The 57,671-nt window shown below is 52.0% G+C and carries 50 protein-coding genes (1 of these 50 running past the window's edge); 15 read left to right on the top strand and 35 right to left on the bottom strand.

Going from position 1 to position 57,671, the window contains the following annotated elements:
- The 20 genes from tilS to rpsB all read right to left on the bottom strand — a co-directional run.
- Nucleotides 1–822: the 5' portion of a tRNA lysidine(34) synthetase TilS gene (tilS, locus tag HEN21_RS16430; protein ID WP_176251830.1), read on the bottom strand. It extends 474 nt beyond the left edge of the window; 822 of the gene's 1,296 nt are visible here — the first part of the coding sequence; its start codon is at nt 820–822; its stop codon lies off the left edge, out of view.
- A 64-nt stretch (nt 823–886) separates the two neighbouring features.
- The gene (locus HEN21_RS16425; RefSeq protein WP_176251829.1) at nt 887–1,276 is read right to left on the bottom strand and encodes a VOC family protein; all 390 of its coding nucleotides are present in this window, start codon (nt 1,274–1,276) and stop codon (nt 887–889) included.
- 164 nt (nt 1,277–1,440) lie between these two features.
- The gene (locus HEN21_RS16420) at nt 1,441–1,695 is read right to left on the bottom strand and encodes a DUF4282 domain-containing protein (protein WP_000644313.1); all 255 of its coding nucleotides are present in this window, start codon (nt 1,693–1,695) and stop codon (nt 1,441–1,443) included.
- Between the two features lie 221 nt (nt 1,696–1,916).
- A complete protein-coding gene (gene accA / locus HEN21_RS16415; protein ID WP_000055746.1) occupies nt 1,917–2,876 on the bottom strand; it encodes an acetyl-CoA carboxylase carboxyl transferase subunit alpha in 960 nt (319 codons plus the stop codon).
- Between the two features lie 12 nt (nt 2,877–2,888).
- Nucleotides 2,889–6,371 (bottom strand): DNA polymerase III subunit alpha, encoded by a 3,483-nt coding sequence (dnaE, locus tag HEN21_RS16410; RefSeq protein ID WP_021550226.1) that lies wholly within the window; start codon nt 6,369–6,371, stop codon nt 2,889–2,891.
- A 36-nt stretch (nt 6,372–6,407) separates the two neighbouring features.
- Nucleotides 6,408–7,004 (bottom strand): ribonuclease HII, encoded by a 597-nt coding sequence (gene rnhB, locus HEN21_RS16405; protein ID WP_000569437.1) that lies wholly within the window; start codon nt 7,002–7,004, stop codon nt 6,408–6,410.
- Complete coding sequence (gene lpxB / locus HEN21_RS16400; RefSeq protein ID WP_105285874.1) at nt 7,001–8,149, bottom strand: lipid-A-disaccharide synthase; 1,149 nt, start codon at nt 8,147–8,149, stop codon at nt 7,001–7,003. The genes rnhB and lpxB overlap by 4 nt, the downstream gene beginning before the upstream one ends.
- The gene (gene lpxA, locus HEN21_RS16395; RefSeq protein ID WP_000565966.1) at nt 8,149–8,937 is read right to left on the bottom strand and encodes an acyl-ACP--UDP-N-acetylglucosamine O-acyltransferase; all 789 of its coding nucleotides are present in this window, start codon (nt 8,935–8,937) and stop codon (nt 8,149–8,151) included. Before lpxA ends, lpxB begins: the two co-directional genes overlap by 1 nt.
- A gap of 3 nt (nt 8,938–8,940) precedes the next feature.
- Entirely contained in the window at nt 8,941–9,396 is a 456-nt protein-coding gene (gene fabZ / locus HEN21_RS16390; RefSeq protein WP_000210739.1) for a 3-hydroxyacyl-ACP dehydratase FabZ, read from the bottom strand.
- Between the two features lie 104 nt (nt 9,397–9,500).
- A complete protein-coding gene (lpxD, locus tag HEN21_RS16385; RefSeq protein ID WP_001139274.1) occupies nt 9,501–10,526 on the bottom strand; it encodes a UDP-3-O-(3-hydroxymyristoyl)glucosamine N-acyltransferase in 1,026 nt (341 codons plus the stop codon).
- 3 nt (nt 10,527–10,529) lie between these two features.
- Entirely contained in the window at nt 10,530–11,015 is a 486-nt protein-coding gene (gene skp, locus HEN21_RS16380; RefSeq protein ID WP_000758956.1) for a molecular chaperone Skp, read from the bottom strand.
- A gap of 121 nt (nt 11,016–11,136) precedes the next feature.
- Nucleotides 11,137–13,569 (bottom strand): outer membrane protein assembly factor BamA, encoded by a 2,433-nt coding sequence (gene bamA / locus HEN21_RS16375; RefSeq protein WP_001240898.1) that lies wholly within the window; start codon nt 13,567–13,569, stop codon nt 11,137–11,139.
- A gap of 29 nt (nt 13,570–13,598) precedes the next feature.
- Nucleotides 13,599–14,951, bottom strand: a complete 1,353-nt coding sequence (gene rseP / locus HEN21_RS16370) for a sigma E protease regulator RseP (protein WP_000948225.1) — start codon at nt 14,949–14,951, stop codon at nt 13,599–13,601.
- A gap of 11 nt (nt 14,952–14,962) precedes the next feature.
- On the bottom strand, nt 14,963–15,820 hold the full coding sequence (gene cdsA, locus HEN21_RS16365; RefSeq protein ID WP_000922433.1) for a phosphatidate cytidylyltransferase: 858 nt from the start codon (nt 15,818–15,820) through the stop codon (nt 14,963–14,965).
- A gap of 12 nt (nt 15,821–15,832) precedes the next feature.
- The gene (ispU, locus tag HEN21_RS16360; RefSeq protein WP_001517776.1) at nt 15,833–16,591 is read right to left on the bottom strand and encodes a (2E,6E)-farnesyl-diphosphate-specific ditrans,polycis-undecaprenyl-diphosphate synthase; all 759 of its coding nucleotides are present in this window, start codon (nt 16,589–16,591) and stop codon (nt 15,833–15,835) included.
- A gap of 188 nt (nt 16,592–16,779) precedes the next feature.
- Complete coding sequence (gene ispC / locus HEN21_RS16355; RefSeq protein WP_000811944.1) at nt 16,780–17,976, bottom strand: 1-deoxy-D-xylulose-5-phosphate reductoisomerase; 1,197 nt, start codon at nt 17,974–17,976, stop codon at nt 16,780–16,782.
- 92 nt (nt 17,977–18,068) lie between these two features.
- Nucleotides 18,069–18,626: a ribosome recycling factor gene (gene frr, locus HEN21_RS16350; RefSeq protein WP_000622418.1), complete on the bottom strand. Its 558-nt coding sequence runs from the start codon at nt 18,624–18,626 to the stop codon at nt 18,069–18,071.
- A gap of 291 nt (nt 18,627–18,917) precedes the next feature.
- Nucleotides 18,918–19,643 carry a UMP kinase gene (gene pyrH / locus HEN21_RS16345; protein WP_000224573.1) on the bottom strand — a complete coding sequence of 242 codons (726 nt, stop codon included), beginning with the start codon at nt 19,641–19,643 and terminating at the stop codon, nt 18,918–18,920.
- A gap of 146 nt (nt 19,644–19,789) precedes the next feature.
- The gene (gene tsf, locus HEN21_RS16340; protein WP_000818112.1) at nt 19,790–20,641 is read right to left on the bottom strand and encodes a translation elongation factor Ts; all 852 of its coding nucleotides are present in this window, start codon (nt 20,639–20,641) and stop codon (nt 19,790–19,792) included.
- 134 nt (nt 20,642–20,775) lie between these two features.
- Nucleotides 20,776–21,501: a 30S ribosomal protein S2 gene (gene rpsB / locus HEN21_RS16335; RefSeq protein WP_000246882.1), complete on the bottom strand. Its 726-nt coding sequence runs from the start codon at nt 21,499–21,501 to the stop codon at nt 20,776–20,778.
- Nucleotides 21,502–21,868: 367 nt separating this feature from the next.
- Here rpsB and map point away from each other — a divergent pair, with 367 nt between their 5' ends.
- From map to HEN21_RS16310, 5 genes are all read left to right on the top strand, one after another.
- Nucleotides 21,869–22,663, top strand: a complete 795-nt coding sequence (gene map, locus HEN21_RS16330) for a type I methionyl aminopeptidase (protein ID WP_001018187.1) — start codon at nt 21,869–21,871, stop codon at nt 22,661–22,663.
- A gap of 257 nt (nt 22,664–22,920) precedes the next feature.
- Nucleotides 22,921–25,593, top strand: a complete 2,673-nt coding sequence (glnD, locus tag HEN21_RS16325; RefSeq protein ID WP_176251828.1) for a bifunctional uridylyltransferase/uridylyl-removing protein GlnD — start codon at nt 22,921–22,923, stop codon at nt 25,591–25,593.
- Nucleotides 25,594–25,623: 30 nt separating this feature from the next.
- Complete coding sequence (gene dapD / locus HEN21_RS16320; protein WP_001186663.1) at nt 25,624–26,448, top strand: 2,3,4,5-tetrahydropyridine-2,6-dicarboxylate N-succinyltransferase; 825 nt, start codon at nt 25,624–25,626, stop codon at nt 26,446–26,448.
- 53 nt (nt 26,449–26,501) lie between these two features.
- Complete coding sequence (gene yaeI, locus HEN21_RS16315; RefSeq protein WP_000633015.1) at nt 26,502–27,314, top strand: phosphodiesterase YaeI; 813 nt, start codon at nt 26,502–26,504, stop codon at nt 27,312–27,314.
- A 160-nt stretch (nt 27,315–27,474) separates the two neighbouring features.
- Nucleotides 27,475–27,861, top strand: coding sequence for a DUF3461 family protein (locus HEN21_RS16310; RefSeq protein ID WP_000272188.1), 387 nt, complete (start codon nt 27,475–27,477; stop codon nt 27,859–27,861).
- A gap of 63 nt (nt 27,862–27,924) precedes the next feature.
- Here the strand turns inward: HEN21_RS16310 and cdaR are convergent, their stop codons facing one another.
- The 3 genes from cdaR to dgt all read right to left on the bottom strand — a co-directional run bounded on the left by cdaR (nt 27,925) and on the right by dgt (nt 32,307).
- Entirely contained in the window at nt 27,925–29,082 is a 1,158-nt protein-coding gene (gene cdaR, locus HEN21_RS16305; RefSeq protein WP_000929428.1) for a DNA-binding transcriptional regulator CdaR, read from the bottom strand.
- Between the two features lie 153 nt (nt 29,083–29,235).
- Entirely contained in the window at nt 29,236–30,660 is a 1,425-nt protein-coding gene (degP, locus tag HEN21_RS16300) for a serine endoprotease DegP (RefSeq protein WP_000753946.1), read from the bottom strand.
- Nucleotides 30,661–30,789: 129 nt separating this feature from the next.
- Nucleotides 30,790–32,307 carry a dGTPase gene (dgt, locus tag HEN21_RS16295; RefSeq protein ID WP_105285876.1) on the bottom strand — a complete coding sequence of 506 codons (1,518 nt, stop codon included), beginning with the start codon at nt 32,305–32,307 and terminating at the stop codon, nt 30,790–30,792.
- 83 nt (nt 32,308–32,390) lie between these two features.
- Here dgt and mtnN point away from each other — a divergent pair, with 83 nt between their 5' ends.
- The 3 genes from mtnN to HEN21_RS16280 are packed head-to-tail and all read left to right on the top strand — an operon-like array spanning nt 32,391 to nt 34,542.
- Nucleotides 32,391–33,089: a 5'-methylthioadenosine/S-adenosylhomocysteine nucleosidase gene (gene mtnN, locus HEN21_RS16290; protein WP_000689855.1), complete on the top strand. Its 699-nt coding sequence runs from the start codon at nt 32,391–32,393 to the stop codon at nt 33,087–33,089.
- Nucleotides 33,082–33,882 (top strand): vitamin B12 ABC transporter substrate-binding protein BtuF, encoded by an 801-nt coding sequence (gene btuF / locus HEN21_RS16285; protein WP_105286980.1) that lies wholly within the window; start codon nt 33,082–33,084, stop codon nt 33,880–33,882. Before mtnN ends, btuF begins: the two co-directional genes overlap by 8 nt.
- A 36-nt stretch (nt 33,883–33,918) precedes the next feature.
- The gene (locus tag HEN21_RS16280) at nt 33,919–34,542 is read left to right on the top strand and encodes a TRIC cation channel family protein (protein WP_000964220.1); all 624 of its coding nucleotides are present in this window, start codon (nt 33,919–33,921) and stop codon (nt 34,540–34,542) included.
- A 46-nt stretch (nt 34,543–34,588) separates the two neighbouring features.
- Here the strand turns inward: HEN21_RS16280 and erpA are convergent, their stop codons facing one another.
- The 4 genes from erpA to HEN21_RS23105 are packed head-to-tail and all read right to left on the bottom strand — an operon-like array spanning nt 34,589 to nt 36,495.
- Entirely contained in the window at nt 34,589–34,933 is a 345-nt protein-coding gene (gene erpA / locus HEN21_RS16275) for an iron-sulfur cluster insertion protein ErpA (RefSeq protein ID WP_001295564.1), read from the bottom strand.
- Nucleotides 34,926–34,991, bottom strand: a complete 66-nt coding sequence (gene yadW / locus HEN21_RS16270; protein ID WP_122998795.1) for a small protein YadW — start codon at nt 34,989–34,991, stop codon at nt 34,926–34,928. Before yadW ends, erpA begins: the two co-directional genes overlap by 8 nt.
- A gap of 23 nt (nt 34,992–35,014) precedes the next feature.
- Nucleotides 35,015–36,436, bottom strand: coding sequence for a H(+)/Cl(-) exchange transporter ClcA (gene clcA / locus HEN21_RS16265; RefSeq protein WP_000846360.1), 1,422 nt, complete (start codon nt 36,434–36,436; stop codon nt 35,015–35,017).
- Nucleotides 36,433–36,495 carry a hypothetical protein gene (locus tag HEN21_RS23105; protein WP_212741837.1) on the bottom strand — a complete coding sequence of 21 codons (63 nt, stop codon included), beginning with the start codon at nt 36,493–36,495 and terminating at the stop codon, nt 36,433–36,435. Before HEN21_RS23105 ends, clcA begins: the two co-directional genes overlap by 4 nt.
- Before the next feature lie 165 nt (nt 36,496–36,660).
- Between HEN21_RS23105 and hemL the strand changes: the two genes are divergently transcribed.
- Complete coding sequence (gene hemL / locus HEN21_RS16260) at nt 36,661–37,941, top strand: glutamate-1-semialdehyde 2,1-aminomutase (protein WP_176251827.1); 1,281 nt, start codon at nt 36,661–36,663, stop codon at nt 37,939–37,941.
- A gap of 34 nt (nt 37,942–37,975) precedes the next feature.
- On the opposite strand, the gene fhuB is transcribed toward hemL, so the two are convergent.
- From fhuB to hrpB, 8 genes are all read right to left on the bottom strand, one after another.
- Nucleotides 37,976–39,958 carry a Fe(3+)-hydroxamate ABC transporter permease FhuB gene (gene fhuB, locus HEN21_RS16255; RefSeq protein WP_105285879.1) on the bottom strand — a complete coding sequence of 661 codons (1,983 nt, stop codon included), beginning with the start codon at nt 39,956–39,958 and terminating at the stop codon, nt 37,976–37,978.
- On the bottom strand, nt 39,955–40,845 hold the full coding sequence (fhuD, locus tag HEN21_RS16250; protein ID WP_176251826.1) for a Fe(3+)-hydroxamate ABC transporter substrate-binding protein FhuD: 891 nt from the start codon (nt 40,843–40,845) through the stop codon (nt 39,955–39,957). Before fhuD ends, fhuB begins: the two co-directional genes overlap by 4 nt.
- Nucleotides 40,845–41,642 (bottom strand): Fe3+-hydroxamate ABC transporter ATP-binding protein FhuC, encoded by a 798-nt coding sequence (fhuC, locus tag HEN21_RS16245; protein ID WP_001158929.1) that lies wholly within the window; start codon nt 41,640–41,642, stop codon nt 40,845–40,847. The genes fhuD and fhuC overlap by 1 nt, the downstream gene beginning before the upstream one ends.
- Nucleotides 41,643–41,692: 50 nt before the next feature.
- Entirely contained in the window at nt 41,693–43,936 is a 2,244-nt protein-coding gene (gene fhuA, locus HEN21_RS16240) for a ferrichrome porin FhuA (protein WP_000135209.1), read from the bottom strand.
- Nucleotides 43,937–44,190: 254 nt separating this feature from the next.
- Nucleotides 44,191–45,156: a hypothetical protein gene (locus HEN21_RS16235; protein ID WP_000323818.1), complete on the bottom strand. Its 966-nt coding sequence runs from the start codon at nt 45,154–45,156 to the stop codon at nt 44,191–44,193.
- Nucleotides 45,156–47,216 (bottom strand): DNA methyltransferase, encoded by a 2,061-nt coding sequence (locus tag HEN21_RS16230; protein WP_404864664.1) that lies wholly within the window; start codon nt 47,214–47,216, stop codon nt 45,156–45,158. The genes HEN21_RS16235 and HEN21_RS16230 overlap by 1 nt, the downstream gene beginning before the upstream one ends.
- A 422-nt stretch (nt 47,217–47,638) precedes the next feature.
- Entirely contained in the window at nt 47,639–50,143 is a 2,505-nt protein-coding gene (gene mrcB, locus HEN21_RS16225; protein ID WP_000918199.1) for a bifunctional glycosyl transferase/transpeptidase, read from the bottom strand.
- A 132-nt stretch (nt 50,144–50,275) separates the two neighbouring features.
- The gene (gene hrpB / locus HEN21_RS16220) at nt 50,276–52,705 is read right to left on the bottom strand and encodes an ATP-dependent helicase HrpB (RefSeq protein ID WP_176251824.1); all 2,430 of its coding nucleotides are present in this window, start codon (nt 52,703–52,705) and stop codon (nt 50,276–50,278) included.
- A 73-nt stretch (nt 52,706–52,778) separates the two neighbouring features.
- Between hrpB and thpR the strand changes: the two genes are divergently transcribed.
- The 6 genes from thpR (at nt 52,779) to folK (ending at nt 57,557) form a co-directional block, all read left to right on the top strand.
- Nucleotides 52,779–53,309, top strand: coding sequence for an RNA 2',3'-cyclic phosphodiesterase (thpR, locus tag HEN21_RS16215; RefSeq protein WP_176251823.1), 531 nt, complete (start codon nt 52,779–52,781; stop codon nt 53,307–53,309).
- Nucleotides 53,310–53,323: 14 nt separating this feature from the next.
- Complete coding sequence (sfsA, locus tag HEN21_RS16210) at nt 53,324–54,028, top strand: DNA/RNA nuclease SfsA (RefSeq protein ID WP_000672746.1); 705 nt, start codon at nt 53,324–53,326, stop codon at nt 54,026–54,028.
- 177 nt (nt 54,029–54,205) lie between these two features.
- Nucleotides 54,206–54,661 (top strand): RNA polymerase-binding protein DksA, encoded by a 456-nt coding sequence (gene dksA, locus HEN21_RS16205; RefSeq protein WP_001155227.1) that lies wholly within the window; start codon nt 54,206–54,208, stop codon nt 54,659–54,661.
- Nucleotides 54,662–54,727: 66 nt separating this feature from the next.
- Nucleotides 54,728–55,624 (top strand): tRNA glutamyl-Q(34) synthetase GluQRS, encoded by an 897-nt coding sequence (gluQRS, locus tag HEN21_RS16200; protein WP_176251822.1) that lies wholly within the window; start codon nt 54,728–54,730, stop codon nt 55,622–55,624.
- 59 nt (nt 55,625–55,683) lie between these two features.
- Nucleotides 55,684–57,081 (top strand): polynucleotide adenylyltransferase PcnB, encoded by a 1,398-nt coding sequence (pcnB, locus tag HEN21_RS16195; RefSeq protein WP_206748363.1) that lies wholly within the window; start codon nt 55,684–55,686, stop codon nt 57,079–57,081.
- On the top strand, nt 57,078–57,557 hold the full coding sequence (gene folK / locus HEN21_RS16190; protein WP_176251821.1) for a 2-amino-4-hydroxy-6-hydroxymethyldihydropteridine diphosphokinase: 480 nt from the start codon (nt 57,078–57,080) through the stop codon (nt 57,555–57,557). The genes pcnB and folK overlap by 4 nt, the downstream gene beginning before the upstream one ends.
- The last annotated feature ends 114 nt before the right edge of the window (nt 57,558–57,671 follow it).

Here is a 57,671-nt window from a genome sequence, read left to right as displayed (position 1 = left end):
CGCGTCGCGGGAAGGCATCGGAGCATTCTGCCCTGCCAGCCAGCGGCGGATAATCGCCGCGCGACGGGCGTCGCTCATCGTCATCATTGGCGCAATCTGCAACGTCCCCTGCGGCGTTTGACAGTGCGCTAAATCATCCGCCAGCAGTTCATCTAACAGGCTCTCTTGTTCAGCGCAAAGTGCGGCGCTGCGGGCCGTTGCTTCGGTAAAATGCGGCCAACGCTGCTGCAATAACGGCACCACGCGCAGGCGCAGGAAATTACGATCGTAGGAATCATCCTGATTACTTTCGTCTTCAATCCAGCGTAAATCATGCTCACGCGCCCACAGCTCCAGTTCTCCCCGCGTGCGGGCGAGCAACGGGCGGATAAGCCGCGTTCCGGCAAAATCGGAGACTTCCCCCATAGCCGAAAGCCCGGCAGGGCCGCTACCGCGTTTTAGCGCCAGCAGAAAGGTTTCACATTGATCGTCAAGATGCTGCGCGGTAACCAGCACTTCGCCAGGCAGAAGTGTACGTGCAAATGCCTGATAACGCGCCTGCCGTGCCTGCCCCTCAATGCCTAGCCCTTCTTGCGCAAGTTGTACACGCTCAACCACCAGCGGCACCTGCCAATGCTGGCAGATGTCCTCGCAATGCGTAACCCAGGCGTCGGCATTGGCACTTAAACCGTGATGCACATGAATAGCGCGCAGAGTGACGCCCGGTTTTTCCGTCCGCCACTGCACAAGCTGATGCAGCAGAACGGTGGAGTCAAGCCCGCCGCTAAAGGCCACCAGAATCTGGCGTGAGGTGAGAAGTTGTCTATTCAGCGTGAGTGTCATTATGGTGCGATTTTACAGTAGCAATGCCCGGCACGTTACCGGGCAAATGCGGCGATGACAAGCCTTACTGCTCATACAGTTCCAGCGGCAGCCCGTCAGGATCGTTAAAGAACGTGAAGCGTCTTTGCGTGTGTGGATCGACACGGATGGCTTCACACTTCACGTTATGGCTTTGCAAGTGCACCACTGCCGCATCGATATCATCAACGCTAAACGCCAGATGCCGCAGGCCGCAGGCTTCCGGTCGGCTGGGGCGCTCCGGCGGGAACGGAAATGAGAAAAGTTCAATCACATATTGCCCGTTAAGCGCCAAATCCCCTTTCCACGAATCGCGCTCTTCACGATAGACTTCACTTTGCAGCGTGAAGCCGAGAATATCGCAGTAGAAAGCTTTGCTCACCGCATAATCCGTCGCAATAATCGCAATATGGTGAACCTGTTTTAAACCCAACATAGAATCTCCTGCATTGATATGATACGCACGTGCATCGCGATATATTGATAATACGCATAAATTGCAGGAAAGATGAATCAGACATTTACACTGACTTTAAAACAACATCTCAAACGCCTGTAATAGCGGTTGAGATGCGGTGTGGTGAAGCGTTTTACGGGAGATTACTCTGCGCTATTCTTGCTAACACTCTCAGCAATGCGGCGCAAATATTCGTTATTCTTAAACGCTATCATAATTAATTCGAAAGTCATACGACAGCTTATAAGACCAATGACGGTATAAGCTAACCCTAAGAGAAAGTTTCCGCTAAATATGGAGAAGACACCGCCTATCAGTGTCAGCACCATAGCCAGCCAGTAAAAAAACACCAGTACACGCGGCATAAGAAGACGATCAAATCCTAAAATTGCTTTCATATTTTATCCTTAAAAATTCTATGAGCCTGATAAATTTATATTATTTTTAACTACTGTGTATATTGGTATATGCCTCCGAAATCGGAGTTATCAACATGAGTTCAAGAGTTTTTGGGATGAGGGAAATGAAAGTAAGATTATCTAAATGTATTTATAATATGACTAAATAAACCACATACAAAAAAGGTCACCGAAGTGACCCTTTTCAGAACATTTGCTGATTACGCGTAGCCGTAGCTCATCAGGCGCTGATAACGACGATTTTTTAAATCTTCAGTGCTTAACACGTCGAGATCGGCCAGATCCGCCAGCAGTTGCGCTTTCAAAGACGCCGCCATCGCTTCCGGGTTACGGTGAGCGCCGCCCAGCGGTTCCGGGATGATGGAGTCGATCAATTTCAGTTCTTTCAGACGCGGAGCGATGATGCCCATCGCTTCAGCCGCCAGCGGCGCTTTATCGGCGCTCTTCCACAGAATGGAAGCACACCCTTCCGGCGAGATAACAGAATAGGTGCTGTATTGCAGCATATTCACTTTATCGCCCACGCCAATCGCCAGCGCGCCACCAGAACCACCTTCACCAATAACGGTACAAATAGTCGGTACGCTCAGGCGAGACATTTCACGCAGGTTACGCGCGATGGCTTCAGACTGACCACGCTCTTCTGCGCCCACGCCTGGATATGCCCCCGGTGTGTCGATAAAGGTGATGATTGGCATCTTAAAGCGTTCAGCCATTTGCATCAGACGCAGTGCTTTGCGGTAACCTTCTGGCGCTGGCATACCAAAGTTACGGCGAATTTTTTCTTTGGTTTCACGACCTTTCTGGTGACCAATAATCATCACCGGACGACCATCGAGACGGGCGATACCACCAACGATAGCTTTGTCATCTGCATACGCGCGATCACCTGCCAGTTCGTCAAATTCATCAAATGCCAGGCGAACGTAATCCAGGGTATAAGGACGCTGTGGATGGCGAGCCAGTTGCGCAATTTGCCATGCACCGAGATCGGCGAAGATTTTACGCGTCAGTTCTACGCTTTTTTCACGCAGACGATGCACTTCTTCATCGATGTTAATATCCAGTTTCTCATCCTGGCGGCTAACCGCAGTCAGAGAATCGATTTTCGCTTCCAGCTCTGCAATCGGCTGTTCAAAATCAAGGAAATTCAGACTCATAGTATTCCTGTATTAGTCAAACTCCAGTTCCACCTGCTCCGAACCAATGAGGCCACGGAGATCGTTTAATAAACGATCGCTCGGAGAGACACGCCACGTCGCGCCAAAACGCAACCGCGCACGTGCATCCGCCCTCTGATAGTAGAGATGTACTGGAATTGTCCCAGAGCGGTGGGGTTCCAGAGACTGACGGAGTCGGTTTAAAAGCTGGTCATCAATTTGCCTGTCCGTCAGCGAGATAGCAAGCCCGCGAGCATATTTTTCCCGGGCTTCGTCAATATCCATCACTTCGCGAGCGGTCATTTTAAGCCCACCGCTGAAGTCATCAAAGCTGACCTGTCCGCTGACGATAAGTATGCGGTCTTTTTCCAGCAATTGCTGGTATTTATCCAGGGCGTCAGTAAACAACATGACTTCCAGCCGCCCGGAACGGTCATCCAGCGTGCAGATACCGATACGATTGCCGCGCTTGGTGACCATAACCCGCGCGGCAATAACGAGCCCCGCAGCCGTGGTGACTTTACCACGTTCTGTCGGGTGCATGTCTTTCAGCCTTACGCCTCCGACATAACGCTCAATCTCTTTTAAATACTGGTTGATAGGGTGGCCCGTCAGGTACAGACCTAACGTTTCACGTTCCCCATCTAACACCACCTGTTCCGGCCACGGCTGGCAGCTAGCGTAAGATTGTTCAATTTGCTCCGGCTCTTCCGCCAGTACGCCAAACATATCGGCCTGGCCGATGGCTTCTGCTTTCGCGTGTTGATCTGCCGCTTTTAACGCATCGCCCAGCGAGTTCATCAGCGCCGCGCGGTGTGGCCCCAGACGGTCAAACGCCCCGGACATGATCAGTTTTTCCAGCACACGACGGTTCAACTTTTTGGTGTCGGTGCGGGCGCAGAGATCAAACAGTTCGCGAAAGTAGCCGCCTTTATTACGGGCTTCGATGATGGCCTCAATTGGCCCCTCACCTACCCCTTTGATGGCGCCAATACCATACACGATTTCGCCGTCATCGTTGACGTGGAAATGGTAAAGACCGGAGTTTATATCTGGTGGCAGGATTTTCAGCCCCATCCGCCAGCACTCATCCACCAGGCCAACCACCTTCTCGGTATTATCCATATCGGCGGTCATCACCGCCGCCATAAACTCTGCCGGATAGTGCGCTTTCAGCCATAACGTTTGATATGACACCAAAGCATAGGCCGCAGAGTGCGATTTGTTAAATCCGTAACCGGCGAATTTCTCCACCAGGTCGAAGATTTTCATCGCCAGTTCGGCGTTGATCCCGTTCTTTTCTGCACCTTCAGCAAAAACAGAACGCTGCTTAGCCATCTCTTCCGGCTTTTTCTTACCCATCGCACGACGCAACATATCTGCACCGCCGAGGGTATAACCAGAAAGTACCTGGGCAATCTGCATTACCTGTTCCTGATACAGGATAATGCCGTAAGTCGGTTCCAGTACTGGTTTCAGACTTTCATGCTGCCACTGCACGTCCGGATAGGAGATCTCTTCGCGACCATGTTTACGGTCGATAAAGTTATCCACCATCCCTGATTGCAACGGACCGGGGCGGAATAGTGCCACCAGTGCGATCATATCTTCGAAGCAGTCAGGTTGCAGACGCTTGATCAGGTCTTTCATGCCGCGCGATTCAAGCTGGAATACCGCCGTGGTTTCCGAGCGTTGCAGCATGTCAAAACTTTTCTTGTCATCCAGCGGGATCGCAGCGATATCCAGCGGCGGCTCGCCATTCTTCGCCCGCCGCTTGTTGATCATCTCCAGCGCCCAGTTGATGATGGTGAGCGTACGCAAACCGAGGAAGTCGAACTTCACCAGCCCGGCGTATTCAACGTCGCTTTTATCAAACTGCGTGACCGGATGTTTGCCCTCTTCATCGCAATAAAGCGGCGCAAAATCGGTAATTTTGGTCGGCGCGATAACCACCCCACCGGCGTGTTTACCGGCGTTACGGGTGACCCCTTCCAGTTTGCGCGCCATGTCGATCAGCGCCTTAACTTCTTCGTCCGCTTCGTAGATTTCCGGCAGTTGCGGCTCTGCTTCAAACGCTTTCGCCAGCGTCATCCCCGGATCGGGCGGGATCAGTTTCGAGATACGATCGACAAAGCCATACGGATGCCCCAGCACGCGGCCTACGTCGCGGATCACCGCTTTTGCCGCCATCGTACCGAAGGTGATGATCTGCGATACCGCATCGCGACCGTACATGTCCGCCACGTGTTCGATAACCTGGTCGCGTTTCTCCATACAGAAGTCAACGTCGAAGTCAGGCATGGAGACACGCTCCGGGTTAAGGAAACGTTCGAACAGCAGGTCAAATTCCAGCGGATCGAGGTCGGTGATTTTCAGCGCATAAGCCACCAGAGAACCCGCACCGGAGCCACGACCTGGCCCTACCGGTACGCCGTTATCTTTCGACCACTGGATAAATTCCATAACGATGAGAAAGTAGCCGGGGAAGCCCATCTGGTTGATAACCTGAAGTTCAGTATCCAGACGTTCGTCATATTCCGGGCGACGCTTAAGACGTTCTTCCTCGTCAGGGAATAAAAATGCCAGACGCTCTTCCAGCCCTTCTTTTGCGCGCTTGACCAGATAATCTTCGGTGCTCATGTCCCCGGTCGGGAACTGTGGCAGGAAGTATTCGCCAAGACGCACAGTCACGTTACAACGTTTGGCGATCTCAACGGTGTTGGCAAGGGCTTCGGGGATGTCGGCAAACAGCTCGCACATCTCCTCTTCGCTACGCATATATTGCTGCGGCGAATAATTACGTGGGCGTTTAGGATCATCGAGGGTAAAGCCGTCGTGGATCGCGACGCGGATTTCGTGCGCGTCAAAGTCGCTGCTGTCGATAAAGCGCACGTCGTTGGTCGCCACGACGGGCAAACCGCGCGCTTCCGCCAGTTCTACCGCCGCGTGCAGATAGCTTTCTTCGTCCGGCCTGCCGGTGCGAATCAATTCGAGAAAATAGCGATCCGGGAAGTGTTCTTCATAAAACGCGACACACTCATCTACCAGCGCGCTGTTACCACGCAAAAGGCTGCGCCCGACGTCGCCCATGCGCCCGCCGGAAAGGAGGATCAGCCCTTCGTTTAATTCGATAAGCCAGTCGCGATCGATGATTGGCCCGGCTGCACCGTACCCGCGCTGATACGCTTTTGAGATCAGCAACGTCAGATTCTGATAGCCGGTATTGTTCGCCGCCAGTACCGTCAGGTGAGTTAACTCATCCCCCAACAGATCGCACTGGACGTTAAAATCCGCCCCGACGATGGGCTTAATCCCTGCGCCATGTCCCGCTCCGTAGAACTTCACCAGACCGCAAAGGTTGGTAAAATCGGTGATCGCCAGTGCTGGCATACCCAACGCCGCCGCCTTTTTTACCAGCGGCGCGGTTTTTGCCAGGCCATCGATCATCGAGTAGTCGCTGTGCACCCGTAGGTGAACGAAACGTGGTTCAGACATCTTCAGATTCCGGTTTACTTAATCTCGACACAAGAATCAGGACGCAAGTCCCAGTGCGCGTTTGACAGGGCCAAAGCTGCGCCGATGGTGTTCGGTCGCGCCGTGTTCAGCCAGTTTTTCAAGATGAAAAGCTGTTGGATACCCTTTGTGTTGGGCAAAACCATATTGTGGATAAACGATGTCCAGCGCCGCCATTTCAGCGTCGCGCGTGACTTTCGCCAGAATAGACGCGGCACTGATTTCCGGCACGCGGCTGTCGCCTTTAACTACAGCCATCGACGGCATCGGTAATTTCGGACAGCGGTTACCATCAATCAACACATATTCCGGCGCAATATGCAGCCCCGCAACCGCACGCTGCATCGCCAGCATGGTCGCGTGTAGAATATTCAGTTCGTCGATTTCATGGGGTTCCGCGCGACCCAGACTCCAGCTTAACGCTTTCTCTTTAATCTCTTCATACAGCGCCAGACGGCGTTTTTCGCTCAGCTTTTTGGAATCATTCAGCCCGACAATCGGACGCGCCGGGTCGAGGATCACGGCAGCGGTGACAACCGCGCCAACCAACGGCCCGCGCCCGACTTCATCCACACCCGCAACAAGCTGCGTGTGCGGATAAACAAATTCGATCATTGTGCTAACTCCAGAACGGCTTGTGCCGCCTGCTCATCGGCATTGCAGCGGATCTGCTGATGCAGTTCGCGGAAGGTGTCGTGCATTGCGTGGCTGGTTTTACCATCCGCCAACAACGGTAACAGCGCCGCAGCCAGTTTTTGCGGCTCACACTCTTCCTGCAATAACTCTTTGACTAACTCTCTGCCCGCCAGCAAATTGGGTAGAGAGACATAATCAGTTTTCACCAGTCGCTTCGCCAGCCAGAAGGTGAAAGGCTTCATGCGATACCCCACCACCATCGGGCATTTCGCCAGCATACACTCGAGTGCCGCCGTGCCCGACGCCAGTAACGCCGCATCGCTTGCCACCATCGCCTCACGCCCCAATCCATCTAAGAGATGAACAGCAAGGTCTGGCGCAACTTCAGCTTTGATGCATTCAAACTGCTCGCGGCGTTTGGCATTCACCAGCGGCACCACAATCTCAAGATCGGGATATGTCTGGCGCAAAAGCTGGGCCGTTTTCAGGAAATCGGCACTAAGCATCTCAACTTCCGCGCCACGACTGCCAGGCAGCAACGCCAGGCAGTGGGCATCGTGAGGGATACCCAACACATCACGGGCGGCGTTTTTATCTGGATCTAACGGCATGGCATCAGCCATGGTGTGACCGATAAAACGGCACGGCACGTTGTATTTGTCATAAAACGCTTTTTCGAAAGGCAGAAATGCGAGCACCAGATCGGTGGCTCTGCCTATTTTGAAAACGCGTTTCTGTCGCCACGCCCACACGGACGGACTGACGTAGTGAATGGTTTTGATACCCTGCTTTTTGAGGTTACCTTCGAGGGTAATATTGAAGTCAGGCGCATCAATGCCGACAAAAACATCTGGCTTTAGCTCACCAAAACGTTTCGTCAGATCGGCTCGAATATGCAATAAGCGACGCAAACGACCGAGCACTTCAACAATGCCCATCACCGCCAGCTCTTCCATTTCGTACCAGGCTTCGCAGCCTTCAGCCTGCATCCGTGGCCCGGCAACACCAACAAAACGGGCGTTGGGCACACGTTCTTTCAGAGCGCGGATTAAACCGGCTCCCAGGATATCGCCGGAGGTTTCTCCGGCGACCAGGGCAATCGTTAATGGACGCTGTTCAGCCATTAACGAATCAGACCGCGCGTTGAGCGTGCAAAGAAATCGGTAAACGCTTTCACTTCCGGATAAGTTTCCGCCAGTTCAGCAATTTCCGGTTTCACTTCATCGAGCGTTTTTCCGCTGCGATAAATCAGCTTATACGCATTGCGGATAGCGGTAATCGCCTCACGACTAAAACCGCGACGCTTCAGCCCTTCGATATTGACACCGAACGGCGTTGCGTGGTTACCCTGCGCAATGACATAAGGAGGGACGTCCTGCGCCACACCGGAGCAACCGCCAACCATCACGTGCGCACCAATGATGCAGAACTGATGGACTGCGGTCATGCCGCCGATGATCGCGAAGTCATCTACCGATACGTGCCCCGCCAGCGTTGCGTTGTTGGCGAGAATACAGCGGTTACCTACCGTACAATCGTGCGCAATGTGAGCATTGATCATCAGTAAGTTGTCGCTGCCCACCTTCGTCAATCCACCGCCCTGGACTGTGCCACGATGAATGGTGACGCTTTCGCGAATGCGGTTACGATCGCCGATTTCCACACGGGTCGGTTCGCCAGCATATTTCAGATCCTGGTTAACTTCGCCGATGGAGGCGAACTGATAAATCTCATTGTCGCGACCAATTTTAGTATGGCCATTCACGACAACGTGAGATTTCAGTACGGTACCCTCACCAATTTCGACATGGGGTCCAACGATACAAAAAGGACCAATGTGAGCATTGGCGCCAATCGACGCGCCCTCTTCCACAATGGCGGTTGGATGCACAAAGGCGGATTTATCAATCACGTATCAGGCCTCCCGGCTACGAGCACACATCATCGTTGCTTCGCAAACTACTTTACCGTCGACCAGAGCAACCCCTTTAAAACGGGTCAGGCCACGGCGCGTTTTTTCGAAAGTGACTTCCATGATCATTTGATCGCCTGGCACGACCGGGCGCTTAAAGCGCGCTTCGTCAATACCGGCGAAGTAGTACAGCTCACCCGGTTCCAGTTTTCCTACGCTTTTAAACGCCAGAATACCTGTTGCCTGTGCCATTGCTTCCAGAATCAGCACACCCGGGAAAATCGGTTTTCCAGGGAAATGGCCCTGGAAGAATGGCTCATTGACAGAGACATTTTTTACTGCGCGCAGAAAACGACCTTCTTCAAAATCCAGCACGCGATCCACCAGTAAGAACGGGAAACGGTGTGGCAGAAGTTCTAAAATCTCTTCAATCTGCAGAGTATGAGTGTTAGTAGTCAAGATACTCTTCCTGTCAAAATATAAGAAACGACAATAATAACACGGCCTGCCGCAATCGTAAGAATGAGACAGGCCGTAAAGTTTGGCGAACAAAAGATGGAACGTTAGTCTTGTTGATTAACCTTGCGCTCAAGCGATTTCAGACGCTTGCTCATATCATCAATGTTCATCACCAGTGCAGCGGTTTTGCGCCAGACTTTGTTGGGTTGCAGCGGAATGCCTGAGGAATAGACGCCAGGTTCAGTGATAGGACGCATCACCATACCCATGCCCGTAACCGTCACTTTATCGCATATTTCCATATGCCCGTTGATTACGCTGGCACCGCCGATCATGCAGTAACGACCAATTTTCAGGCTGCCCGCCATAATGACGCCACCGGCAACCGCCGTATTGTCGCCAATCACAACGTTATGTGCAATCTGGCACTGGTTATCAATGATCACGCCATTACCGATAATGGTGTCATCCAGAGCACCACGATCGATGGTAGTACAGGCGCCGATCTCCACGCGATCGCCAATAATCACGCGACCAATCTGAGGGATCTTCACCCAGTTACCCCGATCGTTGGCATAGCCAAAACCGTCCGCACCTACCACCGTTCCGGATTGGATCAGGCAATTCTGACCGATCTGGATCTCATGGTAAATGGTTACGTTCGCCCAAAGGCGCGAACCTGCGCCGATTTTGCTGTTTTTACCAACGAAGCAACCGGCACCAATAATCACGTTATCGCCCAGCTCAACACCGGACTCAATCACCGCGTTCGCGCCAATCGAAACGTTGTTACCCAGCTTCGCCGTCGCGTCGATCACTGCACTGGGTGCAATGTCCTGCGCGGGCTGCGGCGTGGTATCTAAAATTTGCGCCATGCGCGCGTAAGTCAGGTAGGGATTCTTCACTACCAGCGCGGCACTTTTCGCGAAAGGAAGATCGTCCTGGGTCATGACAACCGCAGACGCCTGGCACAAGCCTAAATGCTCACGGTATTTTGGGTTAACCATGAACGTGATGTGACCTGTTTGTGCAGATTGCATGGACGCAACGCCGGTGATGACGATATCGCCATCACCGTGTAGTTCTGCATCCAACTGCTGCGCTAAATCAGCCAGTCGAATTGAAGGCATTACTTATTTAACCTGTTTCAGTACGTCGGCAGTGATGTCTTTTACATCGCTGCTGTTGTAAGCAACGGCGTTTGCATCAACAACCAGATCGATATCCTGGCTGTTGGCAACGGATTTCACAGCAGTCTGGATACGAGTAACCAGTTTGCCGCGTTCTTCGTTGGAACGACGTGCGCGATCCTGCTCAAAAGCCTGCGCTTTCTGAGCAAAAGTCTGGCGCTGAGCCATCACGTCTTTTTCCAGCTTAGTACGATCGCTACCGGCTTTCATAGACTGCAGCTTTTTCATTTTAGCTTGCAGATCGGTTTCCATACGCTGCAGTTCGCTGGCACGGCCTTTGAACTCATTTTCCAGCGTGTTAGAAACACCAGTTTTCTGTGCTACCTGCTGGAACAGGCTGCCCATATTGACGATTGCAATTTTGTCAGCCGCCTGAGCAGAAGTTGCCAGTGCTAAACCGAGACCTGCAGCTAATAACCACTTTTTCACAATAAACTCCTTACCATCCCATTTGCACCGGAGGGTGCAGTTCTTTGCGTGGCCCGGCGATCTTATATTGATCGCCTAAAGTCATCGCTACACTACCACTACATTCCTTTGTGGAGAACACTTACCAGGTTTTACCGATGTTAAACTGGAACTGTTCTGCCTTGTCTCCATCGTACTTTTTGAACGGCTGGGCGTAGGAGAACACCAACGGCCCCAATGGGGACATCCATTGTAATGCGATACCCGCAGACATACGGATATTGCTTGGATCGCTATAGTCCGGATATCCAGAATATTGGCTGGAATCCCAGTTTGTATCCCAAACGGTGCCCATATCCCAGAAGAAGGAAGTACGAACCGAGTTAGCATACTTGTCGCTAATGAACGGCGTCGGGGTGATGAGTTCGAGGCTGGCAACCGCCATGGCGTTACCACCTACAGCATCATCCGATTTACACAGGTCTTTCGCTCCGTCCTGAGTCGCACATTCGTAATCGTAGTCCGGGTCATAATTACTGGCCTGATGCGGGAAGTAAACTGCTTTCGGACCAATGGTGTTGGACTGGAAGCCACGCACGGTGCTGGAACCACCGGCATAGAAGTTCTCGTAGAACGGCATCTCTTTGCCGCCTAAACCATCACCGTAACCCCAACGAGTACGACCCAGAACAACCCATTTGTGATCGTCATCGATCGGTACATAAGTCGCTGTGTCTAACGTCACTTTGTAGTATTCGTTATCCGATCCCGGAATGGTCACTTTACCGGTCAGGTTGACACGTGAACCATCTGTCGGGAAGTAACCACGGTCAAGCTTGTTATAGGTCCAACCATAGTTGAACGTGAAGTCGTCCGTTTTGAAGCTATTATCCTGATCAGAGGTACTCGGATGTTCACCCATAGAGTACAGATAACGCCACATCGCAACCTGCGGCTGCATGTTGGACAGGGAGTTATGCACATAACCCAGACCTGCACGCAACGAGTTATATTCGTTGATCGGGAAGCCCAACGTCACGTCTGTACCATAACTCTTGTTGGTATAGTCGGACAGGTCGGCGTCATCTGCCTGGAAGTCATTATAGAAGAGACGGCCACCGAGGCTTACGCCATCTACGGTGAAGTACGGGTTGGTTACCGACAGTTCAGCATAGGTCTGGTAATCGTTTTTGGTTCCGTTGATACCAACAGCATAACCCGTACCTAACCAGTTATCCTGTTGCACGCCAGCCTGGAAGCTCACGCCACTTTCAGTACCGTAACCAATACCAAAGTTGAAGCTACCGGTGTTACGTTCTTTGACCTTGTAGACCACATCAACCTGATCCGGGCTACCCGGAACACGCTGAGTGTCAGTGTCGACTGTTTCAAAGAAGCCCAGACGATTCAGACGCTCTTTACCCTGATCGACCAGATCGCTACCCAGCCATGCCCCTTCCATCTGGCGCATTTCACGGCGCAGAACAGCATCTTTCGACGTGTCGTTACCTTCAAAACGGATCTTACGCACATAGAAACGGTTACCCGCATCAACGTTCACACGTAATTTAACGGTCTTGTCGGCATCGTTAATTTCAGGCATCGACTGTACGCGCGGATAGGCATAACCATAGCGACCGAGAAGCTTTTTAATGTCATCTTCCATTTTGGTCACTTTGGTGCCGTTATACAGCTCGCCCGGCTCGATCTTAGTCAACTGCTCAATTTCAGCGGAGTGCCCGGCAAGGTTACCGCTCACTTCAACGCCAGAAAGCTTGTACTGATCGCCTTCGGTGATGTTCACCGTGACGTAGATACCTTTTTTATCCGGCGTCAGACTGACCTGGGTCGAGTCGATGTTGAAACGGGCATAACCGCGATCCAGATAGTAACTGCGCAGGGTTTCAAGGTCGCCCGCCAGTTTCTGTTTCTGGTATTTACGATCGCCTACCACGTTCCACCACGGCACTTCGTCACGCAGCTGGAAATGAGAGATCAGTTCGTCGGTGGTGAAAGCATGGTTACCAACAATATTGATTTGTTGGATTTCTGCTGACACACCTTCCTGGAACACCAGTTTAAGGTCAACACGGTTACGCGGCAGTGGAGTCACGACAGCTTTTACGCTGGCGCTATATTTACCGACGCTGTAGTAGAAGTCTTCCAGACCTTTTTCGATATCAGCAATGGTGGTGCGATCAAGAGATTCGCCCACACGCACGCCAGAAGCCTCGAGGTTTTGCTTCAGCATGTCATCTTTCACCGATTTGTTCCCGGAGAAAGTGATGCTGGCAATGGTCGGACGTTCTTTTACCTGAACCAGAAGGGTATCACCATCACGAAGGACACGAACATCCTCAAAGTTGCCGGTAGCAAACAGAGCGCGAATGGTATTACTGATATCTTCATCATTAACCGTGTCGCCTGTGCGCACCGGCATACTGAGGAGGGCCGCACCAACGGCGACACGCTGAAGGCCTTCGAAATGAATATCTTTCACTACGAACCCTTCAGCACCGTATACGGTGGCGCTGCTAAACAGCAGCGACGCTATGAGCAACTTTTTCATCGCCATCGTTATTATGCGTTCTTCCTAACTAACTCTCATAACCGAGAGAAATCATTGAAAAGTGCAAGCCCCATTAACAGCACCAGCAGAATCGAGCCAATGCGATAACAAAAGTCTTGAACCCGCTCGGATACCGGTCCGCCCTTGATCTTTTCGATCGCAAGGAACAGCAGATGCCCCCCGTCAAGTACGGGCAACGGAAACAGGTTAATTATCCCTAAGTTCACGCTAATAAGCGCAAGAAACGGTAGATAATAAACAACCCCGAGTTCCGCTGTCATCCCAGCCCCCTTGGCGATAGAGATCGGCCCACTGAGGTTGTTCAGTTTCACATCACCGGTGATCAATTTTCCCAGCATACTGACCGTCAGCTTCATCAACTGCCACGTTTTGTCCGTGGCTTCGACGATGGCGTTGAACGGCCCATACTGGCGTACAACTTTATACTCATCTGGCAAAGGAATGACTTTCGGCTCAATGCCGACAAAACCAATCGCCTTACCATTGCCCGGTTTGCTCTCCGGGACTAATGTTAAAGACAAGGGACTCCCCTGCCTTTCGATTTCCAACGCTAAGGATTTACCCGGATTATCCCGGACAAGCATCACAAAGGTCACCCATTGCGTTAATGGCTGACCATCGACTTTAACGATCCTGTCGCCTGCTTGCAAACCCGCCTTGTTTGCCGCCGAATTTGGCTGCACATTTTCCACTACAGGTTCAATTTGCGGCCCACGGGGACGAATCCCCAAAGAAGATACTGGATCTTCTTTATCAGGCTCAAACGCCCACTGACGTAAATCGAGCTTTACATCTCGCCGCTGGTCGCTACCAAATGGTGCTACGGTAATGATGGTGCTTTCATCACCAATTTTATCGACCAACTGCAAACGCACGGCATCCCAATCAGGCGTTTCGATACCATCTACGGCTTTTAGTTCCGTTCCTGGTGCAATTTGTGCTTGTGCAGCTATCGAATTGGCTGATATTTCACCAACCACCGGGCGTACGCCAGGCACACCAATGATAAAAACCAGCCAGTAAGCAAAGATAGCAAAAATGAAGTTTGCAACCGGACCTGCGGCAATGATCGCCGCACGTTGGCCAACAGATTTATTATTGAAGGCATGGTGGCGAAGCTCCGGAACAACCGGTTCAGCACGCTCATCCAGCATTTTGACATAACCGCCCAAAGGGATCAGGGCGATGACATATTCGGTGCCTAGCTTATCAGTTCGGCGCCAGAGCGCCTTACCAAAACCTATAGAGAAACGCTCAACGCGAACACCGCAACGCCGGGCAACCCAGAAATGACCAAATTCATGCACGGTGATAAGTACACCCAATGCAACGATGAACGAAGCCAAATCCCAGAGAAAACTCAGCATAATACCTTCCGTTAAAGCGTCCTGAATACCAGCAACAGCAGGCAAGCAAAGACCGGTACAGCAGCCGTCAGGCTATCAATACGATCCAAAATACCGCCATGTCCTGGAATTAAATGACCGCTGTCCTTAATTCCTGCTTCACGCTTAAACATGCTCTCGGTCAGATCGCCAAGCACTGAGGCTAACGCTGCGACAATAGAGCAAATGAGTAAGGTGACGGGTGCAACGTCCAGATTCGCCCACATGCCATAACCCCATGAGATTACCGCTGCGGTCGCGAGTCCGCCAATAAAGCCTTGCCAGGTTTTACCCGGAGAAACCTTCGGTGCCAGCTTATGTTTGCCAAACAATTTGCCAAACATATATGCGCCAGAGTCAGCGCCCCAGACCAGGATCATGACATAGAGCAGCCATATCGCGCCACTGTAATGATTCTCGTCATAGTGCCAGGCTCGTAACGCCAACATGCCCCAAAAGAAGGGAACAATAGTTAGCACGCCAAAGATAATGCGCAATGTTTTGGACTTACGCCATATTGTCGCGGAACCGGGATAGAATAACACCAGCAATAACGCGACAACCCACCAGCCAAGCGAAGCCCAAAGTGAGACCTCAACCAGTGGTTGATGGATATTTCGGTGATATTCCGGCAACAGAAAAAGCATCAGCGCCAACAATAACCCGCACAGCACCGCCAGCCATACCCGCTGCGAGCGAGAGGTAAAACCGCTAAGCTGTCCCCATTCCCACGCTGCCAGCATACAGACTACCAGCGTAACAATAGCGAACCCCACCGGCGGCAATAAAAATAGCGCCGCGATGACGACAGGTATTAAAACAAAAGCAGATATCAGGCGATACTTCAGCAAAAGCGACCCCCATCAGGCTGTTTCATCACCGGGCTCGGTGCCGCCGAAACGACGCTCTCGATTAGCAAAGGCATTTAGTGCCCCTTCAAAGTCTTGTTCATCGAAATCGGGCCAGAGAACATCTGTAAAGTAAAGTTCGGCATAGGCAATTTGCCAAAGCAAAAAGTTACTAATGCGATGCTCCCCCCCAGTCCTAATTACTAAATCTACAGGGGCCAGTTCATGCATACAGACATGCTGGTTTAGCATCTCTTCATCTATCTGATCCGGTTGCAGGTTTCCTTGCTGCACCTTTTCAGCCAGTTGCCTGACGCCCTGGACTATATCCCAACGTCCACCGTAGTTCGCCGCAATATTCAACGTCAGACCGGTATTCCCGGCAGTTAACGCTTCAGATTTACGAATACGTTCTTGCAAACGCGAGTTAAAACGACTGGTATCGCCAATAATACGCAGACGCACGTTATGTCGGTGCAGGCTTTTTACTTCGCTATCGAGCGCCCACACAAACAGTTCCATTAACGCACTGACTTCCTGCGCTGGTCGGTTCCAGTTTTCACTACTAAAGGCATACAGCGTTAACGCCTCAATACCGTTGTTGGCCGCAAAAGAGACCGCCCGGCGGACCGATTTAGCCCCGGCTTTATGCCCAAAGGCACGAATCTTCCCTTGCTTTTTTGCCCAGCGCCCGTTGCCATCCATAATGATCGCGACATGGCGACAGCCATGAACTGGCAATTTTTCGCTAAGTGGTTGAGTAGCAGACAACATCACGCGTTTCTTATTCCCTGACAGGGTTTACGGTACTCAGGAATACTGAAGCCTATACAAAAAAAAGCCGTGTAAAACCACGGCATACCTGACCTTAGAAAGCCAACTACTTACGATCAGATGGCGCAGACTATATCACTGAAGCCCTACGCTAACAAATAGCACGACTCTCTGTAGCCGGATTATCCTCAGCTTGCGAGACGCATCACCTCTTTTCTGGCGACCTCACGCGCACAGGCATCGACAGACAACACATCGTCCACGCATTGAGGTTCACGCATATCCATATTTTCCAGAACGGATAAATTCAATGCGGCGATATCCGTAAAGCGGATTTGTTGCGCAAGAAATGCAGCAACGGTGATTTCGTTTGCGGCATTCAATGCGGTCGTCGCAGCCTGGCCTTGTTCGAAAGCATCCATCGCCAGTTTCAGGCATGGATAGCGATCATAATCCGGTGCGGCAAATGTCAACGCACTCAGTTTGCAAAAGTCGAGCGGCTTCACGCCAGAGTTCACGCGATTCGGCCATGCCATGGTGTGGGCAATTGGCGTACGCATATCGGGTTCTCCCAGTTGCGCCAGAACGCTGCCGTCCTGATAACGCACCATTGAGTGAATCACTGACTGCGGGTGAATCAGCACTTCCATCTGGCTGGCACTGGCGTTAAACAACCAGCGAGCTTCAATGTATTCCAGACCTTTGTTCATCATGGTAGCCGAATCGACAGAAATTTTACGTCCCATCGACCAGTTCGGATGACGGCAGGCTTGATCGGGCGTCATTGTTGCCAAATCGTGCAATGGCGTCTCACGGAAAGGGCCACCAGACCCGGTAAGCAAAATGGACACCACGCCATTTTGCTCAAGGTCAGCGTATCCCAGATTGTGCTGGATAGGTTGCGGTAAACTCTGAAAAATGGCGTTATGTTCGCTATCGACCGGTAATAACTGCGCTTTACTCTGCTTTACGGCGTCCATAAACAGACGTCCACAGGTGACCAGTGATTCTTTGTTGGCCAGCAGTATGGTTTTACCCGCGCGGATAGCGGCAAGCGTAGGTAACAGGCCTGCAGCACCGACAATCGCCGCCATCACCTGATCAACATCTTCAAGCGCCGCCATATCACAGGCAGCCTGCTGACCGCTTAAGACTTCGGTGCAACTACCATGTTGTTGTAGCGTCGTTTTAAGAAGTTTCGCACTCGCTTCATCGTCCATTACGGCATAACGGGGAGAGAATTCCAGGCACTGTTCTACCATGCGAGTGACATTTTTGCCTGCCACCAGCGCAACTACGCGGAAGTGTTCGGGATTATGGCGCACCACGTCCAGCGTGCTGCAACCAATCGAGCCGGTCGAGCCCAGAATGGTGAGTTGCTTCATGAAACATCCAGAGTTGAGACAGAATAAAAAGCAAAACGCCGCCAGCCGATCCGCAAGGATCTACTGAGCGGCGTTTTTTGTCGTTCAAGAAATCAGAACTGCATCAGTTCTGCTTCTTTGTCTGCCAGCGCCGCTTCAATTTTCTTGATTGCAGCATCAGTCAGTTTCTGTACATCGTCCTGAGAACGGCGATCGTCGTCTTCGCTGATCTCTTTATCTTTCAACAGTGCTTTCACTTTATCGTTCGCATCACGACGCACGTTACGTACTGCAACACGCGCCTGTTCAGCTTCACCACGAACGATTTTAGTCAGATCTTTACGACGTTCTTCCGTCAGCGGCGGCAGCGGAACACGGATGTCGCTACCTGCAGAGTTCGGGTTCAGGCCGAGATCGGACGCCATAATCGCTTTTTCAACGGCCGGAGACATTGAACGATCAAACACGTTGATTTTCAGAGTGCGGGAATCTTCTACCGTTACGCTTGCCAGCTGACGCAGCGGCGTCGGCGTGCCGTAATATTCCACGACAATGCCATCCAGCAGGCTGGGAGAAGCACGACCCGTGCGTATTTTGCTGATTTGGGTTTTGAACGCTTCGACGCATTTGTCCATGCGTACTTCAGCATCTTTTCTGATATCGCTAATCACGTTACGAATCCTTGAAAACTTGTCTCAGTCAGACCAGACAGTCACACACAGTGGAAGTGTGCTAAGTATAGCCCTGATTAAACATATTACGGGTAATCGTCTGGATTATTAGGCTATTTTATTTGCCATTTTGCCCCCGGGCAGTGCTCGCCATCCTCACGTACTTATGTACGCTCCGGTTGCTGCGCGCTGACCGTGACCAAACTGCCTGCAACAATAACGCCTTATAACCAGACTTACGCCCCCGCGATACTTATGCGGAATCTTACCCTTATTTATCCATCACGGGAATTATTCCGTGATTAAAGTCCCTTCTTTTTCACCCATTACCACACGGCGCAGCGCACCCGGTTTATTCATGTTGAAAACACGAATCGGTAATTTGTGGTCACGAGCCAGCGTGAAGGCCGCCAGGTCCATTACTTTCAGCTCTTTTTCCAGAACTTCACTGTAGGTCAGCTGCTCGTACATAGTTGCAGTTGGATCTTTCGCCGGGTCAGCGGTAAACACACCGTCAACTTTGGTTGCTTTCAGCACCACATCGGCTTCAATTTCGATACCACGCAGGCAAGCTGCGGAGTCAGTGGTAAAGAATGGATTACCAGTACCGGCGGAGAGGATCACCACACGGTTGTTGCGCAACAGACTGATAGCTTCTGCCCAGCTGTAGCTGTCGCATACGCCATTCAATGGAATAGCGGACATCAGACGAGCGTTCACATAGGCGCGGTGCAGTGCATCACGCATTGCCAGACCGTTCATTACGGTAGCCAGCATCCCCATGTGGTCGCCCACAACGCGGTTCATACCCGCTTTCGCCAGACCAGCGCCACGGAACAGGTTACCCCCACCAATCACCACACCAACCTGAATACCCAGTTCAACCAGTTCTTTGATTTCCTGAGCCATGCGATCCAGTATGCTTGCATCAATACCGAAGCCTTCAGTGCCCTGCAGAGCTTCGCCACTCAACTTAAGCAGAATGCGTTTATAGACGGGTTTTGCATTGGTAGCCATGTTTCTTTCCTGAGACTGTCAACGATTGAAATGAATTAATACTAGCGACATTGTACGTCGCTTTTCAGCGCAGCCCCATAAGGGTTAGCTGAATTTACAAGATGGGCGCAAAAAGAAGCCGCCCTCAGGCGGCTCCTTTTCGATAATTAAGACTGCTTGGACATCGCAGCAACTTCTGCTGCAAAGTCAGTCTCAACTTTCTCGATGCCTTCACCCACTTCGAAGCGGATGAAGCCAGTCACTTCAGCGTTATGCTCTTTCAGCAGCTGACCAACAGTTTTTGCCGGTTCCATTACGAACGGCTGACCGGTCAGAGAAACTTCGCCGGTGAATTTCTTCATGCGGCCTTCAACCATTTTCTCTGCGATTTCTTTCGGCTTACCAGACTGCATCGCGATATCCAGCTGTACCTGGTATTCTTTCTCTACCACTTCAGCAGATACGTCTTCCGGCTTGATGAATTCCGGCTTGCTTGCAGCAACGTGCATAGCGATGTGTTTAACCAGCTCTTCGTCAGCGCCTTTAGCAGCAACCAGAACGCCGATACGCGCACCGTGCTGATAAGAACCCAGAACGTCGCCTTCCAGCGCAGCAACGCGGCGAATGTTGATGTTTTCACCGATTTTCGCTACCAGCGCAACGCGTTCTTCTTCGAACTGTGCTTTCAGAACTTCAACGTCAGTGATTTTGCCAGCTACAGCTGCGTCCAGAACTTTGTCTGCGAACGCCTGGAAACCAGCGTCTTTTGCTACGAAGTCAGTCTGGCAGTTAACTTCCAGAATGATGCCGTAGTTGCCGTCGATTTTGGTTTTGATCACGCCGTCAGCAGCAACGTTGCCTGCTTTTTTCGCTGCTTTGATAGCACCGGACTTACGCATGTTTTCGATTGCCAGCTCGATGTCGCCGTTAGCTTCAGTCAGTGCTTTTTTGCAATCCATCATGCCTGCGCCAGTACGCTCACGCAGCTCTTTTACCAGGGATGCGGTAATTTCAGCCATTCTAAAATCCTCGGAGATGTGATCTGCCCGGCATTAAACCGCACAGATATAAAAGTGAAAAAGGGAGCCATATGCAGGCCCCCTAACCAAACGTGTACTACCTGGTCTATAAGGGCTCGTACGAGCGTGCCTTATTACTCAGCTTCTACGAAGCTTTCTTCCGCCTGAGAAGCCAGATCCTGAGAACGGCCTTCACGTACGGTTGCAGCAACAGCGCCCAGGTACAGGGTCACAGCACGGATTGCGTCGTCGTTACCCGGGATAACGAAGTCAACACCGTCCGGATCAGAGTTGGTATCAACGATAGCAAATACCGGAATACCCAGGTTGTTTGCTTCTTTGATAGCAATGTGTTCGTGGTCAGCATCGATTACAAACAGAGCGTCCGGCAGACCGCCCATGTCTTTGATACCGCCCAGGCTGTTTTCCAGTTTCTCCAGCTCACGAGTGCGCATCAGCGCTTCTTTCTTGGTCAGCTTGTCGAAAGTACCGTCCTGAGACTGAGTTTCCAGGTCTTTCAGACGTTTGATGGACTGACGAACGGTTTTCCAGTTAGTCAGCATACCGCCCAGCCAGCGATGGTTCACGAAGAACTGGTCGCAGCTCAGAGCAGCGTCTTTCACCGCTTCGCTTGCAGCGCGTTTAGTACCAACGAAAAGGATTTTACCTTTGCGAGAAGCAATCTTGTTCAGTTCAGCCAGAGCCTCGTTGAACATCGGTACAGTTTTCTCAAGGTTGATGATGTGAACTTTGTTACGCGCACCGAAGATGAACGGCTTCATTTTCGGGTTCCAGTAACGGGTCTGGTGACCAAAGTGAACACCAGCCTTGAGCATGTCGCGCATGGAAACAGTTGCCATGATTAAAACCTCTATATAAAAGTTGGGGTTATGCCTCCACGTATCCCATATTACCGACCCCAAAGGGCACCCCGGAATATGTGCCGATACGTGTGTGTTGTTACACAAAGTGAGATTGTCGCTTCCGTCCAGTCTGTGTATACGAAATGGATCGGAAGTCCGGCGCGCTTTATACCACAAATACGCCGTGGACTCCAATAATTGTTGGCGCTGTGTACAGCATCAGACGCTGAATTTTCTATTATAGAAAACCCTCGGTGGCACGTTTCGCGAAGTTCAGAATGATTCTCAATTTGACAGGGTGTGATACCATTGACAGCACTTACATATATATTGTCGGTATCACCGACGCTGATGGACAGAATTAATGGCTATCTCAATCAAGACCCCTGAAGATATCGAAAAAATGCGCGTCGCTGGCCGCCTGGCTGCCGAAGTGCTGGAAATGATCGAACCCTATGTTAAACCGGGCATCAGCACCGGCGAGCTGGATCGCATCTGTAATGATTACATTGTGAATGAACAACACGCGGTTTCTGCCTGCCTCGGCTATCACGGTTATCCGAAATCCGTTTGCATCTCTATTAATGAAGTGGTGTGCCACGGTATCCCGGACGACGCCAAGCTGCTGAAAGACGGCGATATCGTTAACATTGACGTCACCGTAATTAAAGACGGTTTCCACGGCGACACCTCGAAAATGTTTATCGTCGGTAAGCCAACCATCATGGGCGAACGCCTGTGCCGCATCACGCAAGAGAGCCTGTACCTGGCGCTGCGTATGGTAAAACCAGGCATCAATCTGCGCGAAATCGGCGCGGCGATTCAGAAATTTGTCGAAGCAGAAGGCTTCTCCGTCGTTCGAGAATATTGCGGTCACGGTATTGGTCGCGGCTTCCATGAAGAACCGCAGGTGCTGCACTATGACTCTCCTGAAACCAATGTCGTGCTGAAACCAGGGATGACGTTCACCATCGAGCCAATGGTCAACGCGGGTAAAAAAGAGATCCGCACCATGAAAGATGGCTGGACGGTAAAAACCAAAGATCGCAGCTTGTCTGCACAATACGAGCATACTATTGTGGTGACTGATAACGGCTGCGAAATTCTGACGCTACGCAAGGATGACACCATCCCGGCGATAATCTCGCACGACGAATAAAATAAAGCTGGCTTCAGACTGATGACAAGGCCTAAAAAAGAGCCCGGACAGTCCCCTCGCCCCTTCAGGGGAGAGGGTTAGGGTGAGGGGAACAGACCAGTTCTGGTGCGAATAATCACCCTCACCCCGACCCTCTCCCTAAAAGGGCGAGGGGGAAAACGTGCCCATTTTGGCTATTAAGCCAGTTTGTCAGTCATCTGAAGCCGGCGAATGCCGGCTTTTTTAATGCGATAATTTAATCCTATGGGTGGCGCACAATGAATACCCTTCCAGAACAGTACGCAAATACCGCTCTCCCCACCCTGCCCGGTCAACCGCAAAATCCATGCGTCTGGCCCCGTGACGAATTAACCGTCTCTGGGATAAAAGCCCATATTGATACCTTCCAGCGTTGGCTGGGCGATGCCTTTGATAGCGGGATCTCCGCAGAACAATTGATTGAAGCCCGTACCGAGTTTATCGACCAACTCCTGCAACGGTTATGGATTGAAGCCGGTTTCAGCCAGATTGCCGACCTGGCGCTGGTCGCTGTCGGTGGCTATGGTCGTGGCGAGCTGCATCCGCTTTCAGACGTCGATTTACTGATCTTAAGCCGTAAGAAACTCCCGGACGACCAGGCACAAAAAGTAGGCGAGCTGTTAACGCTGCTCTGGGATGTGAAACTGGAAGTTGGTCATAGCGTACGTACGCTTGAAGAATGCATCCTGGAAGGGTTATCGGATTTAACCGTCGCCACCAATTTAATTGAATCACGCCTGTTGATTGGCGATGTGGCGCTATTTCTCGAACTGCAAAAACACATTTTCAGCGAAGGATTCTGGCCTTCCGACAAGTTCTACGCGGCGAAAGTTGAAGAACAGAACCAGCGCCATCAGCGTTACCACGGCACCAGCTACAACCTTGAACCAGACATCAAAAGTAGCCCCGGCGGCTTGCGCGATATCCACACTCTGCAATGGGTGGCCCGCCGTCATTTTGGCGCAACATCGCTGGATGAAATGGTTGGATTTGGCTTCTTAACATCTGCGGAGCGGGCGGAATTAAACGAATGTCTGCATATATTGTGGCGCATTCGCTTTGCCCTGCATCTGGTCGTCAGCCGTTACGATAATCGCCTGTTATTCGATCGCCAGCTTACCGTCGCCCAGCGTCTGAATTACAGTGGTGAAGGTAACGAACCGGTCGAGCGGATGATGAAGGATTATTTCCGCGTCACGCGCCGCGTCAGCGAACTCAACCAGATGCTGCTACAACTGTTTGATGAAGCCATCCTCGCCCTGCCCGCCGATGAAAAGCCGCGTCCGATTGACGATGAATTTCAGCTACGCGGTACGCTTATCGACCTGCGCGATGAAACGCTGTTTATGCGCCAGCCAGAAGCCATCTTGCGTATGTTCTACACCATGGTGCGTAATAGCGCGATCACCGGCATTTACTCCACCACGCTGCGCCAGTTACGTCACGCCCGCCGTCATCTGCAACAACCACTGTGCAACATTCCTGAAGCGCGAAAGCTATTTTTGAGCATTCTGCGTCACCCCGGCGCAATGCGTCGCGGGTTACTGCCGATGCATCGCCATAGCGTGCTGGGCGCCTATATGCCCCAATGGTCGCATATCGTCGGGCAGATGCAGTTTGACCTGTTCCACGCTTACACAGTGGATGAACATACCATTCGCGTTATGTTGAAACTGGAGAGTTTTGCCAGTGAAGAAACGCGCCAGCGCCATCCGTTGTGTGTGGACGTCTGGCCGCGCCTGCCGTCACCGGAGCTGATTTTCATCGCCGCACTGTTTCACGATATCGCCAAAGGGCGCGGCGGCGACCACTCCATTCTCGGTGCTCAGGATGTAGTGCATTTTGCCGAACTCCACGGGCTGAACTCACGCGAAACACAGCTGGTCGCCTGGCTGGTTCGCCAGCACTTGCTGATGTCGGTCACCGCCCAGCGCCGCGATATTCAGGACCCTGAAGTCATCAAGCAGTTTGCCGAAGAAGTTCAAACGGAAAATCGTCTGCGCTATCTGGTATGCCTGACAGTGGCTGACATTTGCGCCACCAACGAAACGCTGTGGAATAGCTGGAAGCAAAGTCTGTTGCGCGAACTCTATTTTGCCACCGAAAAACAGCTACGACGCGGAATGCAAAACACGCCAGATATGCGCGAACGGGTTCGCCATCACCAGCTTCAGGCACTGGCGCTGCTGCGTATGGACAATATCGACGAAGAGGCGCTACACCAGATCTGGTCTCGCTGTCGCGCTAACTATTTTGTCCGCCATAGCCCAAATCAACTGGCCTGGCACGCTCGCCATTTATTACAGCATGATTTAAGCAAGCCGCTGGTATTACTTAGCCCACAGGCTACGCGCGGCGGCACCGAGATTTTTATCTGGAGCCCGGACCGCCCCTATCTGTTTGCCGCCGTCTGTGCCGAATTAGACCGCCGCAATTTAAGTGTCCACGACGCACAAATTTTCACCACTCGCGACGGTATGGCGATGGATACCTTCATCGTGCTGGAACCCGATGGTAGCCCGCTATCCGCAGATCGTCATGAGGTTATTCGGTTTGGTCTGGAGCAAGTACTGACACAAAGTAGCTGGCAACCGCCACAGCCGCGTCGCCAACCGGCTAAATTACGTCACTTTACTGTTGAAACCGAAGTGACGTTTTTGCCGACCCATACCGACCGAAAATCATTCCTCGAATTGATCGCGCTGGATCAACCAGGCTTGCTGGCGAGGGTGGGGAAAATTTTTGCCGATCTGGGAATTTCGCTTCATGGCGCCCGAATTACAACCATTGGTGAGCGAGTAGAAGATTTATTCATAATCGCCACCGCCGACCGACGTGCACTTAATAATGAGTTGCAGCAGGAAGTGCATCAGCGGTTGACAGAGGCCCTCAATCCAAACGATAAAGGGTGATGTGTTTACTGATATGAAAAGAGTTTAACAATGCAGCAGTTACAGAACATTATTGAAACCGCTTTTGAACGCCGTGCCGAAATCACGCCAGCCAATGCAGACACCGTTACCCGCGAAGCGGTAAATCAGGTGATCTCGCTGCTGGACTCCGGCGCTCTGCGTGTTGCGGAAAAAATCGACGGTCAGTGGGTGACGCATCAGTGGTTGAAAAAAGCGGTGCTGCTCTCTTTCCGTATTAATGATAATCAGGTGATCGAAGGGGCAGAAAGCCGCTACTTCGATAAAGTGCCGATGAAATTCGCCAACTACGACGAAGCGCGTTTCCAGAAAGAAGGTTTCCGCGTAGTACCGCCAGCGGCAGTGCGTCAGGGTGCGTTTATTGCCCGTAACACCGTGCTGATGCCGTCTTACGTCAACATCGGCGCATACGTTGATGAAGGCACCATGGTTGATACCTGGGCGACCGTCGGTTCCTGTGCGCAGATTGGTAAAAACGTCCACCTTTCCGGTGGCGTGGGTATCGGCGGCGTGCTGGAGCCGCTGCAGGCTAACCCGACCATTATTGAAGATAACTGCTTCATCGGCGCACGCTCTGAAGTGGTTGAAGGGGTGATTGTCGAAGAAGGCTCCGTCATTTCCATGGGTGTATATATCGGTCAGAGCACCCGTATTTACGACCGTGAAACCGGCGAAATCCACTACGGTCGCGTTCCGGCGGGGTCTGTGGTTGTTTCAGGTAATCTGCCGTCGAAAGATGGCAAATACAGCCTCTACTGTGCGGTTATCGTTAAGAAAGTTGACGCGAAAACTCGCGGCAAAGTCGGCATTAACGAACTGCTGCGTACCATCGATTAAGAGTACGTACACGGGCAGCATGATGCTGCCCAGTTTTTTTGCAGGGATGGATGATGATTACACGCAGGCGTTTTTTACAGGCTACCGCCGCAACGTTAGCGGTGAGTTCAGGTTTCGGTTATATGCATTACCTGGAACCCAGCTGGCTTGAATTAACCCATCACCGCCTCGCCTTTTTTAAAGACAAAGCTCCTCCATTCAAAATTCTTTTTCTGGCAGATCTCCATTACTCTCGTTTTGTTCCTTTAAACCTGATTTCTGACGCTATTGCCCTTGGCGTAGCGCAAAAGCCTGATTTGATTTTGCTGGGCGGCGATTATGTCTTATTTGATATGCCGCTGAATTTTTCGGCGTTCAGTGACGTACTCTCTCCCCTTGCCAAATGTGCGCCGACATTTGCCTGTTTTGGCAACCACGATCGCCCCGTCGGCACACAAAAGAATCGCTTAATTGGCGATGCGCTGAAATCGGCGGGCATCACGGTGTTGTTTAACCAGGCAACGGTGATCGCCACGCCGAACAGACAATTTGAACTGGTAAGCACCGGTGATTTATGGGCCGGGCAATGCAAACCACCTCCTGCCAGCGAAGCAAATCTGCCTCGTCTGGTGCTGGCACATAATCCCGACAGCAAAGAAGTCATGCGTGATGAACCCTGGGATCTGATGCTGTGCGGCCATACTCATGGCGGGCAACTGCGCGTACCGTTGGTTGGTGAACCTTTTGCCCCTGTCGAAGATAAACGTTACGTCGCCGGATTAAATGCCTTTGGCGAACGACACATCTACACAACCCGTGGCGTGGGCAGTTTGTATGGTTTGCGTCTGAACTGCCGCCCGGAAGTAACGATGCTGGAACTGGTGTAGACGTGAATTTTATCGCCAGAATAAAGCAGGTAATTTTTTGATTTTTACGCCATGATAGAAGTCTGGAAGAAAAAGGCTTTCTGCGATCACAGTCGAGCCGGGCAGGCCAGGCCAAATGCTAAGATAAGCACAATTTACTGACTCATTTTGAGGTAACGCTATGTACGACAATCTGAAAAGTCTGGGTATTACCAATCCTGAAGAAATTGATCGTTACAGCCTCCGGCAGGAAGCCAACAACGATATTCTGAAAATCTATTTTCAGAAAGACAAAGGTGAGTTTTTCGCCAAGAGCGTGAAGTTTAAATATCCGCGTCAGCGCAAAACGGTGGTCGCCGATGGTGTGGGTCAGGGTTATAAAGAAGTGCAGGAAATCAGCCCGAATCTTCGTTATATCATTGATGAGCTTGATCAAATCTGCCAGCGTGACCGTAGCGAAGTTGATCTTAAGCGTAAGATCCTCGATGACTTGCGTCACCTGGAGTCAGTGGTAACCAATAAGATCAGTGAGATTGAAGCGGATCTGGAAAAGCTGACACGCAAATAATAGTAACTGATGTCATTCTGCGAGCCGGGTAAAGTATCACCCGGCTTTAATTTTGTTATGAACCTACCGCTCTTCATCCAGTTGCAGCGCCACATACAGCAGCAACCTGTCATCAAAATTGCCCAAATCAAGCCCGGTCAGTTCTGATATACGATTAAGTCGATACTCCAGCGTATTTCGGTGAATAAACAGCGCCTTTGACGTTGCCAGCGGTTGCACATTGTGGCGAAACCACGCCGCCAGCGTTCGCCGCAGCAAGCCGTTAGTGTCCATCGCTTTCAACCGCGCCAGTGGTCGCGCCAGTTCGTTGGCCTGCCAGTCGCCGCGCAAACTATCAAGTAAGACTGGCAGCATCAAATCCTGATAAAAATAGCAGCGATTTTCGGGCATTCGCTGTTTACCAACCACCATCGTTGTTTTCGCCGTGCGGTAAGAGCGAGCAATACTGCCAGGTCCGGTAAAATAATTACCCAACGAAACGCGAAATCGCAGCTGACCGTACTCTTTCATACGAGTAATGAGCTGCTCAACTCGCTTACAATGTTCTTCTGCATCCCAGCGCCCAAACGGATTCAACGCCGGTTTCAACACCACCATTTCGGTCAGCGAGACAATCGCCACCAGATTATTACGCTCGGGTGTAATCAGCGCGTTTTGCAATTGCTGTAACTCCGCCATTGCGCTATCTACGCCAAGCTGACCGCTGTCGACCTCGACAATAGCCACCACTCGCGGCTGATTGAGGTCTATCCCCAGCCGTTGCGCCCATTCAGTGAGTGCGGGTGTATTCTCCTCGGCCTGAATCAGGTTCATCACCAGTTCTTCCCGCAAACGACTATCCTGCGCCAGCAGGTGCATCAACCGCGACTGCTCCAGCATCATTTCAGCCGTCATACAGACCAGTTCGCCATATTTGCGCAGATTCTCTGGTTCACCAGTCAGGCCAATTACGCCGACAATCTCACCTTCCAGCCGTAACGGTAGATTAATCCCCTGCCGCACACCGTGCAGATGACGTGCTACCGCGTCATCGATATCGACGACTCGTCCCTGCGAAAGTACCAGCAACGCACCTTCGTGCAATTCACCAATACGTTCACGATCGCCGCTGCCAATAATGCGCCCGCGAGCATCCATTACATTGATATTGGTATCGATAATGCGCATGGTGCGCGCCACAATGTCCTGCGCCATTTTGGTATCAAGATGCCAGCCAGCCATAAGCCCTCCGTTGTGCACGGTTTAGCATAAGGAAGTGAGGGAAGCGCGGCATTGTGCAAATGCCCAAAGGAACGAAGATATATATGGAGTTGTGGGGTAGTTCACAGATTGCATGAAGACCCCCTTCCCTGGGCGGGAAGGGGTTAAGGGAGATTACTGCATTAACAGGTAGATGGTGCTGTCGCCGCGCTGAATGTTCAGTGCCAGCACGGACGGTTTGCTGTCGAGAACTTTACGCAGTTCAGCGATGTTTTTCACTGCCTGCTGGTTCGCGCCAATAATCACATCACCTTTTTTCAGGCCAATCTGTGCAGCCGGGGTGCCCGTTTTCACGTTGTTCACGACGACGCCCTGATCTTTGCCTTTGTTGCTCATCTCAGCGCCTTCAATGCCGTTGAAGATGGAGCTGGAATCAACCTGATTCTGGCTGCTCTGCTGCAGTTCCAGGTTCACGTTAACCTGCTTACCGTCGCGCAGCAAGCCCAGGGTCAGTTTGCTGCCCACCGGCATAGTACCCACCTGAGCACGCAGTGCGGCAAAGCTGCTGATTGGCTTACCGTTCAGTGAGGTGATCACATCTCCCGCTTTAATGCCCGCTTTTGCAGCGGAGGAATTAGGCAGAACCTGGCTTACGAAAGCACCGCGCTGGGCGTCAACTTTCATCGCTTTCGCCAGTTCGGAGTTCAGCTCAGTCCCCATAATACCCAGCTCACCGCGTTTCACCTGGCCGTATTCCACCATCTGCGAGGTCAGGTTTTTCACCATGTTACTCGGGATAGCAAAACCGATACCGATGTTACCGCCGTCCGGTGCCAGGATCGCGGTGTTGATACCGATCAGTTCGCCGTTCAGGTTAACCAGCGCACCACCGGAGTTACCACGGTTGATCGCTGCATCGGTCTGGATGAAGTTTTCGTAGTTTTCGGCATTCAGGCCGCTACGCCCCAGCGCAGAGACAATCCCGGAAGTTACCGTCTCGCCCAGACCAAACGGGTTACCGATAGCGACGGTGTAATCCCCCACGCGCAGCGCGTCGGAATCCGCCATCTTAATTGCAGTCAGGTTTTTCGGGTTCTGGATTTGGATCAGCGCGATATCAGAACGCGGATCTTTGCCGACCATTTTCGCGTCGAACTTACGACCATCACTTAACTGAACTTTAATGACTGTCGCGTTATCGACAACGTGGTTGTTGGTGACGACATAGCCTTTATCGGCATCAATAATAACGCCAGACCCCAGCGCCATAAATTTTTGTTGCTGGCCGCCGCCGTTACCGCCCTGCCCGCCCTGGCAGAACGGAGAGCTCTGGAACGGAGAACCTTCCTGGCAGAACGGAGAATCATCGCCGAAGAACTGCTGGAAATTGCGCGGCATACGCGGCGTATTGACGGTTGTGCTACCTTCTACGTTAATGCTGACCACTGAAGGCATCACCTTTTCGAGCATCGGTGCAAGGCTTGGCATCTGCTGGGCTGTCGTTGCTGAAGAAGTCTCAGCCGCCGTTGCAGAGAGCGGAGATAATGCCAAACCTAAACTCAGAGCCAGTGCACTCAGTGCTAATGTGGTTTTTTTCATGTATTTCAGTCTCGATTAACAGATAACGCAAAATTGCTGTGTTCTTCAGATTCGTTTTATAGCGCGAAGTTCCGAACTAAAGTTTCTGCAAAAAGTAAAAATTTATTGTCCGTCTTTACAAAAGCCTGGTTATTGTTCTACCGCCATCAGCCGCCGATATTCATCCCACGCATAAAGGTCCGTCATGCCACTGATATAATCCTGTAACAGCCGACAACGATAATAATATTCCCATAACGGGAACTCAGGAGAATCTGACGATAATTTACTGACAGCCTCGACATAGGCCAGCCGATGGCGCGTTGAGAGCTTATGGAATAAGCGTGATTCAATGGGGAAACGTTTTACTCGCTCTTTTTCTACCAGTTCAGTAAAGTCTGATAATGACATGCTTAATAAAGGACGATAAATCTCTAATAACCCGCTAATCACCCGATACCCCTGCAACTCAAGCTGCTCGACATCTGGATGGCTAAACACATGTTTTACGGCGACATTTTTATATAACTTCAAAAGTTCACTACATTCACTGGCATCTTCTAACAGGGCATGATTAAACGTTCCGGCAAAAATCGTCGGCAAATTATCAATAAATCGTTGTGCCGCATAGGGCACCAGCTTATTGAGGGTGTTCACCCGTAAATACATAAAAAACTGATCTTCCGTACTGCGGCTTAAACTATTTGAGCGCGATTTTTCCCAGGCATTTTCTACCACTTGTGCAAACAGAGAACCTTTCTCATGCTGACCCCACGCATCATGCAAATGATGATAAAGCTGCTCAACGGTAAATATTCTTTTCTCTACCGCATCTTCAAGATCAGCCACACAATAAGAGATATCGTCAGCTGCTTCCATAATCCACGTTAATGGAAAACGACTGTAAAGCGCCAAATTAAGTTCTTTACGCAAACGGGCAATATAGACTTCTTCAGAAAGATAATAGCCCGGTTTTTTCATTAAATAGTGGTGAGTCTCAGGCGTTTCACCACGCCACCACGCCGGACGAGTATATTTTAAAATACCGCCAACCTGCGCCCAGGTGAGATTCATACGCATCAATGTATGCACCAGACGAATACCTTGTGCATTACCTTCAAAATGACATAAGTCCTGACGAATTTTGCGCCGCAGCTCGTTAAGTTGTTCCTCTCCTTCCCGCAATCGCAACGCTGTCACGCTACAGCGATCGTCAGTCAGCGGCTGACTTTCGGCATCCGCCGGGTACAAACGCTGGCGAAACCAGTCATTTATAGCCGCTTCACCAAAATGACCAAACGGTGGATTACCGATATCGTGCATCAGGCATGACATCTCGACAATGCTTTCAAACGGCCCGGTCAGTTCATCCAGGCCGTACTCCTCCAGCAATTTAAGTTCTTTCAGACGACTTAAAATCTCTTTGGCGATATAGCGCCCCACCTGCTGAACTTCCATTGAATGGGTAAGACGCGTGCGTACGGCGGCATTGCGCTCAAGTGGAAAAACCTGGGTCTTTTGTTGCAGACGACGAATCGCCGGAGAGTTGATAATACGTCCGCGATCGCTTTCGAAGATCCGCAAGATCTCATGCTCGGTTTTAACACCCTGCGGTGAACGATAACGACGATGCCAGTTTATTTTTTTTCGGAAATCAATCTGTGCCATGTCCTCTCCCGCGTGAGAAATACGCTTCCCCGTAAGCGCATGATAAACTATGCCCTCAAATCGGGCTTATCGCGAGTAAATCTATGAAAATCGGCATCATTGGTGCAATGGAAGAAGAAGTTACGCTGCTGCGTGACAAAATCGAAAACCGTCAAACTCTCCGTCTGGGTGGCTGTGAAATCTACACAGGTCAACTGAACGGAACCGAGGTTGCGCTTCTGAAATCGGGCATCGGTAAAGTCGCTGCGGCGCTGGGTGCGACTCTGCTGCTGGAACACTGCAAACCAGATGTGATTATTAACACCGGTTCTGCAGGGGGCCTGGCGCCAACGCTGAAAGTGGGCGATATCGTTGTCTCTGACGAAGCACGCTATCACGACGCGGATGTCACGGCATTTGGTTATGAATATGGTCAGTTACCTGGCTGTCCGGCAGGCTTCAAAGCTGATGATAAACTGATCGCTGCCGCCGAGTCCTGCATTGCCGAACTGAATCTTAACGCTGTACGTGGCCTGATTGTCAGCGGCGACGCATTCATCAACGGCTCTGTTGGCCTGGCGAAAATCCGCCACAACTTCCCGCAGGCCATTGCGGTAGAGATGGAAGCGACAGCTATCGCTCATGTTTGCCACAATTTTAACGTACCGTTTGTGGTGGTACGCGCCATCTCCGACGTGGCCGATCAACAGTCTCATCTCAGCTTCGACGAATTTCTGGCCGTTGCAGCCAAACAGTCCAGCCTGATGGTTGAGTCACTGGTGCAGAAACTGGCTCATGGCTAAGTCACTGTTCAGGGCGCTGGTCGCCCTGTCTTTTCTCGCGCCGCTGTGGCTCAACGCCGCGCCGCGCGTTATCACACTTTCCCCCGCCAACACTGAACTTGCCTTTGCCGCCGGGATCACGCCGGTAGGGGTCAGCAGTTATTCCGACTATCCGCCAGAAGCACAGAAGATTGAGCAGGTTTCCACCTGGCAAGGGATGAATCTGGAACGCATCGTGGCGCTGAAACCCGATTTGGTGGTTGCCTGGCGCGGAGGCAATGCCGAGCGGCAGGTTGACCAGCTTGCTTCGCTGGGAATAAAAGTCATGTGGGTCGATGCGACAAGCATTGAACAAATTGCCGATGCGTTACGTCAACTGGCCCCCTGGAGTCCGCAACCTGACAAGGCCGGGAAAGTCGCGCAAACCTTACTGGAACAGTATGCGCAACTGAAAGCGCAATATGCTGATAAACCGAAAAAACGTGTTTTCTTACAATTCGGCATTAATCCGCCGTTCACCAGCGGAAAAGAGTCGATTCAGAACCAGATACTGGAAGTTTGCGGCGGAGAAAACATCTTTAAAGACAGTCGAGTTCCCTGGCCGCAGGTTAGCCGTGAGCAAGTATTAGCACGCGCGCCGCAGGCCATTGTCATCACTGGCGGAGCGGATAAAATTCCTAAAATAAAGCAATACTGGGGCGAACAACTCAAAATTCCCGTTATTCCTCTCACAAGTGACTGGTTTGAACGCGCAAGCCCACGTATTATCCTCGCTGCACAACAACTCTGTAATGCGCTTTCACAAGTGGATTAGCGCCTGGCCTTTCAGGTGCTCAGTGGGGATTGAAAAATGCTCGTCTATTGGCTGGATATAGTCGGTACAGCGGTATTTGCCATCTCCGGCGTTTTGCTGGCCGGAAAATTGCGTATGGACCCTTTTGGCGTCCTGGTTCTGGGCGTGGTTACCGCAGTAGGTGGCGGGACAATTCGTGACATGGCGCTGGATCACGGTCCGGTATTTTGGGTGAAAGATCCCACCGATCTGGTTGTCGCGATGGTGACCAGTATGCTGACTATCGTTCTGGTACGCCAGCCAAGGCGCTTACCCAAATGGATGCTGCCAGTGCTGGATGCTGTTGGTCTGGCAGTGTTCGTTGGTATTGGCGTCAACAAAGCCTTTAATGCGGAAGCCGGTCCGTTAATCGCGGTTTGTATGGGTGTGATCACCGGCGTTGGCGGCGGGATCATCCGCGATGTACTGGCGCGCGAAATCCCCATGATATTACGCACAGAAATCTACGCGACGGCCTGTATTATCGGCGGTATTGTCCATGCTACAGCTCATTACACCTTCTCCGTACCGCTGGAAACAGCCAGTATGATGGGAATGGTTGTAACGCTATTGATACGGCTGGCGGCTATTCGGTGGCATCTGAAATTGCCGACGTTTGCGCTGGATGAGAATGGGCGTTGAAGAGAGAAGATGTGCCGGATAGTTTATCCGGCACATTAACAGCAGATTAGATGCTGAAGGAAGAACCGCAACCGCAGGTGCTTTTCGCATTCGGGTTGGTTACGATGAAGCGTGAACCTTCCAGACCTTCGGTATAATCAACGGAACCGCCGACCAGATATTGCAGGCTCATCGGATCAACCACCAGGCCAACGCCCTGTTTTTCGATAGTCATATCGCCTTCGTTCACCTGATCATCAAAGGTGAAACCATACTGGAAGCCGCTGCAACCGCCACCGGTGATATACACGCGTAATTTCAGATTCGGGTTATCTTCGTCAGCGATCAGGCTTTTAACTTTGTTGGCTGCTGCGTCGGTAAACTCCAGCGGCAGTGCTACGTCATCACTCATATTTTGCTCCAAACGACATCGGCAATTGGGCAAATTCTAACCCAATAATAACTGCCATTATCTAATACCCTGGTATTTCGTTCAAGTATTCTCGCTGGCAGCCACGGCCTTGCTTCGCGCCAGCTGCTCCGCTTCCTGTTTTGCCAGCGTGCGGGCAAGAATCGCCGAGTATAACGGTTTCCCACCAGTAAATTGTGCTAATAGTGTTGCGCCAAGACCGGTAATAATCATTGGCAAAATGAGCTGATAGTTATCTGTCATCTCAAGTACCAGGATGATCCCGGTCAACGGCGCACGAACAGAGGCCGCCAGTAACGCCCCCATTCCAGCAATAGCAAATGTCCCTGCTTCAAGGTGGTATTGCGGAAATATCTCCGTGGCAGCCATGCCAAATGCCGTTCCCAAAACCGTACCGAGCGCCAGCATCGGAGCGAAAATACCGCCCGGCGCACCGGAAGAGAAGCAAAGCAGCGTAGTGATCACCCGTGCGACAAAAATAAAAATCAGCATTCCCATGCTGAAATTCCCCGCTGTGGCGATAGGAATCAGGTTAAAACCGCCGCCCGAAGTTTCTGGCGCAACGAACCCCAGCAAACCGCACAGACCGCCAATCGCACCGCCCATCAGCACCCATTTAGTGATATTGCCGCCGTGCACACGGTGCAGTAAATCCTGCATCCCCAGCACCCATTTATTAAAAATAGGGCCGAAAATACCAAAAATAATCCCGAGGATCAGATAAAGCCACAGCGTATTGAGCGGCGCGTCAGAAAGTTTACCGACGTCAATTAACGCGACTTCGTGATTAAATATCCGGTACATAATGGTCGACATAATGACGCCAATAAATACCGCCTTAATCGAAATCAGCGTATAGCGAAATTGCGGACGCATCTCTTCGATAATAAATAGAATACCCGCCAGCGGCGCGTTAAAGGCCGCCGCCAGACCAGCCGCTGCACCGGTTGCCAGCAACGTGTGGCGAGCTTCATCACCTTTCATGCGGAAAATATCAAGCACCATACGGCCAATGTTACCGCCGATTTGCACGGTTGGTCCTTCACGCCCCAGAACCATACCACCACCGAGTGTCCCCAACCCGCCAAAGAATTTCACCGGCAATACACGCCACCAGCGAACGGGACGTTGATCTTCCAGCGCCCCTTCAATTTCCGGAATCCCCGAACCACCTGCTTCTGGCGCATATTTACGCACCAGAAAGTAGCCGAACATTGCCAGCACCGCCGAACAAAGAAAAGCGACGGTTAACAGAAGTGGGTAATTATCAGCGGTATGTACCAGCGCGCCCATACGTTGGTTTTGCAACCAGGCGACGCCTTTGTCAAAAGCAACTGCCGCCAGCCCGACAAGGGTGCCGACGACCGCCGCCATAAACAAAATGGCTAATGGCGTTTTATCGCGCTCAAGAAGTTGGCGAATCAGTTGTCTGCGTCGCAGACGCGCGGCCTGCGGTATTTCATAAGAAGGAGTTTCGGTTTTCATCCAATGATCACATATTGGTCATACAAATAAGATGACGGCATTTTACTCGCTCGTTCCATGAAAATCCTTTGCAAAGCGTAATGTTTCAAATACTCAAAACTTTTATACTCTTAGGAATCCAGGTTGCAGCAGTATAAGCAACCTGATGTTTGACGAGTATTTAACTTGTTATGAATAACATAGAATAGCAGCCATTCACTTTTTCTACGAATCAGGAACCCTCCATGAGTAAGTCTGAAAACCTTTACAGCGCAGCACGCGAGCTGATCCCAGGCGGTGTGAACTCTCCTGTTCGCGCCTTTACCGGCGTGGGCGGCACTCCACTGTTTATCGAAAAAGCGGACGGTGCTTATCTGTACGACGTTGATGGCAAAGCCTATATCGATTATGTCGGTTCCTGGGGGCCGATGGTGCTGGGTCATAATCATCCGGCGATCCGCAATGCAGTGATTGAAGCCGTTGAACGTGGTCTGAGCTTTGGCGCGCCGACCGAAATGGAAGTAAAAATGGCGGAGCTGGTGACCGAACTCGTGCCGACGATGGATATGGTGCGCATGGTGAACTCCGGCACCGAAGCAACGATGAGCGCCATCCGCCTGGCGCGTGGTTTTACCGGTCGCGACAAAATCATTAAATTTGAAGGTTGTTACCACGGCCACGCTGACTGCCTGCTGGTGAAAGCCGGTTCTGGTGCGCTCACGTTAGGTCAGCCAAACTCTCCGGGCGTTCCGGCAGATTTCGCCAAACATACCTTAACCTGTACCTATAACGATCTGGCGTCTGTACGCGCCGCGTTTGAACAGTATCCGCAAGAGATTGCCTGCATTATCGTCGAGCCAGTGGCAGGCAACATGAACTGTGTTCCTCCGCTGCCAGAGTTCCTGCCGGGTCTGCGCGCGCTGTGTGACGAGTTTGGCGCATTGCTGATCATAGATGAAGTTATGACCGGCTTCCGCGTGGCGCTGGCAGGCGCACAGGATTATTACGGCGTGGTGCCGGATCTCACCTGCCTGGGCAAAATCATCGGCGGTGGGATGCCAGTAGGCGCATTCGGCGGTCGTCGTGATGTAATGGATGCACTGGCTCCGACCGGCCCGGTCTATCAGGCTGGTACGCTTTCCGGTAACCCAATTGCGATGGCAGCAGGTTTCGCCTGTCTGAATGAAGTCGCGCAGCCGGGCATTCACGAAACGCTGAATGAGTTAACCACGCGTTTGGCAGAAGGTCTGCTGGAAGCGGCAGAAGAAGCGGGAATTCCGCTGGTCGTTAACCATGTTGGCGGCATGTTCGGTATTTTCTTTACCGACGCCGAGTCCGTGACGTGCTACCAGGACGTGATGGCCTGTGACGTGGAACGCTTTAAGCGTTTCTTCCATATGATGCTGGATGAAGGTGTATATCTGGCACCGTCAGCGTTTGAAGCGGGCTTTATGTCTGTAGCGCACAGCATGGAAGATATCAACAACACCATCGATGCTGCGCGTCGGGTGTTTGCGAAATTGTGATGATTTTGCCTCGCCCACCGGGCGAGGCATTCAATTAACGGCTCTGCTTTCTCAACAAATAGATAAAGTACGGCGCGCCAATAAACGTCGATAGCAGCCCCGCTGGGATCTGGAACGGAAACAGCACCATCCGCCCACACCAGTCAGCGAATACCAGCAATAAACCTCCCACCAACGCCGAAATCACAATGTGCGGCATCGTCCGTCGAAAGCCCATCATCCGCGCGATATGCGGTGCCATCAGACCAACAAAACTCAACGGTCCAATAGTCATCGTCGCGGTCGCTGTCAGACAGGCCGCCAGCATCAGCAACGCAATTCGCGTCGGCGTCAGCGCCATTCCCACAGCTCGTGCGGTATCACCACCCAGCGGTAAAATGGTCAGCCAGCGGCGGCACAGCGGAGTAATCGCCAGCAAAATCACCATCACAATTCCGGTGCGCCAGACCTGTGCATCGGTCGCGTTGTAGGTCGAACCGGAAATCCAGGTCAGCACTTGCGCCATTCGCGGGTCACCACTCGCCTGCAACATCATCAAAAGCATGGTGAACGCGGTGCTTAACGCCATCCCCGCAAGCAACATCCGGTGTGGGGAAAAACCTCCGCGACCGGCAGCGATCATAATGATTAACAAGGTCACCGCCGCGCCGAGACTTCCCGCAGGCAACAGCCAGCCAAAGGCGTTGCCCGGCACCAGAAACAGCATCAACACGACGCCAAACGCCGCACCGGAACTAATCCCCAGCACTTCCGGGCTTGCCATCGGGTTGCCAGTCAGCCGCTGAATAATGCAGCCCGCCACCGCCAGCATTACGCCCGCAAACAGTGCTGCCATAATTCGCGGCCAGCGCCAGGGCATTAAATCATCAAGCAGCGCCCCGCTCGCCCACGTCCAGCCGTGCGCATCACGGCCAAACGACAGCGCCACCACCACAGCAATCAGCAGCAGCACGCCGCCCGCGAGGGCAAACGCCAGCACATGTTGGCGTTCAGTCGCGACACGATCGTTAACCTTCATATCCGGCGCGCTAATGCTGCGTAAACGCGGCAGCAGCCACAGTAGCAGCGGCGCACCTATCAACGCAGTCACCGATCCGGTGGAAACTTCCATCCACACGCGAGTCAGCCAGAGGATGATTTGATCGGAAAGCCAGAGGATCAACGCACCAATCAGCGACGCCAGCAGCAGTCGTGGCAGCAAACGCCGCGCCCCCAGCATTTTTGCCAGCAGTGGCGCGAACAAGCCGATAAAGCCGATAATCCCTACCGCGTTCACCAGCAGAGCACTGATGACAATCGCCAGCGACAGCGCCGCCAGACGCGCGAGCGACAAGGCCAGCCCGAGATTGCGCGCCACGCCATCATCAAGCCCCATCAGGGTTAACGGACGCAATAGCAGTAACGTCAGCATCACGCCACCCAGCAGCTGCGGCCATAAACGCTCAACGCCGCCCCAGTCGGTTTGCGTCAGCGTTCCGGTGCTCCACAGGAACATGCTTTGCAACTGGTCGTGATGGAAGATAACCAGTAACTGGTTGATGGCTCCACAATAAAGGCTCACCACCAGCCCCGCGAGGATCAGCGTTACCGGCGAAAGCCGTTTCCCCCACGCGACGCCAAAGACAATTAAGCCAACGACACAAGCCCCTGCCAACGCGGCAAACTGGCTCGCCATCGCGCCGGGGATCGCCCAGAGCGTGGTGACGGTAATTCCCAGTTGCGCGCCCGTTGCGACGCCCAGCGTGGTCGGTTCTGCCAAAGGGTTACGCAACACTTGCTGAAACAGCACGCCCACCAGCCCCAGACCTGCGCCAACCAACAGCGAAATAGCCAGACGCGGCAGCAAGCTGTAGTGAAAAATCATCTGTTCAATGACATCGATATCCGGCGACCAGGCAGCCTGCGCCCACTGACTACGCGGCAGCGCCTGCGAGAAGTTCATCCAGGTCAACGCCGCAGCGGCAATCACCAACAGCACCAGCAATAACACCGGGAAAAGCGCAATACGTTTACTCACGCTTTACCTCCAATGGCGTTATCCAGAATCCGCACAAAGTGCATTGCTGAAAGCGTCGCACCATAGAACCAGACTGCGGGTACGCGCTGAAAGCGTCCGGCACGGACAAACGGCATGGCCTGCCACAGCGGCGTCGCCATTAACGCGTCCATCTCTTTGCTGTTATCGTGATCAAAACAGAGCACATCAACATCTTTGTACGCTGCCAAACGATCGATACTGACGGCGATACTGCCCCAGAAGTTGGTTTCACCCTGCCAGGCATTTGGGATGCCGTATTCATCGAGAATTTCCTGGAACAGGCTGTTTGGACCGAAGACCAGCATATGGCGCGGATCAATCAATGTTGTCAGCAATAATGGACGCGCTCCTCGCTTCACAAAGCGGGGTTTCATGCTGCGGATAAAGTCTTCATATTGCGCTAAATGCGTTTCTGCTGCGCTTTTCAGGTTAAGTAAATCGGCCATTTCCGCCAGCGATTTACGCGCCATCGCCAGCGGCTGTTTGCCGTCGCTGAAGTTAAATCCGCGTCCCGGCGCAATACGAGCCAACATTTCTGGTGAAGGACCATATCCCGCCGACCAGACCATAAACGACGGTTTCATTTCGGTCAGCAGTTCGAGGTTAGGTTCTGTACGCAAACCAACATCAATCACCGACTCCGGCAATGGCGGTTCGCTGACCCACAGACGATAATTGATGGTGTCCGCCACACCGTAAGGCACGATGCCGAGCGCCAGTAGTAACTCCACCGGCAACCACTCCAGTGCCACAATACGATTTGGATCAATAGCCGCCGCACGGGCGGTATTCATCTGCCATAACAACGGAGAAAGCGCCATCGCCGTTAACAGTCGGCGGCGCGAAATAAGAAGTAAGCCGCTCATTAATAAACAAAACTCACAGGTGCTGCACCCGCCGGATGCGGCAAAATACCCATCGGGATGCCATAAATCATTTCGAGGGTTTCGCCGCGCATAATTTCCGCAGGCGTTCCCTGAGCAATCATTTCACCGCCGCGCAGGGCGACCAGATAATCACAGTAACGCGCTGCCATATTGATATCGTGCAGCACGGCAATGACCGTCAGACCACGTTCCTGACTTAAACGATGCACCAGCGCCAGTACGTCAACCTGGTGGGCGATATCCAGCGCCGAGGTCGGTTCGTCCAGCAACAGACAGCGGCTATCCTGCGCCACCAGCATGGCGATCCACGCCCGCTGACGTTCGCCGCCAGAGAGACTATCGACCAGACGATGCGCCAGCGGTTTTAAACCAACCAGCGAGATAGCTTCCTCGACCTTTTCGCGATCTGCCGCACCAAAGCGCCCCAGCGCGCCATGCCACGGGTAACGACCAATCGCCACCAGTTCACGCACGGTCATCCCTTCTGCCGGAGGAAGCTGCTGCGGCAAATAAGCCACTTTGCGGGCGAACGCTTTGCTGCTCCAGCTTTCCAGCGGCTGGGCATCAAGAAGAATTTCACCTTCCGACGGCGGCTGATGACGACCGAGCATTTTGAGCAGAGTGGATTTACCAGAACCGTTGTGACCAATCAGACCAGTCACTTTCCCGGCAGGAAAGGTTAACGACAGCGGATGCAAAAGCGTGCGCCCGGGCACACGAAAGGAGATATTACGCAGTGCAAAAGTGGTATCGGAATGATTCGTGTATTCCTGCATAACAGCCAACTTGTGAAACGGGCACGGAAATCCGTGCCCCAAAAGAGAAATTAGAAACGGAAGGTTGCGGTTGCAACGACCTGACGTTCTGCGCCCCAGAAGCAGCCATAGGTATTAAAGCAGCTGGCGACGTATTCACGATCGAACAGGTTGTTGACATGCAGCGCCACGTTGGAGCCAGCCATACCGACTCGCGCCAGATCATAACGCACTAACGCATCCACGACCGTATAACTTCCCACTTTAAAGGAGTTAGCCGGATCACCATAGCTGGAGCCAGTATAACGACCACCAGTGCCCAGCGTCAGACCTGAAAGTGGGCCGTCAAAGAAGGTGTAGTCAGCCCACAGAGAAGCCATGTGTTTTGGCACCTGCGCAGGCGTATTGCCTTTGTAGGTAGTATCGGTGGTGTATTCCGCATCGGTGTAGGTATAAGAACCCACCACGTTAACACTCGCCGACAACGCCGCTTTTGCTTCGATTTCTACGCCACGTGCGCGGATCTCGCCACCTTCAACCGAGAAGAAAGAACCCTCAGGGTCCGCCATCAGGTTATTGGTTTTGGTGAGATTATACAGTGCACCTGTCACCACAATTGGGCGATCTTCCGGCACATATTTCACGCCGACTTCGTACTGCTTACCTTTAGACGGTGCGAAAATATTACCATCCTTTCCGACCTGGGAAGAAGGTTCAAACGATTCGCTATAGCTGAAGTACGGTGTTACGCCATTATCAAACAGGTAGTTAACACCACCACGCCAGGTAAACTGTTTGTCATCACGTTTATCGGTCGTCCCGGCAACGCGGTTAAGAGATTTTTGATCCGCCCAGTCATAACGGCCACCCAGGGTGACCAGAACTTTATCCCACTGCGCCTGATCCTGAACGTAAATACCCGTTTGCTTCTGCTTATTCAGAATGCGGTAAGGGCCGGAGTTTGCCGGATCTTTCGCATTGAAGTCGAAATCGGTATTCACCGGATTGTACAGATCGAGCAGCGGTACGGAGTCGTCGTAACCAAACCAGGCGTTGATGTCGTTACGCATACGCATGAAATCAACACCAGTCAGCAGGGTGTGGTCGATATCGCCAGTGGCAAACTTGCTCTGCAGCTGGGTATCAACAGAGAAATTTTGCAGTTTCTCATCATCAACGACGTATTTACGCGCCAGATAATGGCCTTTATCCGCTGGCGCTAATGCCGCACATTGTTGGCTGTAAGCATTCGCCGGATCGGAGCAGACACCGTAACCATAAACGCTGTTTTGCGAGGTTTTGTTTTCCGCAAAGCGCAGGTTCTGACGCACGGTAAAGGTATCGTTAAATTCGTGGTCGAAGCTGTACCCTACCATCTTCTCATTACGAGAATAGGTGTTGTTTTTCGCGCCTTCGTTAAAGTCCGTCGGCAGACGCTTACCGTTCGGCAGCGGCTCAACGGTTCCCTCTTTTGGCAACCAGCCGTAATAACCGGTTTCCGGCTCGTTCTGGAAGTAAGAAAGGAAGGTGAAATTGGTTTTATCGTCCGGACGCCAGGTGAACGCCGGTGCAATAGCATAACGCTGCTCTTCTGACCCTTTCTGCTGAGCATTGGCAGAACGCGCAAGACCGGTCAGGCGATAAGAGTAAACGCCGTCATCATCCAGCGCATCACTAAAGTCAAAACCGGTCTGGAACAGGCTGTCAGTACCGGCTTTAAACTGAACTTCTTTCAGAGGTTCGGTAGTCGGGCGTTTGCTGACCATGTTCAACAGGCCGCCAGGGCTGCTTTTACCGTAAAGCACGGAAACCGGGCCACGCATAATTTCAGCACGTTCCAGCATATACGGGTCAATGACCGCATCGTTATAGAAGTTACCCTGCAACTTCAGGCCGTTCAGATAGTTATTCTGGCTTTGGCCTTCTGCGGCAAAACCGCGAATGATCAGGTGGTCATAGGTGTTGGATGCGCCACGCGTACCAACAGAGACACCCGGCGTGTAGCTAAGTGCCTCTTTGACTGACTTAGGCTGATGCAGCGCCATCTCTTCGGCGGTTACAACAGAAATAGACTGTGGCACTTTTTGAATCGGCGTATCTGTTTTGGTGCCGGTAGCGGATTGTCGCGCTGCTATGGTAGCCGCCGGCCCCCACGCGCTTTCTTGCGGAGCAGGTGCTGCGGTAACGGTGATAGTGTCTTCTTTCGGTTCAACCGCTGCCTGTGCATAAACAGACATGCCGCTAACCGCTGTGGCTACTACAACTGCGATTTTACGCAGCGAGTGTTTTGGCTGAGCAGTTTTGTAACGCGCCATTGGTATATCTCTGATGTAAAGTGAATGATAACGTAAACGAGAATGATTATTATAAAGATAAGATAATATTCGAAAGGCTGACGGGTTCGCAAGCGGTACGCAATATGCGCGCCCCTGAAGGGTCAATAAACAATCAGATGAAAAGAAAGGGTTAATTGTTTAGGCGGGATGTTACTGAACTTGACTTATCTACGCCCTGTGTTCATTCACTCCACAAGGCGTAGTGATTTATTCCCCAGTCTACACAAGCAGCGTCAGGATAGCGCTTTCAGAAGAAGCTGCGCGCGGTGCTCATCGCTCACGGCCTCCCAGGCTTCCGCGAGCTGAACGTGCGCTTGTTTACTGATATCTATAGAAACCGCCAGTCCTTCATCAACTTCCGGCGCCTGAGTGTTGTTCTCACTCTGTTCAATGGCACGGAAAATTGCTTCATTCATGGTGGCGGTATCGAGCGAACCCAGACGGCTTTTTAGTGCCTGAGCCGTAGAGGCAGAAACCCACATGCGGACGATCTCTTCATTCACCGGTTCACTCTGCACGCGAAAATAGCAAAGATTCTCGTCTGACGGCAGCGGCACGTCAAAATATGGCTGGATCTTGATACCCGCACTCGTCGTCACAGAATAGCGTTTCTGCTTTGTATCCCGGTCATATATCCACAAACTTTTGCTGGCCTTACGTGCCCCTTTAGCTGGAGTAACATTCCATACTGCTGTGTACTGCTCCGGATTTGGCGGGATCATCCGCTCTTCAAAATAGAGGAATTCCGTCAGACTATCCTCCCATAGCAGCCAGCCTGTACGCATATCAGGGGTCTTATGAGGTGCGGCATCTCTTACCGTTTGCGTTCGACGTTCAATAAGCTCTGCGTATTGCTGGAAGACGTCATGCATCACATCGTTAGCATCACGAGTGGTATCATCAATACGGATCGAACGCGTTGCAGCTGGGTGCATAAGCGTAGTACCGCAGACTGACTTGATCGGTCTGTCCCGCAGGCCTGCTATGCGCAAGAGTTTCATCTCCAGCCCCAATCCCTGATAATTGACATCAATATGTAAATTGCTCCAGCCACCATCGGGAATATTTTTTGCCAGGCAGTAAACGCGGCTCCAGTCGCCTTCCTCCAGCTTTCTGCCCATCATGGCGGCAACCTGAGTTGCCAACCACCGTTTAGCAAATACCTTTTCAGTATCAGTAAATGCTTGTAAGTATGCCATTACAACGGGTCCTTATTACCTTCCAAAAGAGCAATTGCCTGAGACCTGAAGGTCGCGAAGTCCAACATTTTCCCATGCAGTAAAAGACTTTCAGCCAGATATTCGCTGTAGAGAGTGCGATAGTCGATATCAGCCTCACGTTTAACGTGCAGATAAGGAAGCACGGGGATCGTACCATTTCGCTGGCCCAGAAATTCCTTAACTGAAATAGTTTTCGCCTCCGCCGTTGACACTGCTCGCTTGTTGCCATTTTCAACTTTACGACAATGCAGCATGAGATCCGCACCTGCGGTGTTATCGCTAACAAATTGCTTAAACGTACCGTGCTGCTTGTCGAAAATATCGATCCTTTCAATGGTAAAACCAGCATCCAGCACTGCATTACGCAGACGATTCCAGATATCTTCCGAAGAGTTCATAAATACCAACACCATCCAGTGTCCAGGTCTTAGCACACGATAACTTTCAGCCAGACTCTGCGTCATTAATTCCTGATATCTGTTGGCATCCTTTTTTTGTACGCGATTAACTATGGCTTCATCCGTGGCATCCGTATAGGACATTAACCAGGACTCCCACAACATATTCATTTCGCTATAGTTAATGTTGGCTCCAAACGGCGGATCGGTGAAAATCAAATCAACACTATTATCCGGCAGAAACGAAAGATCGGTCGCGGAACCCGTTTTAACCTGACAACGACCAACGTAGGCTTTAGCCGTGGTTTCAAGGTGATCAATAATTGATCTGGCTTTGCGTTCGAAGGTCAAAAAGATATTTGCTTCATTGAAAATATAAGGGACATTAAAATTTGCCGTATTACCGCTGCCGCCCCAAAAACGGTACTCAGAAAGCCGGGTCACACGCTGATAGAGCGAAGTGAAAACAAAGCCGAGAAATGCGGCAATATTAGTATCTTCAACGCGATGAATCGCTTTCCACAACTGGCTCATCGCCGCCAGATTTCTGGCAGTATAAAAATGCTTTATGTTAGTCAGACCATGACGCTTGGGCTGTGCCAGATTCACTCCATCTGGCAGCTCGAAATCCGGGATGAACTCCTCAGCAAGATATTTGCCTGCGTCAATTGCGGCAATGAGCTTAAGATCGGCCTCCACAGGCGACACCTCAGACTGAACTTTACCGCAGCATTTGTACCCCACAAGAACCGGCACAGGCGTCGTTCGGGCAAGGCGCGATTTTTTGACCTGATGATGGCAATGAGGGCACGGGAACTCGCGCAAAAATTTATGTTCACGCACAGTGTTACCGTAGCTACGGCATTCGTCCCAAAGCACAAACTCCTTACTACACTCGCTGCAAATGACTTTGTATGACCAGACAGTAAAGAGCAACTCCGCCTCTTTTCCACAGGTACGGCATTGCGTTGTGTAAAGGGTTTTACGCAGATCCGCCAGACTATCAGTAACTACTTTTACCGCCGCCGCGAGCGCAGCGGGATCGCATTGCGATGTAAATCGATTAGCGATAAAACTGGCTGCAGGTGACAGTTCATTGAGAATGACATCATGACCGGTCGTCAGCGCCGCAACCCCTGTCATGCCGCTTCCCGCAAAGGGATCAAGTACCAGTCCGCCTTCGGGCAAATATTTTTGCAGCACCTGGGCAATCCCTTGAGGCGGAACTTTGGTGTGATATGTATGCGCGTCATAAGTATACGTATTCTTTCCTGCTGAAACGCCCTCCGCTACAGCCTCTTTCACGGTCTGCGCGGCTTCAGGATGCGATGAAAGAATTTCAGCCAACTGGTATTCACCATTGCCCCAAAGTTCTCCTTTTTTAAGTCGGGAGAGCAGAGCCGGGCCCGGCTCATCGCGCAGCACAATCGTGCCTTCATATTTGTCGGCTGTGGTTTTTTTACGTATCCCACGAGAGGCGAATGTTCGTGTCGTATTCAGATTTGCAAGATCGATCGCCAGACCCGCATTGAGCTTCGCAAGTAGCTCATGCAATTCTTTTATCGTATCGGCACTGGGTTCAATATCTCCGCGAATCCAGCGAGTAACTGCAATGTAAGAAGTGCCGAGATACTGCGCCACGCCTTTCGGATCCAGGCCACTTAATGCCATAATTTCCTGCAATAATGCCTGATAGTGATTCTCAGGATGTGATACTTGCTGACCAGAGCGCATCATCTTTTGCCCCCCTCATTAATACCAATAACAACGTTGAGAGATACCTCATTAGCGTGCACTGCTATAGTCATTCACTATTTACCTTTTTGATTCGCTTTCTCATTAAGTCCGGCAAAGGCTGTGTCGATACGCTTTCATCGACCATTCTGAGAGGATGTCTTTTGGCATCAAAGGAAGAATGCTTCACGCAAAAAATATTTAAATTCATTGCGTTGAATATTAAACAGGTCAATTTCTTCTGATATTTGCATCCCACTAAATTTAGCAGGTTCCCTGTATCAACAGAGAACCTGCCATTAGTATCAACGCATTACTGCCTGAGAACGTTAATTACTGCCAAACATATCCTTGATCCAGCCTGCTACGCCGTCGCTGTCTTTCTGCTCCTGTTGCGCAGGCTGCTGCGGCTGAGAAGACTGATCAAACGGATTGCCCGACGGCTGCTGTTGAATCTCGCTTTGCTGGCACAACGAATCTGGATCGCTGGTCCATACTGGCAAAGTTCTCATACCACCGCTGCAAACAAAGTTACCGTCGTAGTCTACGCCCATATCCACAATATCCTCCGGCGGTACAAGATTCAGCGGCGTTGGCGTCTGGTTAGCCAGATAACGCTGGTAAATCGACATTGCCCCGCTGGCACCATACAGCTTAGTTGGCTGGTTGTTATCGCGGCCTACCCAGGTGATGGTCACCGTGCTGCCGTCAATGCCCGCAAACCAGGTATCAACGTTGTTGTTGGTAGTCCCTGTTTTCCCTGCCAGATGCAGATTTGGATATTTAGCCCCAAGCTGACGACCCGTACCACGCTGCACAACCTGTTGCATGGTCCATAGTGTCAGATACGCCGCCTGCGCCGGAACAGCGCGTTCCGCCTGCGGGAAGCTCTGATAGAGCACTTTACCATCTTCAGCAATCACTGAACGCAGTGCAGAAAGCGGTGCGCGGTTACCGCCGCTGGCGATAGTCTGGAATGCCTGTGCCACTTCGATTGGCGTCAGGTTCAACGCCCCCAGCAGCATCGCCGGAACCGGATTCAGCTGATCTTTCGGCACGCCCAGCTTAATCCAGGTGTCCGTAACCGCAGGCAGCCCCAGCGCCATCCCCAGATTTACCGTTGGCACGTTCATCGAACGCGTCAGCGCATCCACCAGCATCACTCTACCGCTTTCGCTATAACGACGATCATCGTTCTGCGGTGACCAGACCTGACCGTTCGGCTGACGCAGCGCGATGGGCGCATCGGCAATCCACGTATTCAGGCGATAGATTTTCGGCTGGCTTAAGGCCGTCAGATAAGTCGCCGGTTTTGCCAGTGAACCAATCGAACGACGCGCCTGCATCGCACGGTTATAGCCCGCAAATTGCGGTTCCGAACCACCGACCATCGCACGAACTTCACCGCTAAAGCGGTCGACAACCACAATCGCCGTTTCCAGATCGCTCAACTTACGCTGTTTCTTCAGTGCCGGAATGCCTTCCACGGCAGCTTTTTCTGCGGCGTCCTGAGCCACCGAGTCAAAGGTAGTGAAGATCTTCACGCCGGAGAGATCTTTCACTTTATCGCCCAGTTTCGCCTGCAGCTCCTGACGTACCAGTTGCATAAAAGCAGGCTGTGGAGAGATTACCCCACCGCGCGGCTGAACGCCCAGCGGACGCGCACTCAACATGTCGTAGAGTTCTTGATCAATAATCTGCTGTTGTTGCAGCAATCGCAGCACCAGATTACGCCGCTCCAGTGCCAGTTTCGGGTTACGCCACGGGTTGTAAATTGACGCACCTTTCACCATACCAACTAGCAGCGCCTGCTGATCAAGGCTCAACTCTTCCACCGGACGCCCAAAGTAATACAGGCTCGCCAGCGGGAAACCACGGATTTCGTTGTCACCGCTCTGACCGAGATACACCTCGTTCATATACAGCTCAAGAATGCGGTCTTTGCTGTAACGCGCATCCATGATCAGCGCCATGTAAGCTTCGTTCGCTTTACGCCAGTAAGAACGCTCACTGGAAAGGAACAAGTTTTTCACCAACTGTTGCGTCAGCGTACTCGCCCCCTGCACCGTGCGTCCGGCAGTCAGGTTCGCCAGAACCGCACGTCCGATGGAGTAGAGGCTGATACCGTCATGCTCGTAGAAATGCCGGTCTTCCGTCGCCAGCAAGGTATCCACCAGCAGATCCGGGAAGCCACTGCGCGGCACAAACAGACGTTGCTCGCCGTTTGGCGAAGAGATCATCGTTATCAGTCGCGGATCAAGGCGGAAGAAACCGAACTGACGGTTGTTATCCATATTGACGATGGTCGCCAGATGATCGCCATCAAAGGTCAGACGCGCACGCACCTGCCCTTCTTTACTATCCGGGAAATCAAACGGACGGCGGATCATCTCAATGCTGTTAGCCTGCACGGTAAATTCGCCAGGACGGGTCATCTTCGACACCTGACGATACTGGGTTGCCTCCAGCAGTTTCACCATCTCGTTCTTGCTGATGGTCATGTCTGGCTCAAGGTTTACCATCCGACCATAAACTGCCGCTGGCAATTGCCAGACCTTGCCATCAATACGGCTGCGAATTTTTTGATCGAGATAAACCCCATAAACGGCGATTAACACCGCAAATACGATGCCCAGTTTCAGTAGCAGCCAGAGCCAGCCGCGTTTACCACGAGGCTTACGCCCTTTGCCTTTACCTTTGCGCGGCATCGGTTCTTCATCCTCATAGTCATCATAATCATCGTCATCTTCATAACGACGACGGCTTACCTTTTGTTTGACAGGACGCGTCGGTTTCCCTTTGCGTCCAATTGGCTCGCGGTCATTCCCGGCCATACTTTTTCTCCGCAATATTCAGGCGCAAAAGCCCGATTTTCTGTTCTTCCGTTGCAAGACAGAAGAAGATATCTCTCAAATTTTGTGCTCGATCGGTTCCCTCTCCCTTGAGGGAGAGGGAGAAAACCAACCTCACGAATACTTTTTCGTCCGGCGCGTCGGCGCGGTGTTGGCGGGGTCGTCCGGCCAGACATGTTTGGGATAACGTCCCTTCATCTCTTTTTGCACTTCGCGATACGCCCCTTGCCAGAAGGCGCTTAAATCACGCGTGATTTGCAGCGGCCTTTGGGCGGGTGAAAGCAGCTCCAGCACCAACGGCACGCGCCCCTGGGCAATCGTCGGATTGGTGGCTTCGCCAAACATCTCCTGCATTCTCACCGCCAGCGCAGGGGGGTTATCTTCATGATAACGAATGGCGATCCGGCTTCCCGTCGGCACAGTGTAATGCGCAGGAAGTTCACTATCCAGCCGTTGCTGCATTCCCCAATCAAGTAATCCGCGCAGCGCCTGATAAATATCGAGTGATTTCAGACCTCGCAGTGAATGCACTCCGGTCATATGTGGCAGCAGCCACGTTTCCAGCGTCGCCAGCAAATTTGCCTCATCAACCGCTGGCCAGTCATATTCCGGTAGCCACTTCGCAGCACACAGCAAACGCAAACGTAGCTGTTCCGCTTCCGGCGTCCAGTTAAGTACGCTTAGACCTTTATCGCGAATACCGTTGAGCATTGCATGATGTAATTCATCTTCCGACGGTTTCGCCAGCGGCTGTACTTTTACTGTGAGCTGACCAATCTGCAGCCGACGCCAGGCTTTCAACGTACCTTGAACATCGTCCCATTCAACGGTGTCAGATTGATATAGCAGCTGCGGGCAGCGTTGTACTAACTCATCAATATCGACCGGTAGCGCCAGTAAAATTCGCGCATCCGGCGAGGAGCTGCCCTGCAATAATAACGGCGCTACCAGCCATTCATGGCGGCTTAAGGCATCATCGGTGTCCAGCATCGCTCCCATGCCGTTCGCCAGTTGATAGCGCCCCTCTTGCCCACGGCGGCGAGCAATACGATCGGCAAACGCCCTGGCGAGAAGCGGCGCGATAAGCGAACTGTCTGCCTCGCCACCACGCACATTTAAGCGTTTTAACAGTTGCTGACTGCGTTGCTGCCAGGCCGGTTGATTGCGCGAAAACACCACACCCAGATCGCTATTCCCCATCCGTGGCGGCTCTTCGAGAATGGCGGCAATTTTTGCGGCGGTCGCGGCTTCGTCGTCGCTATTCGCACTCACCAGCATTGCCGCTAAACGCGGGTCGTTACCCAGCGTCGCCATGTTCTGCCCTTTCGAGCTTAGCCGATCACCGTCCAGCGCCCCCAGCATTTGTAACAGACGTTTCGCCGCCTGTAGATTCACCGCTGGCGGTTGATCCAGCCAGCTCATCTGAGCTGGATCGCTGCATCCCCATTGCAATAACTCCATCAGCAAACCGGAGAGATCGCTTTGCAAGATCTCCGGTTCACTTTGCGCGGCAGCACGTTCTGCTTGCTCTTTGGCGATTAAATGCAGACAGATCCCCGGCTCCAGACGCCCGGCACGCCCGGCACGTTGCGTCATTGATGCCTGACTAACGCGTTGAGTGATCAGTCGCGTAAGCCCCGTGCGCGGATCAAAGCGCGCTACACGCTCCTGGGCGCTGTCTACCACCAGACGAATACCTTCAATAGTTAAACTGGTTTCAGCAATATTGGTCGCCAGCACCACTTTGCGCATTCCTTGTGGTGCGGGGAGGATCGCTTTTCGCTGATCGTTCAGCGACAACGCACCATACAGCGGGCAGAGCAACACATCACTGCCGATGCGCGAAGCCAGTTGTTCCTGAACGCGCTGAATTTCTCCGACGCCGGGTAAAAATAGCAGTAATGATCCGCTTTCCTGACGCAGCAATTCGGCGGTAGCAACCGCGACGGCTTCGTCAAAGCGTTGATGAGCAGGCAGCGGCAAATAACGGCGTTCAACCGGATAAGAACGTCCTTCAGAAACAACAACCGGCGCTTCTGGCAGCATCTGCTGTAAGCGGTCATTATCCAGCGTAGCCGACATAATCAGCAGCTTTAAGTCATCGCGCAGCCCTTGTTGCACGTCCAGCAATAGCGCCAACGCCAGATCAGCCTGCAAGCTGCGTTCATGAAATTCATCAAGGATCACCATACCGACGCCGCTCAGTTCTGGGTCGCGTTGGATCATGCGCGTCAGTACACCTTCAGTAACGACTTCCAGTCGGGTATTCGGCCCCACGCAATTTTGCGCACGCATCCGGTAGCCAACCGTGTCACCAGGCTTTTCGTTAAGCAGCTCCGCCAGTCGTTGCGCAACGTTACGTGCCGCCAGACGCCGTGGCTCCAGCAGGATAATTTTTCCGTTAATGCCTGGATGCGCCAGCAGTTGCAGCGGCAGCCAGGTCGATTTCCCGGCTCCGGTCGGCGCGCTTAATAACACCTGCGGTGCGGTATCGAGAGCAGCAAGTAATTCAGGTAAGACGGCAGCAACGGGCAACGACGACACAAAACGCTCCTGAGGGTTAACATTCTTCGCGCCACATTGTAGCATCGCGGTAATTCATAACCGAGTGCCTCACATGTCTGAACTGCAACGGCTGTTCTTTGCCATCGACTTACCCGCAGAAATTCGCGAACAGATTATCCACTGGCGCGCCGCACAATTTCCGCCAGAAGCGGGGCGTCCGGTTGCCGCCGAAAATTTGCATCTGACGCTGGCGTTTTTAGGCGAAGTGAGCGCAGAGAAAGAGAAGGCGCTTTCTCTTTTAGCCGGACGGATTCGTCAACCGGGCTTCACTATGACGCTTGATGACGCCGGTCAGTGGCTGCGTTCGCGCGTGGTGTGGTTAGGGATGCGCCAGCCACCACGCGGCTTAATCCAGTTAGCAAATATGCTCCGTTCGCAGGCCGCTCGCAGTGGTTGTTTTCAAAGCAATCGACCGTTTCATCCGCATATCACCTTATTGCGCGACGCCAGCGAGGCGGTGACAATCCCGCCGCCAGGTTTTAACTGGTCATATACGGTGACGGAGTTTACCCTCTACGCCTCCTCGTTTGCCCGTGGGCGCACACGCTACACGCCGCTAAAACGCTGGACACTGACGCAATAACAAGGGTTATCACAATGAAATTTTCACCCCCTCTACAACGCGCCACGCTGGTTCAGCGTTATAAACGCTTTTTAGCCGATGTGATCACACCCGATGGCCGCGAATTAACGCTACACTGCCCTAATACAGGTGCGATGACCGGTTGTGCAACGCCTGGCGATACCGTCTGGTATTCCACTTCCGACAACACAAAACGGAAATATCCACACACCTGGGAATTGACCCAAAGCCAAAGCGGTGCATTTATTTGCGTCAATACACTTTGGGCAAACAGGTTGACGAAAGAGGCTATCCTCAATGGGGATATTTCGGAACTGTCAGGCTATAGCTCGCTGAAAAGCGAAGTAAAATACGGCGCCGAGCGCAGTCGTATTGACTTCATGTTACAGGCGAGGTTTCGACCTGACTGCTATATTGAAGTGAAATCGGTTACGTTAGCGGAAAATGAACAGGGATACTTTCCCGATGCAGTCACTGAACGAGGTCAGAAACATCTTCGGGAGTTGATGAGCGTAGCAGCTGAAGGTCAGCGTGCAGTGATTTTTTTTGCCGTGCTGCATTCAGCCATTACACGGTTTTCACCCGCGCGCCACATCGATGAGAAATACGCGCAACTATTGTCAGAGGCTCAACAGAAGGGGGTAGAAATTCTGGCTTATAAAGCGGAACTTTCTGCTGAAGGCATGGCTCTTAAAAAATCACTGCCGGTTACATTGTAGTAAAGTAAGTAACTGGTTAATTTACATTCTGGTCGCGTGCGCAAATACGCTTTTCCTCACACAGTTGTCAAGTGTTACGTTTAGATAATTGCTATCCGGAAAAGCATCTGCTATTTATAGCGGCCTCATTTTTCCCCCGAACATGGGGATCGATAGTGCGTGTTAAGGAGAAGCAACATGCAAGAAGGGCAAAACCGTAAAACATCGTCCCTGAGTATTCTCGCCATCGCTGGGGTGGAACCATATCAGGAGAAGCCGGGCGAAGAGTATATGAATGAAGCCCAGCTGGCGCACTTCCGTCGTATTCTGGAAGCATGGCGTAATCAACTCAGGGATGAAGTCGATCGCACCGTTACACATATGCAGGATGAAGCAGCCAACTTCCCGGACCCGGTAGACCGTGCAGCCCAGGAAGAAGAGTTCAGCCTCGAACTGCGTAACCGCGATCGCGAGCGTAAGCTGATCAAAAAGATCGAGAAGACGCTGAAAAAAGTGGAAGACGAAGATTTCGGCTACTGCGAATCCTGCGGTGTTGAAATTGGTATTCGTCGTCTGGAAGCGCGCCCGACAGCCGATCTGTGCATCGACTGCAAAACGCTGGCTGAAATTCGCGAAAAACAGATGGCTGGCTAATTACAGCCGTTCCATCACGTTTACCACAGGCGGGAAATGCTCCCGCCTTATTTTTTGTTCAACGAGATGACAGACACACACTATATTGGTCGCTTCGCCCCCTCTCCTTCCGGCGAGCTTCATTTTGGCTCTCTGATTGCCGCGCTTGGTAGCTATCTACAGGCACGCGCCCGGCAAGGTCGCTGGCTGGTACGCATTGAAGATATCGACCCGCCTCGTGAAGTTCCCGGTGCCGCAGAGACAATCCTGCGCCAGCTGGAACATTACGGTCTGCACTGGGACGGCGATGTCCTCTGGCAATCGCAACGTCATGACGCCTATCGCGAAGCACTCGCCTGGTTACGTGAGCAAGGGCTAAGTTATTACTGCACCTGCACGCGTGCGCGTATTCAAAGCATTGGCGGTATTTACGACGGTCATTGCCGTGAATTACATCATTCCCCAGAAAACGCAGCAGTACGCATCCGCCAGCAGCATCCGGTCACCCAGTTTACCGATCAGCTGCGCGGTATTATTCACGCTGACGAAAAACTGGCGCGGGAAGATTTTATTATTCATCGCCGTGACGGTTTGTTCGCCTATAACCTGGCAGTGGTGGTTGACGATCACTTCCAGGGCGTGACAGAAATTGTCCGTGGCGCAGATTTGATTGAACCGACGGTGCGACAAATCTCGCTGTACCAGCTTTTTGGCTGGCAGGTTCCAGATTACATTCATTTGCCGCTGGCGCTTAACGCACAAGGCGCTAAACTTTCCAAGCAGAATCATGCGCCTGCGTTGCCGAAAGGCGATCCTCGCCCGGTGTTAATCGCCGCGCTTCAATTTCTGGGTCAGCAGGCAGAAACACACTGGCAGGATTTCAGCGTCGAGCAAATCCTTCAGTCAGCCGTCAAAAACTGGACGCTGACCGCCGTGCCTGAGTCGGCAATTGTAAATTCAACATTCTCAAATGCGTCATGCTGAGCTATGATTAGCCGCTATTTTTTTGTCCTGAATGATGTTTGACACTACCGAGGTGTACTATTTTTACCCGAGTCGCTAATTTTTGCCGCAAGGTGCTAAGCCGCGAGGAAAGCGAGGCTGAACAGGCTGCCGCCCGTCCCCAGGTGACGGTGATCCCGCGTGAGCAACATGCTATCTCCCGCAAAGATATCAGTGAAAATGCCCTGAAGGTAATGTACAGGCTCAATAAAGCGGGATACGAAGCCTGGCTGGTTGGCGGCGGCGTGCGCGACCTGTTACTTGGCAAAAAGCCGAAAGATTTTGACGTGACCACCAACGCCACGCCTGAGCAGGTGCGTAAACTATTCCGTAACTGCCGCCTGGTGGGTCGCCGTTTCCGTCTTGCTCATGTGATGTTTGGCCCGGAGATTATCGAAGTCGCAACCTTCCGTGGACACCACGAAGGTAACGTCAGCGACCGCACGACCTCCCAACGCGGGCAAAATGGCATGTTGCTGCGCGACAACATTTTCGGCTCCATCGAAGAAGACGCCCAGCGCCGCGATTTCACTATCAACAGCCTGTATTACAGCGTCGCAGATTTTACCGTCCGTGATTACGTTGGCGGCATGAAAGATCTGAAAGACGGCGTTATCCGTCTGATTGGTAACCCGGAAACGCGCTACCGTGAAGATCCGGTACGTATGCTGCGCGCGGTACGTTTTGCGGCAAAACTGGGTATGCGCATCAGCCCGGAAACCGCAGAACCGATCCCTCGCCTCGCTACCCTGCTGAACGATATCCCTCCGGCGCGCCTGTTTGAAGAGTCTCTTAAGCTGCTACAAGCGGGCTACGGTTACGAAACCTATAAACTGCTGTGTGAATATCATCTGTTCCAGCCGCTGTTCCCGACCATTACCCGTTACTTCACGGAAAATGGCGACAGCCCGATGGAGCGGATCATTGAGCAGGTACTGAAGAATACCGATACGCGTATCCATAACGATATGCGTGTGAACCCGGCGTTCCTGTTTGCCGCCATGTTCTGGTATCCACTGCTGGAAACAGCACAGAAGATCGCCCAGGAAAGCGGCCTGACCTATCACGACGCTTTCGCGCTGGCGATGAACGATGTGCTGGACGAAGCCTGCCGTTCACTGGCGATCCCGAAACGTCTGACGACTTTAACCCGCGATATCTGGCAGCTACAGTTGCGTATGTCCCGTCGTCAGGGTAAACGTGCATGGAAACTGCTGGAGCATCCAAAGTTCCGTGCGGCTTACGACCTGTTGGCCTTGCGAGCTGAAGTTGAGCGTAACGCTGAACTGCAACGTCTGGTGAAATGGTGGGGTGAGTTCCAGGTTTCCGCGCCGCCAGACCAAAAAGGGATGCTTAACGAACTGGATGAAGAACCGTCAGCTCGTCGTCGTACTCGCCGCCCACGCAAACGCGCACCACGTCGTGAGGGCACCGCATGACAGTGGCATATATTGCCATAGGCAGCAATCTGGCCTCTCCGCTGGAGCAGGTCAATGCTGCCGTGAAAGCATTAGGCGATATCCCTGAAAGCCGCATTATTGCCGTTTCTTCGTTTTATCGTACCCCACCGCTGGGGCCGCAAGATCAACCTGATTATCTGAATGCTGCCGTGGCACTTGAAACCACTCTCGCGCCCGAAGAGTTACTCAATCACACACAGCGTATTGAATTGCAGCAAGGTCGCGTCCGTAAAGCCGAACGTTGGGGACCGCGCACGCTGGATCTCGATATCATGCTGTTTGGTAATGAAGTGATAAATACCGAACGCCTGACCGTTCCACACTACGATATGAAAAATCGTGGCTTTATGCTGTGGCCGTTGTTTGAGATTGCGCCTGACGTGGTATTTCCTGATGGGGAGTCGTTGCACGCCTTGTTAACGAAAACTACTTTTCCTTCGCTACCACGCTGGTAATAATCATACCAGCCAATCAAACATTCATAAAATTTATATTTTATGCAAATTTAAGTTAAGTTATTTACCATTTAGTTAATTTCAATCAACTAATCATGCATTTTTACTATAGAG

The organism is Escherichia sp. 93.1518 (genome assembly GCF_013368915.2).
Lineage (GTDB): Bacteria > Pseudomonadota > Gammaproteobacteria > Enterobacterales > Enterobacteriaceae > Escherichia > Escherichia ruysiae.
This window is presented reverse-complemented; position numbering and strand designations above follow the sequence as displayed.

What these genes read in the sequence shown, in the direction of transcription:
- HEN21_RS16420 (WP_000644313.1), bottom strand. Translation starts at nt 1,695, where the DNA reads ATGAAAGCAATTTTAGGATTTGATCGTCTTCTTATGCCGCGTGTACTG.
- rpsB (WP_000246882.1), bottom strand. Translation starts at nt 21,501, where the DNA reads ATGGCAACTGTTTCCATGCGCGACATGCTCAAGGCTGGTGTTCACTTT.
- btuF (WP_105286980.1), top strand. Translation starts at nt 33,082, where the DNA reads ATGGCTAAGTCACTGTTCAGGGCGCTGGTCGCCCTGTCTTTTCTCGCG.
- tsf (WP_000818112.1), bottom strand. Translation starts at nt 20,641, where the DNA reads ATGGCTGAAATTACCGCATCCCTGGTAAAAGAGCTGCGTGAGCGTACT.
- folK (WP_176251821.1), top strand. Translation starts at nt 57,078, where the DNA reads ATGACAGTGGCATATATTGCCATAGGCAGCAATCTGGCCTCTCCGCTG.
- ispC (WP_000811944.1), bottom strand. Translation starts at nt 17,976, where the DNA reads ATGAAGCAACTCACCATTCTGGGCTCGACCGGCTCGATTGGTTGCAGC.
- pyrH (WP_000224573.1), bottom strand. Translation starts at nt 19,643, where the DNA reads ATGGCTACCAATGCAAAACCCGTCTATAAACGCATTCTGCTTAAGTTG.
- accA (WP_000055746.1), bottom strand. Translation starts at nt 2,876, where the DNA reads ATGAGTCTGAATTTCCTTGATTTTGAACAGCCGATTGCAGAGCTGGAA.
- HEN21_RS16310 (WP_000272188.1), top strand. Translation starts at nt 27,475, where the DNA reads ATGTACGACAATCTGAAAAGTCTGGGTATTACCAATCCTGAAGAAATT.
- rseP (WP_000948225.1), bottom strand. Translation starts at nt 14,951, where the DNA reads ATGCTGAGTTTTCTCTGGGATTTGGCTTCGTTCATCGTTGCATTGGGT.
- fhuD (WP_176251826.1), bottom strand. Translation starts at nt 40,845, where the DNA reads ATGAGCGGCTTACTTCTTATTTCGCGCCGCCGACTGTTAACGGCGATG.
- ispU (WP_001517776.1), bottom strand. Translation starts at nt 16,591, where the DNA reads ATGTTGTCTGCTACTCAACCACTTAGCGAAAAATTGCCAGTTCATGGC.
- HEN21_RS16280 (WP_000964220.1), top strand. Translation starts at nt 33,919, where the DNA reads ATGCTCGTCTATTGGCTGGATATAGTCGGTACAGCGGTATTTGCCATC.
- HEN21_RS16235 (WP_000323818.1), bottom strand. Translation starts at nt 45,156, where the DNA reads ATGGCATACTTACAAGCATTTACTGATACTGAAAAGGTATTTGCTAAA.
- rnhB (WP_000569437.1), bottom strand. Translation starts at nt 7,004, where the DNA reads ATGATCGAATTTGTTTATCCGCACACGCAGCTTGTTGCGGGTGTGGAT.
- HEN21_RS16425 (WP_176251829.1), bottom strand. Translation starts at nt 1,276, where the DNA reads ATGTTGGGTTTAAAACAGGTTCACCATATTGCGATTATTGCGACGGAT.
- fhuA (WP_000135209.1), bottom strand. Translation starts at nt 43,936, where the DNA reads ATGGCGCGTTACAAAACTGCTCAGCCAAAACACTCGCTGCGTAAAATC.
- hemL (WP_176251827.1), top strand. Translation starts at nt 36,661, where the DNA reads ATGAGTAAGTCTGAAAACCTTTACAGCGCAGCACGCGAGCTGATCCCA.
- mrcB (WP_000918199.1), bottom strand. Translation starts at nt 50,143, where the DNA reads ATGGCCGGGAATGACCGCGAGCCAATTGGACGCAAAGGGAAACCGACG.
- clcA (WP_000846360.1), bottom strand. Translation starts at nt 36,436, where the DNA reads ATGAAAACCGAAACTCCTTCTTATGAAATACCGCAGGCCGCGCGTCTG.
- erpA (WP_001295564.1), bottom strand. Translation starts at nt 34,933, where the DNA reads ATGAGTGATGACGTAGCACTGCCGCTGGAGTTTACCGACGCAGCAGCC.
- thpR (WP_176251823.1), top strand. Translation starts at nt 52,779, where the DNA reads ATGTCTGAACTGCAACGGCTGTTCTTTGCCATCGACTTACCCGCAGAA.
- mtnN (WP_000689855.1), top strand. Translation starts at nt 32,391, where the DNA reads ATGAAAATCGGCATCATTGGTGCAATGGAAGAAGAAGTTACGCTGCTG.
- dnaE (WP_021550226.1), bottom strand. Translation starts at nt 6,371, where the DNA reads ATGTCTGAACCACGTTTCGTTCACCTACGGGTGCACAGCGACTACTCG.
- lpxB (WP_105285874.1), bottom strand. Translation starts at nt 8,149, where the DNA reads ATGGCTGAACAGCGTCCATTAACGATTGCCCTGGTCGCCGGAGAAACC.
- dapD (WP_001186663.1), top strand. Translation starts at nt 25,624, where the DNA reads ATGCAGCAGTTACAGAACATTATTGAAACCGCTTTTGAACGCCGTGCC.
- fhuC (WP_001158929.1), bottom strand. Translation starts at nt 41,642, where the DNA reads ATGCAGGAATACACGAATCATTCCGATACCACTTTTGCACTGCGTAAT.
- bamA (WP_001240898.1), bottom strand. Translation starts at nt 13,569, where the DNA reads ATGGCGATGAAAAAGTTGCTCATAGCGTCGCTGCTGTTTAGCAGCGCC.
- gluQRS (WP_176251822.1), top strand. Translation starts at nt 54,728, where the DNA reads ATGACAGACACACACTATATTGGTCGCTTCGCCCCCTCTCCTTCCGGC.
- dgt (WP_105285876.1), bottom strand. Translation starts at nt 32,307, where the DNA reads ATGGCACAGATTGATTTCCGAAAAAAAATAAACTGGCATCGTCGTTAT.
- degP (WP_000753946.1), bottom strand. Translation starts at nt 30,660, where the DNA reads ATGAAAAAAACCACATTAGCACTGAGTGCACTGGCTCTGAGTTTAGGT.
- sfsA (WP_000672746.1), top strand. Translation starts at nt 53,324, where the DNA reads ATGAAATTTTCACCCCCTCTACAACGCGCCACGCTGGTTCAGCGTTAT.
- lpxD (WP_001139274.1), bottom strand. Translation starts at nt 10,526, where the DNA reads ATGCCTTCAATTCGACTGGCTGATTTAGCGCAGCAGTTGGATGCAGAA.
- map (WP_001018187.1), top strand. Translation starts at nt 21,869, where the DNA reads ATGGCTATCTCAATCAAGACCCCTGAAGATATCGAAAAAATGCGCGTC.
- dksA (WP_001155227.1), top strand. Translation starts at nt 54,206, where the DNA reads ATGCAAGAAGGGCAAAACCGTAAAACATCGTCCCTGAGTATTCTCGCC.
- cdaR (WP_000929428.1), bottom strand. Translation starts at nt 29,082, where the DNA reads ATGGCTGGCTGGCATCTTGATACCAAAATGGCGCAGGACATTGTGGCG.
- glnD (WP_176251828.1), top strand. Translation starts at nt 22,921, where the DNA reads ATGAATACCCTTCCAGAACAGTACGCAAATACCGCTCTCCCCACCCTG.
- yaeI (WP_000633015.1), top strand. Translation starts at nt 26,502, where the DNA reads ATGATTACACGCAGGCGTTTTTTACAGGCTACCGCCGCAACGTTAGCG.